Raw genomic sequence first — 57,671 nt, 5'->3', positions numbered from 1 at the left:
AGGCCTGCGGCAGCCAGATTCGCTGGAAAATCCTCCAGCGGCTCATGCCGAAGGCGCGGGCGGCTTCCAATTGGCCCTTCGGCACGCCGGCGAAAGCGCCTCGCATCACCTCGCCCTCATAGCCGGCGAAGGACAGCGTCAGCCCGAGAACGCCATAGGGCCATGCCTGCCTGAGATACGGCCACATCCAGGACTCGCGAATCCACGGATATTGTGGAAACAGCGAGCCCAGCCCGTAATAGAGCAGCCAGAGCTGCAGCAGCAGCGGTGTTCCCCTGATGACGGTGCAGAAGACCTTGGCGGGTGCCGCGAACCAGACGGGGCCGGCAGCCTGCGCCAGGCCGAGCGGCACGGCGAGCAGGAAGCCCAGTATGCAGGTGACGGCAAGAATCCACAGCGCGCGCCAGATGCCGAGCAGTCCTATCCCGTAATATTTAGGCAGCCAGTCCCAGCGCATGAAGACGGCCGCCGCCAAAACCAGCCCCAGCGCGATCAGGATCAGCACGATACGATGCGGCTTCAGCCACAGCGAAGCGCGTGCGGCTATCTCGACGGCCGCCGCTTCGCCAGTCATCGCCGGGTCAGCCATCACCGGGCCTCCTTGAGCGACGGCATCCCGCGGCGGGCCCATGTCTCGATACGGCCGATGATCAGATTCGAAACCAGCGTCAACAGAAGGTAGATCGCGCCGGCGGCGATAAAGAATGTCAGATAGGCTTTGGTGACGCCGGCCGCCTGCCGTGTCGCCAATGTCAGCTCGAAAAAGCCGACGACCGCCAGCAGGGCGGTGTCCTTGGTGGCGATCAGCCAGAGATTGGCAAGGCCGGGTATGGCGAACGGCAGCATCGCCGGCAGCGTGATGCGCCGCAGCAGCAGGCCGGGAGACATGCCATAGGCGCGCGCGGCTTCGATCTGGCCCTGCGGAATGGCAAGGATTGCACCGCGGATCACCTCGGTCGAATAGGCGCCCTGGACGAAGCCGAGCACGGCAATGCCGGCCGCCAGCCCGCTAATGTCCATGCGCTGATAGCCCATTGCCGTCAGCATCTGATTGATCAGGTCGGTGCCGGCGTAATAGAGCAGAAGGATCAGCACCAGCTCCGGCACGGCGCGCACGACGGTCGTATAGACTGCCAGGAGATCGCGCACCACCGGACCACCATACAGCTTGCCGGAGGCGCCGCCGATGCCGATCAAAAGGCCGAGACCGGTGGCGCCGACCGCGATCTCGATCGTATGGAGCAGCCCGACGATGAGCGTTCCACCCCAGCCCGGCGGCACGGGCGAGAGAAGCGCGATGGCAGAGGCGGCCCAAGCCGGAACAAATGCGTTGATCAGCGTCGCCCTCGAATTGCTGGCGCTAAAACCGCCGGCGATCTCCGCCCGCGGAAGCTCGCGTCGATAGATTTCGACGAACCACGCGGCTCTATCGGGGCCGCGTGGTTAATCGCTCATGGATGAGGCCGTCAGTTCGACTGCGTGTCGGCACCGTAAATGTCGAAGTCGAAGTACTTCTTCGAAATCTCGTCATATTTGCCGTTGGCGCGGATGGCCTTGATGCCGGCGTTGATCTTTTCCTTCAACTCGGAGTCTTCCTTGCGGACGCCGGCGCCGACGCCGGGCCCGAGAATGGCCAGATCCGGCGCGACCATGCCCTTCAGATCGCAGCATTGCTTGCCCTGGTCCGATTTCAGGAAGGCGTCGAGGGCAATGGAATCGGCCTGCACCGCGTCGACCCGGCCGGCGGCAAGATCCTGGTTGGCCTCGTCCTGGGTCTGGTATTCCTTGATTTCCGCCGCGTCGGCGAAGTGCTTCTTGGCGTAGTCGGCGTGTACGGTCGAGACTTGGACGCCGATGATCTTGCCCTTGAGGTCCTCCGGTGTTGAGCCGAACTTCTGGTCCTTCGGCCCGATGATCGCAGTCGGGGTGTTGTAATATTTGTCCGAGAAGGCGATCGTCTTCTCGCGCTCGGCGGTGATCGACATCGAGGCGGCGATAAGATCGATCTTCTTGGTCGTCAGCGCCGGAATGATGCCGTCCCAGGCGACGGGGGTGATGACGCAGTCGAGCTTCTCCTCGGCGCAGACGGCATCGATGAATTCGATCTCCCAGCCGACCCATTTGCCGGAAGCGTCCGGCGAGGCGAAGGGCGGATAGGGTTCGGCGGCGACGCCGATCTTGACCGGATCGGCCTTGGCCACGCCCATCGCGGCAACGCCGAGCAGCAGCGCTGCGGCAAAGGTCTTGAGAATAATCTTCATCGTCATGACTCCCAGTTTTGTTGTTGTTCCCGGTTTTCGTCCGCCCAGAGTTTAACTGATGTTGCGGATGAACTGCTTCAGCCTTTCGGATTTCGGCGCGCCGAAGATCTGTTCCGGCGGCCCTTCTTCCTCGACCAGCCCGTTGTGGAGGTAGACGACATGCGTCGCGACCTCGCGGGCAAACTTCATCTCATGGGTGACCAGCACCATAGTGCGGCCTTCGCGCGCCAGGTCGCCGATCACCTTCAGCACCTCGCCGACCAGCTCCGGATCGAGCGCCGAGGTCGGCTCGTCGAACAGCATGACGCGCGGGTTGATGGCCAACGCCCTGGCAATCGCGGCGCGCTGCTGTTGGCCGCCCGACAGATAGGCGGGATAGACGTCGCGTTTTTCGGCCAGGCCGACGCGGGCGAGCAATTTTTCCGCCTCGCCGATCGCCACATCGCGCTTGACGCCGAGCACATGCACGGGAACCTCGATGACGTTCTCGATCAACGTCATGTGGCTCCACAGATTGAAGTTCTGGAAGACCATGCCGAGCTTGGAGCGGATGCGTTCGATCTGCTTGCGGTCGGCGGGCACGGTGTGGCCGTAGCTGTCGGCCTTCAGCTTTATCTCTTCGCCATTGACCCGGATGATGCCGCTGGTCGGGTTCTCCAGGCAGTTGATGCAGCGCAGCAGCGTCGATTTGCCCGAGCCGCTGCCGCCGATGATGGCGATCACCTCGCCATCGCGCGCCGACAGCGAAACGCCCTTCAATACATGCAGCTTGCCGAAATTCTTGTGCAGGTTCTCGACGTGGATGGCTTCGGCAGCGCCGTTCTGCGCCGTATGCTTCAGGGCGGTGGCCGGCGCTGTCATCGTCGCGGCGCCCCGCGGAGCAGCCGAGGCAGTGCTTGCTGGAATTTTTTACCCATTACCCGTCACTGGACAGCGTTCCGATTCTCAAGATGGACCGTTCCGCTTGCCTCCGTCAACCGCAGTTTTTGGACCATTGATCACGGCCTGCCGAGTGGCTATTGGCAGGAGGGGCGCGTTTCAGGAGAACTTAGTGGGCAAAGCATACGGGTCGCAGTCGATGGCCGGGCCGCTGCAGCGCGTGCTGATGCGCTCCGCCGCCAGCGCCATGCGTCGGGCCGAAGCGCTGGAGTGGCACTATGGCCCCGGCTTCGATCCACAAAAAGCGGCGGCCCAGCATGATGCACTGGCCAGGCTGATTTCTGTCTCAGGCGCCGAAATCGAATGGCTGAGCGACTCCGATGACGGGCTTGCCGATTCGGTCTTTACCCACGATCCGTCGCTGATGACCGACCATGGCGCGGTCATCCTTGCCATGGGCAAGGCGCTGCGCCGGCGAGAGCCCGGCCTGCACGAGGCAGCCTACGGGCGCATGGGCATCCCCATCCTCGGCCGTATCGAGGCTCCCGGCCAGGTCGAGGGCGGCGACTGCGTGTGGGTGGATGCAAACACGCTGGCCGTCGGCCGCGGCGTGCGCACCAATCAGCACGGCATCCAGCAGCTCTCCAACCTGCTTTCACCCAAGGGCATCCAGGTCTATGGCTTCGACCTCCCGCTCTGGCAGGGCGAGGAGGCCTGCCTGCATCTGATGTCGGTGATCAGCCCGCTCGCAGACGATCTGGCGCTGGTCTATGCGCCCCTCCTGCCGGTCGCCTTCCACCAGATGCTGCGCGAACGCGGCATTCGGCTGGTCGAGGGCGACGCCGACGAATTCTTCGTCTCGAATGGGCTCAGCCTGAACGTGCTGCCGACCGCGCCGCGCCAGGTTATCGCCGTTGCCGGTTTTCCGAAGACGGCGGCTGCCATGCAAGCCGCCGGCTGTACGGTCTCGACATTCGAGGCCGATGCGCTGTGCATTGCCTGCGAGGGCGGCCCTACCTGCCTCACGCGCCCGGTGCTAAGACAATGACGACCATCGGCGAAGCGCTCATCACCTTGCTCGAAGCGCACGGCGTCGACACCGTCTTCGGCATTCCCGGCGTACACACGGTCGAGCTCTATCGCGGGCTTGCGCGATCGAAGATCCGTCACGTCACGCCGCGCCACGAGCAGGGCGCCGGCTTCATGGCTGACGGCTATGCGCGCGCCAGCGGCAGGCCGGGTATCGCCTTCGTCATCACCGGGCCGGGGCTGACCAACACCATCACCGCCATGGGTCAGGCGCGCGCCGATTCGGTGCCGATGCTGGTAATCTCGGGCGTCAACGCCACACCGACGCTGGGCAAAGGCCTTGGCCATCTGCATGAACTGCCGGACCAGCGCGGCATGATGGAGAAGGTGGCGCTGTTTTCGCACCGTGTCACCGAGGCCGGCGAACTGCCCGGCGTGCTCGCCCGCGCCTTTGCGCTGTTCTCATCCTCGCGTCCGGGTCCGGTGCATATTGAGATCCCGACCGATGTCATGACCATGCCGGCCAACGGCATCGTGCCGCTGCTGCGGAATTCAGCGCCGCCCGAGCCGGATGTGGTGGCGATTGCAGAGGCGGCAAGGCTGTGCGCGTCTGCCCGCCGGCCGCTTATCCTCGCCGGAGGCGGCGCCAAGGCCGCCGAAGCGCCGTTGCAGCACCTGGCCGAGAGGCTGGGAGCGCCGGTCGTCCAGACCGCTAATGCGCGCGGCCTGCTCTATCGTCATCCACTTGGCGTGCCGGCCAGCCCCAGCCTGAAGGCGGTGCGTGCGCTGATCGCCGATGCCGACCTGGTCATTGCGGCCGGCACCGAATTCGGTCCGACCGACTATGATGGCTATGGCGACGGCGGTTTTGTCCTGCCCGCCAACCTGATCCGCATCGACATCGGCGCCGACCAGCTTGCCCGCCGGCCTGCGCGGATTTCGATCCAAGCCGATTGCGGAGCGGCGCTCAAGGCGCTGCTTGCCGAAATCGGCACGCACGAGACGCCATTGGATGATGGTTCAGCCCGCGCCGCCGCGACGCGGCAGGCGGCCTTTGCCGAGATTGGCCCGGCCATGCAGGCGCAACTGCGCGCCGTCGAGACGATCCGCGATGCGCTGCCTGGCGCGATCATCGTCGGCGATTCGACCCAGCCGGTCTACGCCGCCAACCTCTATTACGATCATGACCGGCCGGGCGGCTGGTTCAACGCCGCCACCGGCTTCGGCGCGCTCGGCTATGGCCCGCCGGCGGCGATCGGTGCCGTCCTTGCCAGGCCTGAGGCGCCGGTCGTTTGCCTCACCGGCGACGGCGGCTTCCAGTTCACCCTGCCGGAACTGGGCGCCGCGCTCGACGCGGCGGCGCCGGTGATCTTCACAGTCTGGAACAATCGTGGCTACCGCGAGATCGAAACCTCGATGCTCGACGTCGGCGTCGAGCCGGTCGGCGTCTCCCCGGCACCGCCGGATTTCTGCAAATTGGCCGAAGCCTACGGCATTGCCGCCGAGCGGATTTCCGGTACCGGCGGCTTGGCGGACGCGCTTGGGCGCGCGCGGGCGACTGGACGACCTTACGTCATCGAGATTTCGGTTGAGTGATCGCGCGAAAGGCGCGACCTTCCGCATCGGCGGCGCGCAATGACGGAGCGGTCGAATATGACGGAAACACTGGACGGCAGACATATCGTGGTGACCGGCGGCACCGGTGCCCTTGGCGGCGCGGTCGTAGGAAAACTGCTGGAGCAGGGCGCGATCTGCCATGTGCCCAATGCCCACGCTGCCGCGCCTGCGCATTTTCCCTTTCCGGCGCATGACCGCGTCAGGCTGGCGCACAATGTCGACCTTGCCGACCCTGCCAAGGTCGACGCCTTCTATGCCAGCGTTCCAAATTTATGGGCATCGGTGCATCTTGCCGGCGGCTTCACCGCGGCGCCGGTCGAGAAGATCGAACCCGCCTCCTTCGCCGAGATGATGGACACCAATGCCCGCACCACCTTTCTGTGCTGCCGCGCGGCGATACGCTCGATGCTGGGATCTTCCGTGCCGGGCCGCATCGTCAATGTCACCGCGCGAGCCGGGCTCGATCCGCGGCGCGGCTCCGGCAAGGTGGCCTATGCCGCCGCCAAGGCGGCAGTCGCCGCGATGACCGTGGCGATAGCCGAAGAGCTGAAGGGCAACGGCATCCTGGTCAACGCCGTGGCGCCTTCGACACTCGACACGCCGGCCAACCGGGCTGACATGCCGAACGCAGATTTCAGCAGATGGGTCAGCCTTGAAGCGGCGGCCGAGGCCATTGCCTACCTTGCCTCGCCGGCCAACATGGCGATCAGCGGCACGCTGGTGCCACTCTACGGCCGGGCCTGAGCCTGAGGTCCGTCGCAAGCAAAGGTCACAAGCAAAAGCCCCGCCGGATCGTTCCGGCGGGGCTTTTTGTTTCGTTTATAACCCGCGCGAGGCGCGGTCTTGGCTTAGCTGCCCTGCTTCTTCAGCGCGGCACCCAGGATGTCGCCCAGCGAAGCGCCGGAGTCGGTCGAACCGTATTGGGCGACCGCTTCCTTCTCTTCGGCGATTTCCAGCGCCTTGATCGAGACCTGCAGCTTGCGGGTCTTCTTGTCGAAGGCGATGACGCGGGCGTCGACTTTCTGGCCGACGGTGAAGCGCTCGGGGCGCTGCTCGTCGCGGTCACGGCTGAGGTCGGAGCGCTTGATGAAGGTCTCGATGCCGCTGTCGACCAGCCGCACTTCCAGACCGCCATCCTTCACGCCGATAACCTCGCAGGTGACGACTGCGTTCTTGCGCAGTTCGCCTGACGTCGCTGCTTCGCCGACCGTATCCTTGGCCAGTTGCTTGATGCCGAGCGAGATGCGTTCCTTGTCGATGTCGACGTCGAGCACCTGCGCCTTGACCATGTCGCCGCGATTGTACTCCTCGATCACCTGCTCGCCAGGACGGGTCCAGTCGAGGTCGGAAAGGTGGACCATGCCGTCGACGTCGCCTTCGAGGCCGATGAACAGGCCGAACTCGGTCTTGTTCTTGACCTCGCCCTCAACCTGGCTGCCGACCGGGTGGCTGCGCGCGAAGGCCTCCCACGGGTTCTCCAGCGTCTGCTTGAGGCCGAGCGAGATGCGGCGCTTGGCCGGATCGACTTCGAGCACCACCACGTCGACTTCCTGCGTCGTCGACAGGATCTTGCCGGGATGCACGTTCTTCTTGGTCCACGACATTTCCGAAACGTGGATGAGGCCTTCGATGCCCGGCTCCAGCTCGACGAACGCGCCGTAGTCGGTGATGTTGGTGACGGTACCCTTGATCTTCTTGCCGATCGGGAACTTGGTGCCGATCTCGGACCACGGATCGCTCTCGAGCTGCTTCATCCCGAGCGAGATGCGGTGGGTTTCCTGGTTGATGCGGATGATCTGCACCTTGACCGTCTGGCCGATATTGAGGATTTCGGTCGGATGGTTGACGCGGCGCCATGCCATGTCGGTGACGTGCAGAAGGCCGTCGATGCCGCCGAGGTCGACGAACGCACCATAGTCGGTGATGTTCTTGACGACGCCTTCGACCACCTGGCCTTCTTCGAGGTTCTGCACGATTTCCGAACGCTGTTCGGCGCGGCTTTCCTCGAGCACGGTGCGGCGCGACACCACGATGTTGCCGCGGCGGCGATCCATCTTGAGGATCTCGAAGGGCTGCGGGTTGTGCATCAGCGGCGAGACGTCGCGGATCGGGCGGATGTCGACCTGGCTGCGCGGCAGGAAGGCCACGGCACCGTCGAGGTCGACGGTGAAGCCGCCCTTGACCTGGTTGAAGATGACGCCTTCGACGCGTTCGCCCTTGGTGAACTTCTCTTCGAGACGGACCCAGCTCTCTTCGCGGCGGGCCTTTTCGCGCGACAGCATGGCTTCGCCAAGCGCGTTCTCGATACGCTCGACATAGACCTCGACCGTGTCGCCGACCTTGAGCGTCGTGTCCTTGCCCTTGACGCCGAATTCCTTCAGCGGCACGCGGCCTTCGACCTTGAGGCCGACGTCGATGATGGCCATGTCCTTCTCAATGGCGGTGATGATGCCCTTGACGACCTGGCCTTCGCCGGAATGGCCGGCGGAAAATGATTCTTCGAGCAGGCTCGCGAAATCATCGCGAGTGGGATTTGCAACTGACATAGTTTCTCCTGGAATGCCCCGCAATCTGTCGCGGGGCGGGCGCCGTGGGTTAGCGTTGCGTTGGCCTGCCGGCGTTCCGGGCAAAAAGCCCTTGGCCGCCCTTGAGCGGCAATTCCGGCGCATGAAGAATGCTAGCAGGCTGGTTCATACCCGATATGGGAAGTCTTTTTGTCGCCGGCAATCGGCGGCGGCAGGAAAACCCGGCTCAGGCTTCGTTTCTCTTGGCCAGGACATCGTCGATGATCGCCTGAGCTGCCAGAAACGCGGCTTCTATAGCCATTTCCGACGTGTCGAGCAAGTGCGCATCGGCCGCCGGCTTCAAGGGCGAGTCCATGCGGCCCATGTCGCGCTCGTCGCGGCGCACGATGTCGGCAAGGATTTCGTCGAAATTGGCAGTGCCGCCGATGCTCTCGATTTCGTCCAGCCGCCGCTTTGCCCGCACCTCGGCGCTGGCCGTGACATAGAGTTTTACGTCGGCATCGGGACAGACGACGGTGCCGATGTCGCGGCCGTCGAGCACCGCACCAGGCGGTGTTCTTGCGAAATCACGCTGTTTCTCGACCAGGATGCGCCGCACCGACGGGATCACTGCCACTTTCGAAGCCGCCTCGCCGACCGCGTGTGCCGAAAGCATGGCGCGGTCGAGCTTTGCCAGATCGACCTGCCGGGCCGCGGTTTCAGCGGCCGAAACATTGTCGAGCGGCAGGCCGAGCCGAAGCAGCGCATGCGCCACTGCGCGATAGGTAAGGCCTGTGTCGAGCAGGTTCAGCCGGTAGTGGTCGGCGAGCCGCCGGGCGAGGGTGCCTTTGCCGGCACCGGCAGGGCCGTCGATGGCGATGGTGAAAGTTGAGGTCATTGGCCGCCCACCGGAATCGAAAAGCGCAATGATCCAGATAGGCGTGGCGATCCTTCGCGCCCTCCTCTGTCCTGCCGGACATCTCCCCCACTTGGGGGGAGATCGGCGGCCATCGCGGCTTTCGCCAATTGTCTACGTCGCAGGATTGAGCGGAGCGCCGAAGCTGCCAATCTCCCTCCTTGTGGGGGAGATGTCCGGCAGGACAGAGCGACTGTCTTGGCTGTCAAGCTGTTTGCCATGGTTTTTGGTCCCGGACGATTGCGTTGAGGATCGTGAGAAGCTTGCGCATTGTGGCCACGACGGCGACGATCTTCGGCTTGCCGGCCTTGATCAGGCGGTCGCGGAAAGCCTTGAGCGTGGGGTTATGCCTGATGGCGACGAGGGCGGCCATGAAGAGGACGGCGCGCACATGGCTCCTGCCGCCGCCGATGAAGCTCTTGCCGCGCCATTTGCCGGACTGCCTCGTCCATGGCGCAAGGCCGGCGAGCGCGGCGATCTGGCGGCGATCGAGGCTGCCCAGTTCCGGCATTTCGGCAATCAGGCTGCGGGCAACGACAGGACCGACGCCCGGCACGGAGGAGAGCAGCTTTTCATTGACCCGCCAGACTGGAGACTTGCGGATATGACCGTCAATGTCGCCATCGAGGCTCGCCAGCTCACGCCGAAGCGCGACGAGCAGCCGGTGGATGCTCTTTTGCGCCTGTTTCGCGATGACCGTGCGAGCACGGTTCTCCTCCGCTACGATCATCTGCACGATCTGACGCCGGCGGGCGACGAGCTCGGCCAGGGCCTCGGTTTCGGCGTCGCGCAATGGCCGCAATTGCGGCCTGGTCGCGGCGATGAAAGCGGCAATGACGGCGGCATCGATCGGGTCGGTCTTGGCCCGCTTGCCGAGTGCATTGGCATAGGCGCGCACCTGCGCCGGATTGACCACGACAATCGCCAGGCCGGCGCCTGCCAAGGCGGCGACCGCCAGTCTCTCGAAGCTGCCTGTCGCCTCCAATCCGACAACGGCCGGCGAAAGGGCTGCCAGCCGCCGAACCAGATCCTCCACCCCGGCGTGGTCATTCTCCACCGAGAACGCCTCGCCGGACGGCAAAACATGCACGTCGAGCCGATCCTTGGAAACGTCGATGCCAACAATGATTTCCATCCTGTCCCATCCTTGCCTAATCGGGCTTCGCTTGCGGCCCAGGCGACTGTTCGGGTTCGATGGAACGGCGGACGAAGACCCTTGCTCCGTCACGGGCTCAAAGGCCCAAAGAGGGGTCGGTCTCCCGTCCGCCACCGCACCTGCTTTCATAGCAGAGTCGGCAAGGAACAAGTTACAAGGGGGGCGCTGTCCCGCCGACGTTCCAGTTTGGCCCCAACCCCCAAGGCTATTGATTGCTATCAAGTTACTCGATCTCCGCACCCAGCCCCTTCATCAGCCCCATGAACTCCGGAAAGCTCGTTGCGATCATCGCCTGGTCGTCGATGGTTACCGGTTTTTCCGTCGCCAGCCCCATCACCAGGAAGCTCATGGCGATGCGGTGGTCGAGATGGGTCTGGACGACAGTGCCCTGTCCGTTGGGATGCTGGCCGAGGCCCTTGCCGCCGGGTTTTCCGCGCACGACAAGCGAGGCCTCGCCTTCGCTGCAATCGACGCCGTTGAGCTTCAGCCCGTTGGCGACCGCCGACAGCCGGTCGGATTCCTTCACCCGCAGCTCTTCCAGGCCAAGCATCAGCGTTTCGCCCTCGGCGAAGCTGGCCGCCACGGCAAGCACCGGATACTCGTCGATCATGGTCGGCGCCCGTTCGGGCGGCACGGTGACGCCTTTCAACTCGGAGTAACGCACGCGCAGATCGGCAACATCCTCGCCGCCTTCGTTGCGCGGGTCGATTATGTCGATGCGCGCGCCCATTTCCTGCAGCGTCAACAGAAGTCCGGTGCGGGTCGGGTTCATCAGCACGTTTTCGATTGTAATGTCCGAGCCCGGCACGATCAGCGCCGCCACCAGCGGGAAGCCGGCCGAGGAGGGGTCGCTAGGCACCGCGATCGTCTGTCCCGTGAGCTTGCCCTGGCCTTCGATGAAAATGTGGCGCACGCCGCGCTCGTCGGTCTCGACCGACAGATTGGCGCCGAACCCCTTGAGCATCTTTTCGGTGTGGTCGCGCGTCATAACCGGCTCGATGACGGTGGTGATGCCCGGCGTGTTCAGCCCAGCCAGCAGCACCGCCGACTTGACCTGTGCCGATGCCATCGGCACGCGGTAGGTGATCGGCGCGGCGTGCTTGGGCCCGTGCAGCGTGATCGGCATGCGGTCGCCGGGCGTCGCCTTCAGCACCTGCACGCCCATCTGGCGGAGCGGTTCGAGCACCCGGCCCATCGGCCGGCCGGACAGCGAGGCGTCGCCGATGAAGGTGGTTTCCATGTCATAGGTGCCGACCAGGCCCATGGTGAGGCGTGAGCCCGTGCCGGCATTGCCGAAATCGAGCGGGCCTTCCGGCTGCAGCAGCGCGCCGTTGCCGGTACCGCGGATCACCCACTCAGTGCCATGCTTCTCGATATGGGCGCCCATGGCCTTCATGGCAGCGCCCGTACGCATCACATCCTCGCCTTCCAGCAGCCCGGTGATGCGGGTTTCGCCGGAGGCCAGGCCACCGAACATAAACGAGCGGTGCGAGATCGACTTGTCGCCCGGCACCCGTGCCGCGCCTGAAAGGCCAGATGATTTGCGGGCGGTGGCCTGCTTCGGGGCGGCAGTGTGCGACATGGTTCTTTCCTGGAAACGCCGGCGGCCGGCCATTTTCTGCTGGTTTGCGGGGTCTCCTATCATGGCGTACCGAAATGGTCATCCCCTTGGTATGAAGGCCTTCGAATTCAAGCTTTTTGGGACGCCGGCTTTTCGCTTTGACAGCGCCGTAAACTCTGGTTAAGGGGACCAAACTTTCATCGACGAGGCTTGCTGTGGCAAAACCCGAACTTGGCACCAAACGCATCGACCCGGAGACGGGTCGAAAATTCTATGACTTGAACAAGGACCCGATCGTCTCGCCTTACACGGGCAAGAGCTATCCGCGCTCCTATTTCGAGGAAGGCAAGATCGCCGCCCTCGAGGAGGAAGAGGAAGTTGCCGAGAAGGAAGTGGACGCCGAGGAGGAAGAGGGCGTCGAGGTCGTCTCGCTCGAAGAGGCGGACGAGGACGCGAAGGCCGACGAGCTTCCCGATCTCGGCGATGACGAAGACGACGTTGACCTTGGCGATGACGAGGATGACACGTTCCTCGCCGACGAGGAGGAAGAAGACGACGACGTTGCCGACATGATCGGCGTCGGCGAAGACGACGACGAAGTCTGAGCGAACCGCATTCGCCGGCTTTCGCGGCGCTGCCTAGAAAAAGCGGTTCTTGAAGGCTTGATATTGACTGAAGGCGGGGTTAGAAGCCGCCTTCACTAACGGCGCGGTCTAGAACCCGCGCCGGATCTCTTCGCCGGAAACGGCGCCGGTGAACTGCCGGAGTGGGGCCATAGCTCAGTTGGGAGAGCGCTTGAATGGCATTCAAGAGGTCGTCGGTTCGATTCCGATTGGCTCCACCAGTTCTCTCCGCGAAAATCAGCAGAACGGCCGCCCGCCCGTCCGGGCTGGCCGCCGCCTGTCGCAGAACCTAGCTGAGACTAGTTAATCGGCCGCCCGGCTTGGGCTCGCCGATCCATTCAGAAGTAATGAGCCCCTGCCCGGTCTGTGCATGTTTCTGGCTGTGGTTTGAACCGCGAGCACCGGTCTGGACCAGGCAGCGGGCTGAAATGAGGGCTGAGCAAAACTCCGTTACTTATTGCAGTTCTGCATATCCGACGTCATGGCGCCGCTGGGGGTATTGTTGTCGGTATCGCTGCTCGCCGTATCCTTACAGCGGTCCTCCATACCGTTTGTCTGCGGCGTGGTGGCGTTCGTTGCGTTCGGATCGATCGTGTTCGGGGTAGTTGCGCTGCCGGTCCCGGTGTTGCCGCCGGAAGTGCCTGTGTTGACGCCGGTATTGGGGTCGTTATCGGTCCCGGAGCCCATGGATTGTGCCATGGCAGATGTGGCCAGGCCGATAGCAAGTAGGGATGCAGAGAGAATTTTCATCATCTTAGTGTCTCCATCGAGTTGCATCGCTCTATCGCGATCTATACCAACGAGAGTTTTTTCGAGATGTTCCGTTGGACAGAAATAGTGATCGATACAATCACTATGGATCTTTGTTGTTCGTCGTTTCATGAATTCGGCCGCGAAATTCGGGCCGCATCGCGGCAATTTCGTCTGGAACCAAATGGAGCACGCCGCGTTGTTGCGCTTGCGGGGAGTTGTGTCGGCCGCAGGGGACAGTTTCACTAGGACATTCAAGAAATCCGTGAGCTGGGAGGGGCGCTGTGAGCGTGCTTGCATCCACAAGGCAATTGGACCACCGTCAAATACTGAACGCGCTGAAGGCTTTTCGGAGCGGTGATTTCTCCGTTCGTATCGACAATGTCTACGCCGGCCTTGATTCCGAGATCGCCGACACCTTCAACGAAATCGTAGAACTCAACGATCAGGTCACGCGCGAGTTCGAACGCCTCAGCAAGGTCGTCGGCAAGGATGGCCGGATCGGCGAACGCGGCCGTGTCCGCAACGCCACCGGCAGCTGGGAATCGAGCGTCCGTTCCGTCAACGATCTGATCGAGGACATGGTTCAGCCGACGGCCGAAGTGGCGCGCGTCATCGGCGCGGTCGCCAAAGGCGACCTGTCGCAGATGATGATGGTCGAAATCGACGGCCGGCAGCTGCGCGGCGAGTTTCTGCGCATCGGCAAGATCGTCAACACCATGGTCGGGCAACTGGCCTCCTTCGCCTCGGAAGTGACGCGCGTGGCGCGCGAGGTCGGCACCGAAGGCAAGCTCGGTGGCCAGGCCCGCGTGAAAGGTGTGGCCGGGACCTGGAAGGACCTGACCGACAACGTCAACGCCATGGCGACGAACCTGACCGGGCAGGTGCGCAACATCGCCGAGGTGACGACCGCCGTCGCTTCCGGCGACCTGTCGAAGAAGATTACCGTCGACGTGAAAGGCGAAATCCTCGAACTCAAGAACACCATCAACACGATGGTCGACCAGCTCAATTCCTTCGCCTCGGAAGTGACGCGCGTCGCGCGCGAAGTCGGTACAGAAGGCAAGCTCGGCGGCCAGGCGCGCGTCGAAGGTGTCGGCGGCACCTGGAAGGACCTGACCGACAACGTCAACCTGATGGCCGAGAACCTGACCGGCCAGGTGCGCAATATAGCCGAGGTGACGACGGCTGTGGCGCTTGGCGACCTGTCGAAGAAGATCACGGTCGACGTCAAGGGCGAGATCCTCGAACTGAAATCGACCATCAACACCATGGTCGACCAGCTGAACTCATTTGCCGGCGAGGTGACGCGTGTCGCCCGCGAAGTCGGCACCGAGGGCAAGCTCGGCGGCCAGGCTCAGGTGCGCGGCGTCGCCGGCACCTGGAAGGACCTGACCGACAACGTCAATTCGATGGCCGAGAACCTGACCGGCCAGGTCCGCAACATCGCCGAGGTGACGACCGCCGTCGCTTCGGGCGACTTGTCGAAGAAGATCACTGTCGCCGTGCAGGGCGAAATCCTCGAGCTCAAGGACACCATCAACACGATGGTCGACCAGCTCAATTCCTTCGCTTCGGAAGTGACGCGTGTGGCGCGCGAGGTCGGAACCGAAGGCAAGCTCGGCGGCCAGGCCGAGGTGAAAGGGGTCGGCGGCACCTGGAAAGACCTGACCGATAACGTCAACCTGATGGCCGCCAACCTGACCGGCCAGGTTCGCAACATCGCCGAGGTGACGACCGCCGTTGCCCGCGGCGACCTGTCGAAGAAGATCACCGTCGACGTCAAGGGCGAAATCCTGGAGCTCAAGGATACCGTCAACACGATGGTCGACCAGCTCAATTCCTTCGCCTCGGAAGTGACGCGTGTGGCGCGCGAAGTGGGGTCGGAAGGCAAGCTCGGCGGCCAGGCGCATGTCGAGGGTGTCGGCGGCACCTGGAAGGACCTGACCGACAACGTCAACGCCATGGCCGGAAATCTGACCGTGCAGTTGCGCGACGTCTCCAAGGTGGCGACGGCAATTGCGACCGGCGATTTGACCCAGAAGATCACCGTCGATGCGCTGGGCGAGATCCTGCAGATCAAGGACGTCATCAACACGATGGTCGACCAGCTGAATTCCTTCGCTTCCGAGGTGACGCGCGTGGCGCGCGAGGTCGGTTCGGACGGCAAGCTCGGCGGCCAGGCGCAGGTGCGCGGCGTTGCCGGCACCTGGAAGGACTTGACCGACAATGTCAATGCGATGGCCGCCAACCTGACCGGCCAGGTGCGCAACATCGCCGAGGTGACGACTGCGGTGGCGCTGGGCGACCTGTCGAAGAAGATCACGGTCGATGTGCGCGGCGAGATCCTCGAGCTCAAGGACACCATCAATACGATGGTCGACCAGCTGAATTCCTTTGCCTCGGAGGTGACGCGCGTTGCGCGCGAGGTCGGCACCGAAGGCAAGCTCGGCGGCCAAGCGCAGGTGCGCGGCGTTGCCGGCACCTGGAAGGATCTGACCGACAATGTGAATTCGATGGCCGAGAACCTGACCGGCCAGGTCCGCAACATCGCCGAGGTGACCACCGCTGTGGCGCGCGGCGACCTGTCGAAGAAGATCACCGTCGACGTCAAGGGCGAGATCCTGGAGCTGAAATCGACGATCAACACCATGGTCGACCAGCTGAACTCCTTTGCCGGCGAAGTGACGCGTGTCGCCCGCGAGGTCGGCACCGAGGGCAAGCTCGGCGGCCAGGCGCGGGTCGAGGGCGTTGCCGGCACCTGGAAGGACCTGACCGACAACGTCAACCTGATGGCGACGAACCTGACCAACCAGGTGCGCGGCATCGCCGATGTCGTGACCGCGGTCGCGCAAGGCAATCTCAAGCGCAAGCTGACGGTCGATGCCAAGGGCGAGATCGCCTCGCTCGCCGACACCATCAATGGCATGATCGAGACGCTGGCGACCTTCGCCGACCAGGTGACCAACGTCGCCCGCGAAGTGGGCATCGAAGGCAAGCTCGGCGGCCAGGCCCGGGTGCCCGGCGCTGCCGGCCTTTGGCGCGACCTGACCGACAATGTCAATCAGCTCGCGGCCAACCTGACCACCCAGGTGCGCGCCATCGCCGAGGTGTCGACGGCGGTGACCAAGGGCGATCTGACCCGCTCGATCAGCGTCCAGGCCTCCGGCGAGGTGGCGGCGCTGAAAGACAACATCAACGAGATGATCCGCAATTTGAAGGACCAGACGCTGAAGAATGCCGAGCAGGACTGGCTGAAGACCAATCTCGCCCGCTTCTCGCGCATGCTGCAGGGCGAGCGCGACCTGGCCACGATCTCGCGCCTCATCATGTCCGAACTCGCCCCGCTTGTGAATGCGCAATATGGCGTGTTCTACGTGACCAACCGCGACGAGGATGAATTCTATCTGGAGCTCGCCGCCTCCTATGGCGCCGAAAGCAAGGCGGACATCAAGCAACGCCTCGATCTGCGCGAAGGCCTTGTCGGGCAGAGTGCCGCCGACAAGCGCGCCATCATGCTGGACAATGTGCCGCCGAATTTCCTGCGCGTTACCTCCGGCCTTGGCAATGCCGCGCCGGCGAACGTGATCATTCTTCCGGCTCTGTTCGAGGACGAGGTGAAGGCCGTCATCGAACTCGCCTCGTTCAGCGAATTCCGCGACACGCACCAGTCGTTCCTCAACCAGCTGATGGAATCCGTCGGCATCGTTCTCAACACCATCGCCGCCACCATGCGCACCGAAGGCCTGCTCAAGCAGTCGCAGCTGCTGACCTCGGAATTGCAGGCGCGTCAGACCGAACTGACCAAGAAGCAGGAGGAGCTGCACGCCACCAATGAGGAGCTGCAGGAAAAGGCGCAGCTGCTCGAGAACGAAAAGAAGCAGGTGGAGAACAAGAACCTGGAAATCGAGATGGCGCGGCGGGCGCTGGAGGAGAAAGCCGAGCAGCTGGCGCTTACCTCGAAATACAAGTCGGAATTCCTCGCCAATATGAGCCACGAACTGCGCACGCCGCTGAACTCGCTGCTCATCCTTTCAAACCTGCTCGCAACCAACCAGCAGGGCAATCTCAACGACAAGCAGGTCGAGTTCGCGCGCACCATCAATTCGGCCGGCACCGACCTCTTGAGCCTCATCAACGACATCCTCGACCTGTCGAAGATCGAATCGGGCACCGTCTCGATCGATATCAACGATATGCCAGTGGTGCATCTTCGCCAGCATATGGAGCGAACCTTCCGGCAGTTGGCGACCGACAAGGGACTTGGCTTCACCATCAATGTCGACCCCGAGCTTCCGGAGACCGTCCGCACCGACGAGAAGCGCTTGCAGCAGATCGTGCTCAACCTTTTGTCGAACGCCTTCAAGTTCACCTCGCAAGGCGAGGTTCGCTTGAATTTCCGAGCCGAAAAGACGGGCCGTCACAACGGCTCGGTGCAACCGATGGAGGCGCTCGCGATCATGGTCAGCGATACCGGCATCGGTATTCCGCAGGACAAGCAGAAGCTGATTTTCGAGGCCTTCCAGCAGGCCGATGGCACCACAAGCCGCAAATATGGCGGCACCGGGCTTGGGCTCTCGATCAGCCGGGAGATTGCCCGGCTGCTCGGCGGCGAATTGCGGGTCGAGAGCACGCCGGGCAAGGGTTCGACGTTCACTCTGGTCATTCCATTCGACGGACCCCGGATGGCCTTGGCCCCGCAAGCGGCGTTGCTGCCGGCGATGGAAGTGGCCGCGACGACAGCGCAGCCGAGCCCCCCGTCCTCCGAATTGCTCGATGACCGCGACACGATCTCGTCTGAAGATCGGGTCGTGCTGATCGTCGAGGACGACCCGACCTTCGGCGGTTTGCTGCTCGGCCTTGCACGTTCGGCCGGGCTGAAAGGCGTCCTGTCGACTGCGGGCTCCGGCACGCTGGCTTTGGCACGCAAGCTGGTTCCCGACGCGATTACGTTCGATCTCGGACTATCGGATATCGACGGCTGGGTGTTGTTCGATCTGCTTCGCCATGACCCGAAAACCAAGGACATTCCCGTTCATGTCATCTCGGGCGCCGAAGACATCGAGGTGCTTGCCCGCAAGGGGGCATCCAGCATTTCAACCAAGCCTGTATCGTCGGACGAACTGATGAAGGTCTTCCAGGATATTCATTCCAGAAAGCTCCGCGTCCAGAGCCGCGTCCTGATTGCCGATCCCGATCCCGAGCGCCGCCTTTCGCTGATCGAGGTGATCCGCGACGGCGTCACCTCGGTTACGGCGATCGGCCGCGTCGCGGCGAATGCGGACGAAATCGGCATCGCCAACTATGATGCCGTTGTGCTCGGCTTTGGCCGCTCGGCCAAGGACAACGCGCAGATGCTGGATGAGATTGCCGTCCTGTTCGGGCAGTCGGTGTCGCGACTGCTGTTCTTTGCGCCTCATCCGGAAGCGCTGCAACAGTCGCTCGCCTTGCATCCGGCATTGGTGGATGTTCCGCGGGCGGAGAATTTCGCGCAGCTGGCTCTCCTGATGTCGGCAACACTCCCCGGGCGAGGCCACGAAAACGATGGTGCGGCAGCCGAACAGCCGGACAAATTCGACCTCGCCGGCGCAAAGGTCCTCATCGTCGACGACGACATCCGCAACATCTATTCGCTTACCAGCGTTCTCGAGACCTATGACATCCAGGTGCTGCATGCGGAGCGCGGCCGGGAAGGTATCGCGCTTCTGGAGCAGAGCCCGGACATCGATGCGGCACTGATCGATATCATGATGCCGGAAATGGATGGCTACGAGACGATGCGGCAGATCCGCAGCATGCCGGCGATCGCCCATATCCCGTTGATCTCGGTCACAGCCAAGGCAATGAAGGGCGACCGGCAGAAGTGCCTCGACGCCGGCGCCTCCGACTACATCGCCAAGCCTGTCGACCTCGATCTTCTGTTGGCATTGCTGCGTGTCTGGATCGGCCGTTCGCGATCCCGTGTCCATGGTCCGGAAAAGACGCTCATGGCAGTGAACTGACGGCCGCTCGATGCAGAAGCTGTCGAGAAACGGAGCAAGGAAGCTGGAGGTCATGGCGCCGGCAGCGGGGCCGGCAAAGGCGCGCATCCTGGCCGTGGATGACGATGAGCGCAATCTGCTGGCGATCGGCGAGGTTCTGGCCCCTATCGGTGAAGTCGTTTGCGTGCAGTCGGGCGAAGAGGCGTTGCGCGCACTGCTGAAGGAGGATTTCGCGGTCATCCTGCTGGACGTGCTGATGCCCCGGCTGGATGGCTACGAGACCGCGGGATTGATCCGCCAGCGCGAGCAATCCAGGCGAACGCCGATAATTTTTCTCACCGCCATCAACAAGGAAGACGCGCACATGCTGCGCGGCTACGACGCCGGCGCGGTGGATTACGTGTTCAAGCCTTTCGACCCGGCCATGCTGCGTTCCAAGGTTGCCGTGTTCGTGGAACTTCATGAGAAGACGCTCGAAATCCAGCAAAAGGCGGCTGCCGAGCAACGGCTGCTGGCCCAGGCACTGCAAGCGCAGAAGGAAAAGCTCGAGGCCGAGCGGGCGCTGCGCAGCGCACAGGAGCGGCAGCATGCCATTTTGAGCTCTCTTCCGGTCTGCTTCCACGCAAGGGCGGCGGAGCCGCCGTTCGGCGCCAGCTTTGTCACCGAAGGGGTCGAACGCCTGACCGGCTTTCCTGCGGAACGGCTGACCGCCGATCCAGGCTTCGGCCTGAGCCGCGTTCATCCCGACGATCTGCCGAGAGTGAGGGAGGTCCTGCTCGCAGCCAAGGCCACCGGCTCCTACACCTGCGAATTCCGCTGGCAATGCGCCGACGGCAATTACCGGATTTTTCTCGACCAGGGCGTCCTGTCGAATGGCTCCGACGGCCGGAAGCCCGAGATCCTCGGCACATTGCTGGACGTTACCGAGCGGCGCGAGCTTGAGGACCAGCTGCTGCAGTCGCAGCGCCTCGACGCGATCGGCAAGCTTACCGGCGGCCTGGCGCATGATTTCAACAATCTGCTTGCCGCAATTCTCAGCGGATTGGGATTGCTCGAGCGCCATGCCGAGTTCGACGGACAGACCAGGCAGGTTCTGGAACTGACACGCCGGTCGGCAAAACAAGGCGCCGAGCTCGTCAACCGCATGCTTGCCTTCTCGCGCCGCCAGACGCTGAGGCCGCAGGCCGTGCGCCTCGCCGCGCTCGGCGATACAATGAACGGGTTGGTGGCCCCGGTCCTGGGCGGCCTGATCCGTTTCGATTGGCTTGTCGACGACACTGTGTGGCCGGCGCATGTCGATGCCAGCCAGCTGGAGCTCGCGCTGATGAACCTGGTCTTCAACGCGCGCGATGCCATGCCGTCCGGCGGCACGATAATCGTGGAGGCGCAAAATCGAACGCTACGCAGTGCAGCCGAGGATATTTCGGCGGGCGACTATGTCGTGGTCACGGTCAAGGACACGGGGTCGGGCATACCGGCTGACATTCTCGCCAAGGTCGTCGAACCGTTCTTCACCACAAAACCGGTCGGCAAAGGCACTGGCCTCGGTCTGAGCACGGTGCATGGTTTCGTCAAGCAATCGGGCGGCACGCTTCGCATTGAAAGCACCGTCGGCAGTGGAACATCCGTCCAGCTCTGGCTGCCGCGTTCAATCGAGCGCCCGGTCGAAATCCCCGAGAAATCCGATGCCGACGACACCGTCGTGAATGCCGGCGAGGACTATCCATCGGTCCTGCTGATCGACGACAGCAATGTACTACGGGAACTGACGGCGCAATCGCTTCGCCAACACGGCTTTGCGGTGACCTGTGCCGGGGGCGGTGCGGAAGCGCTGGCGATGATCGAGCGGGCGCCGTACGATTTCGATGTCATCGTCACCGATTTTGCCATGCCGCTCGTCTCGGGCCTGGAGGTCATTCGGTTCGCCCGCAATCTGCGGGCCGATTGGCCGGCGGTGATGATAACGGGATATGCCGATGCCGACGCGATCGCCGACCGGCCCCCCGACGTGCCGCTGCTCGGCAAACCGCTGCGCGAAAAGGATCTGGTGGAGAGCATTCTAGCGGCGGCCGCGCGCGCCGGCTCGCAGAAAGCCAGGCAGGCCCAGCCGGTGAAAGGCGGGTACCGGTTTTCGACCTGAAGAGACAAGCCTCATCGAATCGAAACGGTACGTTCCGTATCCTCGATCGTCCGCGACATCCAGCCTGTGCGCAACACGGAGCGCCGGCCATGGCGCGCTCGACGGGCTGTGATGCGGTTGATAAGCCCTCTCCGCAAGGAGAGTCGAGACATGACCGTTGCGATCGAGATGGGCCGGACGAGCGCAGGCGCCCCGGCGGCGCTGGATCTTGAGGAACTGCTGGCGACGCGGCTTCTGGTGCAGGGCAATTCGGGCTCCGGCAAGTCCCACCTGCTGCGCCGGCTCTTGGAGCAGAGCGCGCCCTGGGTGCAGCAGACTATCATCGACCCCGAAGGCGACTTCGTGACGCTGGGCGACCGTTTTGGCCATCTGGTGATCGACGCCGAGGAGCATACCGAGCGCGGCCTGCAGAGCGCCGGCGAGCGGGCGCGCATCCACCGCGTCTCCACGGTGCTCAATCTCGAGGGGCTCGACGCCGAGAACCAGATGCGGCGCGCCGCCGCCTTCCTCGGCGGGCTTTTCGAGGTCGCCCGCGACCACTGGTACCCGATGCTGGTGGTGGTGGACGAGGCGCAGCTGTTCGCGCCGGCCGTCGCCGGCGAGGTTTCGGACGAGGCGCGCAAGCTCTCGCTCGGCGCCATGACCAATCTGATGTGCCGTGGCCGCAAACGCGGGCTGGCCGGGATCATCGCCACCCAGCGGCTGGCCAAGCTTGCCAAGAACGTCGCCGCCGAGGCTTCCAATTTCCTCATGGGCCGGACTTTTCTCGATATCGACATGGCGCGCGCCGCCGACCTTCTCGGCATGGAGCGGCGCCAGGCCGAGGCCTTTCGCGACCTCGAGCGCGGGCAATTCATGGCGCTCGGCCCGGCGCTGTCGCGCCGTCCGCTCGGCTTGCGCATCGGCCCGACCGATACCAGTCCGCGCAATGCGACCCCGCGCCTGATGCCGCTGCCGGAATCGGCGTTGGAGGATGCCCGCGCGATCGTCCTGGCGGCCCCGCCGCCGGAAACTGTCCGGCCGCAGCGCCGCTCGTCGCCGGATCTGCTCGATCAGCTGATGGCGGCGAAGTCGGCGGCGCTGGAAATCCGCCCCGAAGCGGTGGAGCCGCCGATCAGCGCCGAGGATTTGGCGCAGCGGCGCGAGCGCGTCGACCGGGTGCTGCGCGCCGTGCTGGCGCAACCCGATGCCGGCTTCCGGGTCATCGGCGTGCTTTATCAGGAGTTCGTGGTCCGCTGCCGCATCGAGGGCCTCGCCTCGGTCGTGCCGGACCTGCCCGAGTTCCGCCGCATGCTGACCCGCGCCCGCGCCGGCCTCGGCTCCGACATGGCAGGCGACGACGCCTGGCAGGACGTCTCGGCGCGCACCTCGCTGCTGCCCGAGGACATGCAAGGCGTGTTCATGATGATCGCTCGCGCCGCCAAGGAGGGCTGGCCCTGCCCGAGCGACGCGGCAATCGCCCGCGCCTACGGCTCGCACTCGCTACGCCGCGCCCGGCGCCTGCTGACCTATATCGAGGAGCAGGGGCTGATCGTATGCCAGCTCGACGGAGCCGGCCGGCGCACCGTGACGCTGGTGGAGCTCGCCTGGGCAACGGCACCGGGGGATCCCAATGCGGAGGAGGCGGAGCAGGGGAGTTTGGTGTGATGGGGGGACGAACTCACACTGAGAAAGCACCGCTCATCAGGCAGGGGCTAAGTCTGTTTTGCGCCATATCCGGACCTTGCCAGTGATGCCGTGAATGTTAAGTCTCGGCTCCGATGCGGACGTTCCGCCCGAGTTCGAAGACTGACCGCGACCGTTCTGCGGCCTTCGCATCGATAGCGCCAATGAGCGGCGTCCCACATCCCACTCCTTGTGTCCATTGGGAGGGGTCGTTGTGGACCAAGCCCTACTACCCAGGCTTGTGACGAAGCCGATCCAGCGCGTCTCGAAGTGCATTGGCGGCATCGCCACGCTCGTCAGGGGACATCAGCTCCGGTTCAAGTTCCAACCTGAAGTGCGGCAGCTCGGTTCGAACAGCACGACGAGCGGCCGCCAGATTGGCCTTCAGATCGATGACGCGGTAGGTGGCGACGGGATAGGCGATCCCCTTGACCTGGACTTGCCCCAGTTCCTCACAGTCGATTGCGTCCTTCACTTGCGCAAACGTCTCGTAGGAAATGAGGATGGCCCCCGGCGGCGCCTCCTGCTCCAGGCGCGAGGCGAGATTCACGGCGCCGCCGATTATCGTGTAGTCCATCCGGTCCTCGCTGCCGAAGTTACCGACGGTGCAGTAGTCGGTATGGATGCCGATGCGACAGCGCAGCGGTGTTTCGATCCCCATGTCCCGCCAGACTTCGGCAAGCTCGCTAATCCGCTTTTGCATTGCAAGTGCCATCTGCGCGCAAGCCAGCGCGTCCTCCTTGACGCCGCGAGTCTCGGGATCGCCGAAAAACATCAGGATCGCGTCGCCGACATATTTGTCGATCGTCGCGCCGTGATCCGAAGCAATTTTCGACATTTCCGTCAGATAGTGATTGAGGAGTTGGGTGAGATCCTCGGATTCCATTTTGTCAGTGGTCTCGGTAAAGCCGGCGATATCGGAGAAGCATATTGTCAGTTTCTTCCGCTGGCTGGCGATCCTGACCTCCTGGCGGCCGGTGAATATCGAGCGATACACCTGGGGCGCCAGATACTTCGCCAGCTTGCTGGAAAGCGCCTCCAGAACCACGGATTTCTCGGCGAGGTTCTCCTCCCTTTGCTTCAGCTCAGTGATGTCCGAATAGACGGCGACCGTGCCGCCGGCGCTGATCCGCCGCTCGCTGACCATGACCCATCGCCCGTCGCCTCGCCTCTGCACCCAAGGTTCGCCAGGGTTGCGGTGCCGCGAGAGGCGCTCGGCGACCCACTCCTCGACCCGCCCCTCGGCGTCCCTGATGTAGCCGCGCTCAGCGGATCGGCGAATGATTTGCTCGAATGTCGTGCCGGGCGTCAGTTCGGTCTCCAGACCGGTGTAGAGCAATTCGCGGTAGCGGCTGTTGCTGAGGACGAGCCGGTCCTCCCAGTCGTACAGAGCGAATCCTTCGGAGATGCTTTCGATGGCATCGATGAGCCGCTGACGAGCTTCCGCAACGTCGCGCAGGTTCTTTTCCTCGACCTCGACAGCAGTATCCCGGAAGAGTCTCAGCGCTTCGGCCATGCGCCCGATTTCGTCGCTGCCCGCGGCTGGCAGCGGCGCACGAAGATTGCCCCCCGCAATCGCGAGCATGCCTTGGCTCACGGCCCCCAGTCGGGCGAGGAGGCTGCGGTCGACATAGAGCCAGACAACCAGAACCGAACTCAGGAGGCTGAGAAAGGCGGAGCCGAGTACAACCGCGGTGCCGTAGCGCTGGACGAGCGCGGCTTCGCGACCGGACGCAGCGATCTCCTGATCTGCCGTGGCGACCAGGCGATCGACGCCAGCGGTGAGATTGCGCGACAGTCGATTGTTCTCGGCCAGAAGCCTTTCGCCCTGTGCCAGGACAGCAAACTCGTCCTCCCGCACCTTGGGGATGCTGTCCTCGCCGTCGGTCAAACCCCTGAACTCGTCAACACGCTGCCGGAAGCGGGTCCGCAGCTTTTCGTCGATCTCCGTGGAAACCTTTTCAAGAGCAGTGAGCGAACGGCGTAGCGGAAAAAGGATCAACGCCAGGTCGCCCGGCGTCGGCGCGTTCGCGACCTTCACCAGCGCGTCGTTGACCGCCGAGATCTCCAGCTGCGCCTTCTGCTGGGGAATGTAAGCCGCAATCGCCTGGACCAGGTCGGCCATCGCCGCTGCGCGTCGATCGGGCGACAGCGACGTGTCGGCCGCGACCGCCCGCCATTGCGGGAGCCTGGAATCCATTACTAGGATGCCGGTGGCCACAAGGCGCTGGCTTCCGGTCGTCGTCGCGGCGAGGCGGTTCAGGAGCTCCTCCTTGCGGGCGACCACGTCGAGCCGGGCGACAACAAGAGAGTCGAGCTCCTTCAGGTTGCGCCTCAGAACAATCGCGGCTTCCTCGATCTCGGCCAAAGGCACTGTGCCCAACGTGGCATCCCGGAGGTCCGTGCGCAGGGCCTCGAGGCGGGACATCTCGAGCGCGACGGCAGCCGAGACCTCGCTGTGCTGAGCCCTGCTTGTCGCTGCCAGCACCGATGGCGCGGCAGCAGCGACCCGTTCGGCCTGGCGCGACAGCTGGAGGGAGGCGAGCGCCGACGGCACTCGATCCGTGGTAATTCGGTCCACGACGTCGCCAACCTGGAGGAAGGCATAAAGCGCCGCAGCGGTTGCCAGCACCGCAAGGGCGCTGATCCCGAAAAAGGCGAGCAACAGCCGGCCGCGTATGCCGAGGCGTTCAAGCTCGGCGAGTCGGAACAGTCCGGCCACACTGGTCTGCATCAGACTAGACATCTCAGCCGGCACGCCGGCGATCAGCGAACCCTATTCAACCGGCACGTACTCTCCGCCGCGCCAGACGTACCAAACCCAACTCTGCTTCGTGAGGTCGCCCTTGTCGTCGAAATCGACCCGGCCGATGACGGTGTCGAATTCCTGTTCGTGCAGTGCCGCAATGATGGCCTTCTGCTCCAGCGAACCTGCCTTCGAGACTGCCTGGGCCCAAACCTGGACCGCGCAGTAGCTCAACAGCGTGTAGCCCGCGGGTTCGAAATTCTCCGCACGGAACTGCTCAACGACCGCGGCCGCTTCGGGGCTTCGCCTCGGGTCCGCCGGGAACGTGAAGAGGGTCCCCTCCGCCGCGGGGCCGGCGATCAGGGCAAATTCCTCGGTCGCCAAAGCATCTCCGGATATGAGCTGAACCGTGTAGCCACTGTCGTGTGCAGCGCGAGCAATCAGCGCAACCTCGGCATGATACCCACCCACATATAAGGCGGAGACGCCGGCGGTCTGCAACGTAGCGACCTCGGCCGAATAGTCGTCCTTCCCGGGAATGTATGCGTCGTAAACGGCCTCAGTCACGCCCCGCTTGTTCAGCTGCTTCCTGGTCTCGTCGGCGAGACCCTTCCCATAGGTCGAATTGTCGTGGAGGATCGCAATCTTCTTGTTGCCCCAGCGATCGGCAAGGTAGTTGCCGGCGATGAAACCTTGCGCGTCGTCGCGGCCAATGGTGCGAAAGACATTGGCACGGCCCTGTTCGGTCAGCTGCGGATTGGTCGAGCCTGGGGATATCTCAACGACGCCTGCCTCCTCGTACACTTTTGATGCGGGGATCGAGGCCCCGGAGCAATAATGCCCGACGACGAGCACGACCCCGTCAGCCACCAGCTTCTTGGCGGCCGCCACAGCTTGCTCGGGATCGCAGAAGTCGTCGACCGAGATGAGCCTCACCTTCTGGCCGAGCACGCCGCCCGCCGTGTTGACGTCGGCCACTGCCATCTCCGCGCCGCGCTGTCCCTGCTCGCCGATCCAGGCGAGCCGTCCCGTCATCGCAGCCGAGACGCCGATCAGCACCTCCGCCCGCGCGGAGCTGAACACGGCCGCGAGAACTAAGATCGCTATGGCGATGATGCGGTGCATGTGTGCACCCCCTTAACTGTAGCTTACGCCAATCCCGTCAAAGCCGACAGCCCCTTCGGCAAGCGCGACTGTCTCGGGCTGCTATTGCAGCGCACACCCAATTTGGCGAAGCAAGCATACACTGGAATGGCGTGTCATAACTTCGTTCGCTGAGGTCGGAATCGCGCGCCGTGATTGGGTCAAAGCAGCCCCCGCCTCAGCTTCCCCCTATCTCTCCTCCACAATCCGCAAATAGGCCGCCGTCACAAACAGCACGATTAACCCAAACAATATCCACCACGCCCCTTCCGGCATCTGCAAAATCGTCAGCAGCGTCGTCAGCGCGGTAGGGATCAGCGCCGTTGATTGTGCCGGTGCAGCCGCCGCGGCCGCCGAAGATCGAGGTGCCGCCGACGACGGCGGCGGCCACCCAAGGCAGCACCAGCGGGTCGGCGAGCGACGGCCTTGATCAGGCCGATGTAGTGCAGTGCCGACGAGCACGCTCGAGATAACGTAGAGCGCGGTGATCACCTGCCAGCAGCGTACGCCGGACAGGCGCGTTGCCCGTTCGTTGTCGCCGACCGCCCCAGCACCACCGCCGCGACGCTGGCCGTCGCGTCCAATTCCTCAGGCGGCGCCTGGACGCCGGCTTTGTTTCCGTGAATCTCGCGATGCCGCATTGCACAATCGTCTCGCCTGCGCAAAATGCGGCATGATCCGCAAATCCCTCACTGTCCTGGTGATCGATGAGAACCACATCCGCGCTTCGATAATCGAAGCGGGATTGCGGGAGGCCGGGCATCAGCAGGTCACGGTCATCCATGACGTCGCCGGCATAGCGCGGCGGATAGCCGAGATCGAACCCGACGTGATCGTCATCGATCTCGAAAATCCCAATCGCGACATGCTCGAAAACATGTTCCAGCTGTCGCGCTTGGTGAAGCGGCCGATCGCCATGTTCGTCGACCGCTCGGATCAGGCTTCGATCGAAGCAGCGGTGGAAGCCGGAGTGTCGGCCTATGTCGTCGACGGCCTGCGTCAGGAGCGGGTCAAGCCGATCCTCGACATGGCAATCAGCCGCTTCAATGCGTTTTCGCGCATGGCGCGCGAACTGGAAGAAGCCCGCAGCGAATTGGAAAGCCGCAAGGTGATCGATCGCGCAAAGGGCATCCTGATGAAGTCGCGCGGCCTGTCGGAGGACGCGGCGTATACGCTGCTGCGCAAGACCGCCATGAACCAGAACCGCAAGATCGCCGAGATCGCCCAGAGCCTGGTAACGGCGGCAGGCCTGCTGGATCCCGAGGAGAGTTGAGAATGGCGGCCGAGCACCGGATCAATGCTGGCTTCATGCCGCTCTTCGACAGCGCTGTCCTTGTCGCGGCGAAGGAAATCGGCTTCGCCCTGCGTGAAGGCATCGACCTGACGCTCAACCGGGAAACATCCTGGGCCAACATCCGCGACCGCATCGCCATCGGCCATTTCGATCTGGCGCACATGCTGGGGCCGATGCCGATCGCCTGCAATCTGGGGCTGACGCCGCTCGCCTCCGATACCGTCGTGCCGTTTTCGCTCGGCCTCGGCGGCAATTGCGTGACGGTTTCGAACGCGGTCTGGGCCGGCATGGCCGCGCACGGCGCCCAACCCGATCTCGATCCGGCGCGGGCCGGCAAGGCGTTGGGAGCGCTGATTCGTGAACGGGCGAATGGCGGCGGCGATCCGCTTCGCTTCGCCGTCGTCCATCCGCACTCCGGGCACAATTACGAATTGCGCTACTGGCTCGCCGCCTGTGGCATCGACCCGTCGCGTGAAATCGAGATCGTCATCGTGCCGCCCCCCTTCATGGCCGACGCACTCGCCGCCGGCAGGATCGACGGCTACTGCGTCGGCGAACCCTGGAACAGCGCCTCGGTCGTCGCGGGCACCGGCCATATCGCCACGGTCAAGGCGGCCATCTGGAAGACCAGCCCCGAGAAAGTCGTCGGCGTGCGCAAGGCATGGGCGGAAAGAGAGCCGGACGCGCTTTCAGCCCTGCTGCGTGCGCTTCATCACGCGGCGCGCTGGTGCCAGGATCCGGCAAACCGTGACGAACTCGCGGCCCTTATGGCGCAGCCGGCCTTCCTCGGGCTTGCGCCGGCGCTGCAGATGCCGATCCTCAGCGGGCATCTGGCGCTCGGCGGCGGCGCCGAACTGAGTGTCGGCGACTTCTTTCTGCCCTTCAACAAGGCGGCGAACTTCCCGTGGAAGAGCCATGCGCTGTGGTTCTACACGCAGATGGTGCGCTGGGGGCATGTCGCGCACACGCCGGAAAACCTCGCTATTGCCCGCGACTGCTACCGCCCCGATCTCTACCGCTCGGCGTTGAAGCCGCTTGGCGTAGCGCTTCCCGGTGCCAATGCCAAGGTCGAGGGCGCGCTGAAGGCCGCGACTCCGGTCGGTTCGGCGGGGGCAAGCCTGGTGCTCGGTCCCGATGGTTTCTTCGATGGCCAGATCTTCGATCCCGACGAGATCGACGCCTACATTGCCGGCCAGAAATTGGCGCGCGCCGAAGTCTGATCATTTCGGCGGCATTCTTGTGCGCTGCACAAAAAATGTGCGTGCAACTGCGCTAATGAACAATCTTTGGCTTGCTCGCCCAGCGGGCCGGCGCGCCGACGATTTTGGCATGTCGTTGATCTCGTTGATGTTTGTCATCCATTCCGAAACTGGCACGGTTCCTGCGTTGCAATAGGCAGACTCTTCTCGGGTCACGGAATAGGCGTCCAATGGCGGGCGCTACAGGCAACGCTGCCGCTCAGGTCAACACGCGATCCCGGATGGACGGACGCGCGCGGCCTGGCCGGCGGCTTTTTTGTTTTGGTCGAACACGCAATCGACGGCGCCGATCCCAAGCCGCGCCCAACCGGAGATGACGATGACGAAAAGCACCAATAGCCATTCCGCCCAAACGGCGATCAGCCGCCGCGATTTCCTGAGGATCAGCGCGGCCACCGCGGCAACGCTGGCCGCGGCGCGTGCGCTGCTGCCCTCCGGCGCCTATGCGGCGCCCGCCGCGCCGGAAGTCACCGGCGCCAAGCTCGGCTTCATAGCGCTGACCGATGCGGCGCCGCTGATGATTGCCAAGGAGAAAGGCCTGTTCGAGAAATTCGGCATGCCCGACGTCGAGGTGCTCAAGCAGGCCTCCTGGGGGGCGACGCGCGATAATCTGGTGCTCGGCGGCGAAGCCAACGGCATTGACGGCGCCCATATCCTGACGCCGATGCCTTATCTGATGCACACCGGCAAGGTGACTCAAAACAAGCAGCCGCTGCCGATGGCGATCGTGGCCCGGCTCAACTACGACTGCCAGGGCATTTCTGTCGCCCAGGAATATGCCGGCACCGGTGTCGGCCTCGACGCCTCCAAGCTGAAGGACGCCTTCGCTGCGAAAAAGGCCGCAGGCAAGGAGGTGAAGGCCGCCATGACCTTCCCGGGCGGCACGCACGATCTTTGGCTGCGCTACTGGCTGGCTGCCGGCGGCATCGATCCCGACAAGGACGTCTCGACCATCGTCGTGCCGCCGCCGCAGATGGTCGCCAACATGAAGGTCGGCAACATGGACGTGTTCTGTGTCGGCGAGCCGTGGAACGAGCAGCTCGTCCACCAGGGCGTCGGCTTCACCGCCGCCACCACCGGCGAACTGTGGAAGGGCCATCCGGAAAAGGCGCTCGGCCTGCGCGCCGCCTTCATCGACAAGTACCCGAACTCCACCAAGGCGATCCTGATGGCCGTCATGGAAGCCCAGCAATGGTGCGAAGCCAAGGAAAACAAGGACGAGATGGCCGCCATCATCGGCAAGCGGCAATGGATGAACGTGCCGACTGCCGACATCATCGGCCGCCTCAAGGGCGACATCAATTACGGCAATGGCCGCGTCGCCAACGGCACCGATCTCTACATGAAGTTCTGGCAGGGCGGCGTGTCCTATCCCTTCAAGAGCCACGACAGCTGGTTCCTCGCCGAAAACATCCGCTGGGGCAAGTTCGCGCCGACCACCGACATCAAGGCGCTGGTCGCCCAGGTCAATCGCGAGGATCTGTGGCGAGAAGCGGCCAAGGATCTTGGTGTCGCCGCGGCCGATATCCCGGCGTCTTCATCGCGCGGCGTCGAGACCTTCTTCGACGGCAAGGTCTTCGATCCGGAGAACCCGTCCGCCTATCTCGACAGCCTGAAGATCAAGGCATCGGCCTGAACGGTGCAAACGGCGCTCGCGCCGTTTGTCGCCATAAGCGCAACGGCGCCGCTTGTCGCCAAATGCCAAAGGAACGTTCGAGAAATGTCTATCCAAGCCATCGAGGACCGCAAGGTGAAGCCGTTCCCCGCGCCTGCCAAGCCCGCCGAAATCATCGCCTTCACCGCCAGGGCGCGGCGCCGCTTCGACCCGGCCGCGATCGCAGGCAAGCTGGCCAGCACGCTGGTGCCGCCGGTCATCGTCATCACCATTATGCTCGTCGTCTGGCAGGTCGCCTGTTCGTCGCCCACAGCCAGCCTGCCACCGCCAAGCCAAGTTTGGAACGAGGCCTATGACCTGATCGCCCATCCGTTCTTCAACAATGGCCCGCAGGACATTGGACTCGCCTGGCGGGTGCTGATCTCGCTGCAGCGCGTCGCCATCGGCTTTGGCCTTGCGGCTGTCGTCGGCGTCGCGCTCGGCGCGCTGGTTGGCCAGTCGATCTGGGCGATGCGCGGTCTCGATCCGGTGTTCCAGATCCTGCGCACGGTACCGCCGCTCGCCTGGCTGCCGCTGTCGCTGGCGGCGTTCCGCGATTCCAGCCCGTCGGCGATCTTCGTCATCTTCATCACCTCGATCTGGCCGGTGATCATCAACACCGCCGTCGGCGTCCGTAACATTCCAGAGGACTATCGCAACGTCTCCCGCATCCTCAGGCTCAACCAGCTCGAATTCTTCGTGAAGATCATGGTGCCGGCCGCGGCACCTTACATCTTCACCGGCCTGCGCATCGGCATCGGCCTGTCGTGGCTGGCCATCGTCGCCGCCGAAATGCTGACCGGCGGCGTCGGCATCGGCTTCTTCATCTGGGATGCCTGGAACTCGTCGCGGCTGCCCGACATCATTGTCGCGCTCGCCTATATCGGCGTCACCGGTTTCTGCCTCGACCGCCTGGTCGCGGCGGTCGGCGCCTTCGTCACCCGCGGCACAACGGCAAAGTGAGGAGAGGGACGATGACGGCCTATCTGAAACTCGACCATATCGACAAATCCTTCGCCCGCGGCAGCCAGGTCAGCGACGTGCTGAAGGACATCCGGCTGACCATCGACAAAGGCGAATTCGTCTCGATCATCGGCCATTCCGGCTGCGGCAAGTCGACCTTGCTCAACCTGATCGCCGGCCTGACCAAGGTCTCGGCCGGCGCGGTTCTGTTGGATGACAAGGAGGTCGATAGTCCCGGCCCGGAACGCGCCGTGGTGTTCCAGAACCACAGCCTGCTGCCATGGCTCACCGTCTACGAAAACATCAATTTGGCAGTCACGAAGGTCTTTGGCCGGAGCAAGAGCCGGGCCGAGCGGCATGAATGGATCATCCGCAATCTCGATCTCGTTCAGATGGCGCATGCCAAGGACAAACGTCCGGCCGAGATTTCGGGCGGCATGAAGCAGCGCGTCGGCATCGCCCGGGCGCTGGCCATGGAGCCGAAGATCCTGCTGCTCGACGAGCCGTTCGGGGCGCTCGACGCGCTGACGCGCGCGCATCTGCAGGACGCGGTGATGGATATCCATTCGAGGCTCGGCTCGACGACGATCATGATCACCCATGATGTCGACGAGGCGGTGCTGTTGTCCGACCGCATCGTCATGATGACCAACGGCCCGGCGGCCACCATCGGCGAGGTTCTTGCCGTGCCGCTGGCCCGGCCGCGCCGGCGCATCGAGCTTTCCTCCGACCGCACCTTCCTGCGCTGCCGCGAGGCGGTGCTGAAATTCCTCTACGAACGCCACCGCTTCGTCGAAGCCGCGGAGTAAGGCCATAACGGGAAAACTCGTCATCATCATTGGCAATCTGCATCGGCAATGGGCAATCTACCGCATTGCACAAATATTATGCTGCTATGCAAGGCATTTTGACTAATCTTTGATCCGCTGCCGAGCTTGGTCAAAAGTCGCGCGGCTGCGGTTCATATTGATTTCATTCGATAATTAAGAGCGCTGTCGAATTGGCACGCTTCCTGCTTTCCAAAATGTAGGGTCCGCAAGGGCCAAGTGAAACGGCGTCCAATGGCGGGCGCCACAGGCAAAGCTGCCGCTCAGGTCCACACGCGCTCCCGGAACCCCGGACGCGAAGACCTGGCCGGCGGCTTTTTTGTTTTGACGCAATCGACGGCGCTGGTCCCAAGCGGCGCCCAACCGGAGACGACGATGACGAAACGGATTGGAACTGGCGCTTCCCTCGCGGACTTCACGCGCCGCGATTTTCTGGCCGTCAGCGCGCTGACGGCGGCGCTGTTCACCGCCGCGCTCCTCCTCTTTCCCGCCGGCGCCAAGACTGACGGCAAGGGTCTCGAAGTGACCGCGCAAAGGTCGGTTTCAACCAGTTCGCCGATGCTGCGCCGCTGACAGTCGCGAACGAACAGACAAGGGCGGTGCCTCCCACGCCGCAAACCGGAGCCAGAAAATGACCGCAAATCTCCCAGCCGCGCCCAGCCAGGACAGCGCTCCCCGGCAGGCGCTTGCCATGTCCACCATCGCCTTCACCGTCTGCTTCGCGGTGTGGACGATCTTTTCAATCATCGGCGTGCGCATAAAGCAGGAGCTGGGGCTGAACGAGACGGAGTTCGGCCTGCTCGTCGGCACGCCGATCCTCACCGGCTCGCTCGTCCGTATGGTGCTCGGTGTCTGGACCGACCGTTTTGGCGGACGGCTGGTATACACCGCGACCATGCTTGCGGCGGCGGTCGCGACCTTTCTGCTCGCTTTTGCGCACACCTACGGGCAGATGCTGGTCGCCGCACTAGGCGTTGGGCTCGCCGGCGGTTCCTTCGCCGTCGGTGTCGCCTATGTCTCGCGCTTCTTCCCGGCCGGCAAGCAGGGTACGGCGCTTGGCATTTTCGGTGTCGGCAATGTCGGCGCCGCGGTCACCAAGTTCCTGGCACCGTTCGTGCTTCTCTCCTGGGGCTGGCAGTCGGTCGCGCTGATCTGGGCGGCAGCACTCGTCGTCATGGCCGCCGTCTTCTGGTTCACGACCGGCGACGATCCAGTCATCCGCGAGCGCCGCGCCGGCAAGGCAGCGCCCGCGAGAAGCTTCTTGCAGGAATTCGCGCCGCTCAAGAACCTGCAGGTCTGGCGCTTCGCCTTCTATTATTTCTTCGCCTTCGGTGCATTCGTGGCGCTCTCGCTGTGGCTGCCCCGCTACCTGATCGGCGTCTACGGCTTCGGGCTTGCGACCGCCGGCATGATCGGGGCGGCCTATTCAATTCCGGCAAGTATTTTCCGCGCCTATGGCGGCGTGCTTTCCGACCGGATCGGCGCCCGCACCGTGCTCTACTGGACCTTCGCTGTCAGTGCCGCCGCGACTCTCGTTCTGTCTCTCCCCTCGGCAGATTACGTCGTGCGCGGTGTCAGCGGGCCGATCGCCTTCCATTTCGAGGTCGGCCCGCTCGCCTTCATAGCCGTTGCCTGTGTGCTCGGCTTCTTCATGAGCCTCGGCAAGGCTGCCGTCTACAAGCACATCCCGGCTTACTATCCGCAGAGTGTCGGCGCGGTCGGCGGCGTTGTCGGCATGATTGGCGGGCTCGGCGGCTTTATCCTGCCAATCGTCTTCGGCGTGCTCAACGACCTCACCGGCGTCTGGTCGAGCTGCTTCATGCTGCTATTCGTCATCGTCGCCACCTGCTTTGCCTGGATGCATTTTTCCATCCGTCGGATGGAGCGCACGGCGTCTGACGAAGCTTCAGGCCTTTCCTACGCGGCTGAGTGAGACCGGAGTGGATCAGGACATGACCGAGAAACTCGTTATCATCGGCAACGGCATGGCCCCCGGGCGCATGCTGGAGCACCTCCTGGAAAAGGCGCCTGGGCGCTACCAGGTCACCATCTTCAACGCCGAGCCGCGCGTGAACTACGACCGCATCATGCTCTCGCCGGTTCTGTCGGGCGAAAAGGCCTATGAGGAGATCATCATCCATGGCGACGGCTGGTACATCAAGCACGGCATCACCCTCTACAAGGGCCACAAGATCGTCGCCATCGACCGGCAGGCAAAGACCGTCACCTCCGATCATGGCGTGACCGAGCCCTACGACAAGCTCGTCATCGCCACCGGCTCGGTGCCGTTTATCATTCCGGTGCCAGGCCATGATCTGCCCGGCGTGCTCACGTATCGCGATCTCGACGACGTCCGGGCGATGATGCTTGCCGCCCAGTCGCGGGCCAAGGCGGTGGTCATCGGCGGCGGCCTGCTCGGCCTGGAAGCGGCTGCGGGTCTGAACGCACAAGGGATGGACGTCACCGTGCTGCACGTCATGCCGACGCTGATGGAGCGTCAGCTCGATCCGGCCGCCGGATATCTCCTGCAGCGCGCCGTCGAGCAGCGCGGCATCAAGGTCATCACCAAGGCCAACACCCAGGCGATCACCGGCAACGGCAAGGTCGAGCGGGTGGAGCTTGCCGACGGCACAGTCATTCCCGCAACGCTCGTCGTCATGGCGGTGGGCATCAGGCCGAATGCGGCGCTGGCGAAGGAAGCCGGCATTGCGGTCAATCGCGGCATCGTCGTCGACGCCGGCATGCGCAGCAACGATCCCGATATCTACGCAATCGGCGAATGCGCCGAGGTCAACGGCCAGGTCTACGGGCTGGTCGCGCCGCTCTACGAGATGGCGCGCGTCGCCGCCAGCCATCTGGCCGGCAATGAGGCGGCGGCTTTCGTCCACATGGACACGCCGACCAAGCTCAAGGTCACCGGCATCGAGCTGTTCTCTCTCGGCGACTTCGCCGAGGGCGATGACCGCCAGGAGATCGTGCTGCGCGATGCCGCGGCCGGCGTCTACAAGCGCCTGGTACTCAAGGACGACCGCATCATCGGCACCGTGCTCTATGGCGAGACGGCGGACGGCGCCTGGTTCAACGACCTCAAGAAGAAGCAGACCGACATATCCGAGATGCGCGATACGCTCATCTTCGGCCAGTCCTACCAGGGAGGCGCCCCCCTGGACCCTATGGCGGCCGTTGCAGCCTTGCCGGATGATGCGGAAATCTGCGGTTGCAACGGCGTATGCAAGGGAAAGATCACCGGCGCGATCACGGCCAGGGGCTTGACCTCGCTCGACGATGTGCGCGCCCACACCAAGGCGTCGGCCTCCTGCGGCTCCTGCACCGGGCTGGTCGAAAAGCTGATGGTGCTGACCATCGGCGACAAATACAACCCCGCGGCGGTCCAGCCGATGTGCAGCTGCACCGCGCTTGGCCATGACGAGGTCCGCCGGCTGATCAAGGCCAAGGGCTTGAAGACCATTCCCGCCGTCATGCAGGAACTGGAGTGGAAGACCTCCTGCGGCTGCGCCAAATGTCGGCCGGCGCTCAACTATTATCTCGTCTGCGACTGGCCCGACGAATACGCCGACGATTACCAGTCGCGCTTCATCAACGAGCGCGTCCACGCCAACATCCAAAAGGACGGCACCTATTCGGTAGTGCCGCGCATGTGGGGCGGCGTCACCAACGCCGCCGAATTGCGCGCCATCGCAGACGTCGTCGACAAGTTCGAGATCCCGATGGTCAAGGTCACCGGCGGCCAGCGCATCGACATGCTCGGCATCCGCAAGGAAGACCTGCCGGCGGTATGGGCCGATCTCGGCCAGGCCGGCTTCGTCTCCGGCCACGCCTATGCCAAAGGACTGCGCACGGTGAAGACCTGTGTCGGCTCGGACTGGTGCCGCTTCGGCACGCAGGATTCGACCGGCTTGGGCATCCGTATCGAAAAATTCATGTGGGGCTCGTGGACCCCGGCCAAGGTCAAGATGGCGGTGTCGGGCTGTCCGCGAAACTGTGCCGAGGCGACCTGCAAGGATGTCGGCGTGATCTGCGTCGATAGCGGCTACGAGATCCATTTCGCCGGCGCCGCCGGTCTCGACATCAAGGGCACCGAAGTGCTCGGCCTGGTCAAGACCGAGGACGAGGCGCTGGAGCATATCGTGGCGTTGACGCAGATGTATCGCGAGCAGGGCCGCTATCTCGAGCGTATCTACAAATGGGCCAAGCGCGTCGGCATAGCTGAGATCAAGCGTCAGATCATGGACGATGGCGAGAAGCGCAAAGCCTATTTCGACCGCTTCGTCTTTTCGCAGAAATTCGCCCAGGTCGACCCATGGTCGGAACGTGCTTCCGGCAAGGACAAGCATGAATTCCGGCCGATGGCTTCGGTCGGCTTTGCCCAGGCGGCGGAGTAGGCGCGTGTTCCCGAAAAGTGGAATGCGTTTTCGGACAAGAACACGCGCAAAAGAGGAATAGCCACATGAACTGGGTATCGATAGGCACGCTCTCGGACATTCCGCGTCGCGGCGCGCGCTGCGTCGCCACGCCCGAAGGCAAGATCGCCGTCTTCCGCACGGCCGACGATCAAGTCTTCGCCATCGACGACCATTGCCCGCACAAAGGTGGGCCGCTCAGCCAGGGCATCGTCCATGGCACGGCGGTGACCTGTCCCTTGCACAATTGGGTGATCTCGCTGGAGACAGGCAAGGCGCTCGGCGCGGACGAGGGCGCGGTGCGCACCATTGCGGTGCGGATCGACGGCGAGCGGCTGTTCATTGCGCTTGAAGCGCTGGCCAGCCGCGCGGCGTGAACCATGCAGATTGATGAAGCGCGCGAGGTGAGGACCACCTGCCCCTATTGCGGGGTGGGTTGCGGCGTGCTGGCGAAGGTCGCCGCGGACGGTGAAATAACCGTTCGTGGCGACCCGGACCACCCGGCGAATTTCGGCCGGCTCTGCTCCAAAGGCTCGGCGCTGGCTGAGACCATCGACCTCGACGGCAGGTTGCTATACCCGGAGATCCACGGTCGCCGCACCGACTGGGACGAAGCGCTCGACCTTGTCGCTTCGACCTTCTCGCAAACCATTGCCGAACACGGCCCCGGTTCGGTCGCCTTTTATGTTTCCGGCCAGTTGCTGACCGAGGACTATTACGTCGCCAACAAGCTGATGAAAGGCTTTATCGGCTCGGCCAATATCGACACCAATTCGCGCCTGTGCATGGCCTCGTCGGTCGCCGGCCACCGCCGCGCCTTTGGCTCGGACACCGTTCCGGGAAATTACGAGGATCTGGAACTTGCCGACCTGATCGTGCTGGTCGGCTCCAATCTCGCCTGGTGCCATCCGGTACTCTACCAGCGCATTGCCGCCGCCCGGGAAAAGCGGCCCGAGATGAAGGTGGTGCTGATCGACCCTCGCCGCACAATGACCTCAGACATCGCCGACATGCATCTGGCGATCGCGCCCGATGGCGACGTCGCTTTGTTCACCGGGCTGCTCGCCTATCTCGGCCAGCACAACGCGCTGGACCGCACCTATATCACGGCGCACACGACCGGCTTCGGGCAAGCGCTTTTCGCCGCCTCGGCGCTCGATCTTGCCGGCATCGCGGCTGCCACGGGTCTCAGTGAGGACGAACTGGCCCGCTTCTACAGCCTGTTTGCCGCGACGGCGAAGACGGTGACCGTCTACAGCCAAGGCGTGAACCAGTCGTCTTCGGGCACCGACAAGGTCAACGCCATCATCAACTGCCATCTAGCCACCGGCCGCATAGGCAAGCCCGGCGCCGGGCCGTTCTCGGTGACCGGCCAGCCCAACGCCATGGGCGGCCGTGAGGTCGGCGGCATGGCCAACATGCTGGCCGCCCACATGGAGATCGAAAACCCCGAGCACCGCGAACGCGTGCGGCGCTTCTGGAATGCCCCAACCGTCGCCGAAAAACCCGGCCTGAAAGCGGTCGAGATGTTCCAAGCGGTGGCCGACGGACGCATCAAGGCGCTGTGGATCATGGCCACCAACCCGGTCGATTCGATGCCGGATGCCGATGCCGTCGAAGCGGCGATCAAGGCCTGCCCGTTTGTTGTGGTCTCGGACGTGCTGGGCGAGACCGACACGGTCCGCCACGCCCATGTCCGGCTGCCGGCCACCGCATGGGGCGAAAAGGATGGCACCGTCACCAATTCGGAGCGCCGCATCTCGCGCCAGCGGGCTTTTTTGGCCAGGCCCGGCGGGGCAAGGCCAGATTGGTGGATCATCGCTGAAGTTGCCAAGCTGATGGGCTTCGGCGAGGCGTTTTCGCATGTGTCGCCGACCGACATCTTCGCCGAGCACGCGGCGCTGTCGGGCTTCGAGAATGACGGCGCGCGCGATTTTGATATAGGCGCGTATGGCGATATCGGTGCAGAGGCCTATGAGGATCTTCTGCCGTTCCAATGGCCAGCGCCGGCCTCACCCTCCCCCTTGAGGGGAGGGTCGGCACGCGCGTTGAGCAAAGCGAAACAAGCGGGACGGGGTGGGGTCGGTGGTGAAGTCTCGACCTCTCCGGGTCGCCCCACCGAGGTGGAGGCCGTCGCAGATGACCCCCTCTGGCCTGCCGGCCATCTCCCCCTCAAGGGGGGAGATCAGCCTGCTGCTCGGCTGTCGCCAGTCTCCCAGGTTGATGAGTGGGCGCAGCCGGCAAAACCGCCAATCTCCCCCCTTGAGGGGGAGATGGCCGGCAGGCCAGAGGGGGGTGTTCAGGCTGGACATAGCTCAGCCAGCATCCGCTTCTTCGCCAATGGCGGCTTCTACACGCCCGACGGCAAGGCGCGCTTCATTGCCATCCGCCCAGCCGCACAAACCCGCACCAACCCGGACTACCCGCTCGTCCTCAACACCGGGCGCGTCCGCGACCATTGGCACACCATGACGCGGACCGGCAAGAGCCCGCGCCTGTCGCAGCACATGGCCGAACCGTTCGTCGAAATCCACCCGGCGGATGCGCAGCACTATGGTATCGGCGATGCCGACATCGTGCGCGTCTCGACTGGCCATGGCGAGGTGCTGGTCCGCGCGCTGGTGACGGTGCGCCAACGCCAAGGCTCTGTATTCGTTCCGATGCACTGGACCGATCAGATCTCCGCCCGCGCGCGTGTCGATGCACTGGTCCCGCCGACGACCGATGCGATTTCAGGTCAGCCGGCCTCGAAGAACGTTGCCGCCCGCATCCAGCGGTTCGCCGCCACTGCCTTCGGCTTCGCCGTGCTTGCCGAACGACCCGCATCGATCGACGCCGATTACTGGAGCCTCGCCCGCTGCCCCGCCGGCTGGCGCCTTGAAATTGCGCTGCAGTCCGGCCGTGACTGGACCGGGTTTGCCGCCTCGCTGTTCGGCCTCGAAGGCGAGACGCTCGCCTATCACGACATCGCCGGCGGGCACCATCGCTTCGCCCGTTTCGCAGGCAATCGGCTGGTCGGCGCGTTCTATCTTGCGCCTACCCCGGTAGCGGTGTCGCGCGGCTGGGCGGTCGAACAACTTGGTGCTGACCATGCCGATCGGCAGGCGCGGCTGGCGATTGTCGCCGGGCGGCCGGGCGGCAACAGCGTCGACCGCGGTGCCATCGTCTGCGCCTGTTTCGGGGTCGGTGCCAACCAGATCGCGGAAGCGGTACGCGGCGGCTGTACCAGCGTCGCGGCAATCGGCGCCGCCCTTCACGCCGGCACCAATTGCGGCTCTTGCCGCGCCGAGATCAAGACCATTATCGACGGGCGGCGTCTGCAAGCTGCGGAGTGATGCGCCGAGGAACTCTGCCGCGCCGCTGCATGATGCTTACTAGCAATTTACAAACCATGGGCTACCAACGTTCTGACTTCGATTCGCTCGGAACGGGAGCCTCATGAGCAAAGCCCTGACCTCATTCGCGCTTGCCGCCGTGCTGACGGCCTTGCTGATGGCGCTCAGCCTGGCGGTGGCCAGGCATGGCTATCCCTATGGCGCGATCGGCGCCAAGCGCTTGAGCGACGTCGCCGATGCGGGGACGTTCATTCCGCTCGCGGCGATCTATTTTTTCAGCGCACTGCTGATGATGGTTCTGCCGATCAGGCTCGCTGGCATCGTCCTGACACATGCCGCCGATGCGATCTTCTGGACGGTCATCGTGTTGTTTGCGCTCATCGTTGGATGTCTCGCCGCGAGATTTGCTTTCGGTCAGCGCGATGTGCTCTCCGCACTCCTGAACTGGCGCTTCCTGTTTGTCGCAGGCGTCGTCGGATGCCATCTGTTCATCAACGAGCTGCGCCGCAACATCTTGTTGAGAAGCCTGTTCTTCGTCATCTTCGCCGCAGCGACACTGGCCTGCCTGTTTTGGTCCTTCACCGTCTGAGCATGTGCGACCGTCGGCAGGCGGCTTAATTCTTGTCGACCGGCTTCGAACGCATTCGCGAAACGGTCTCACGCTCGGCCCGCTTCGAACGCATCGGCGGCAGGCCGCGGTCGATCAGGTCCATGTCTTCCAGCACCATGTCGCCCATCCGCTTGAAGGCGATGTCAAGCGCGCCGGCCCGGTGGGCGGAGCGCAGGAACCCCGGCAACGCACGGACCGGGTGATCCTGGGCCAGAGGCTCCTCAGGAAAAACATCGCTGGCGGCGACGATATGGCCGCTGCGGACGACGTCCATCAGTGCCGGGAAATCGACCACGCCGGCTCGGCTGAGCAGGATGAAAGCGGCTCCCTTGCGCATCCTGGCAAACGCCTCGGCGCCGAGGAAGCCCTGGTTTTCGCTGGTCACCGAAGCGACGACGAAGACGAAATCGCTGTTCGACAGAACGTCGTCAAGAGAGGCCGGCTCGACGCCGTTTTCGATCAGGATCGACGGCGGCAGCCACGGGTCGAAGACTTTTGTCCGCGTGCGAAAGCCTGACAGCAGCCGGTTGAGCGCACGGCCAAGATCGCCGAAGCCGATAATGCCGACATCCGCGCCGGAAAGAAGCCGCGCCGTCCGGTTGCCGTCGCCGCCCCACAGCTCCTTGCCCTGACGAAATGCGAGATCGGCGTCGACGATTCCGCGGGCGAGGTTGAGCGCCATGGCAAGGCCGAGCTCGGCCACCGGCTCTGCAAACACCAGCCCGGTGGTGACGACATGGATGCCGCGCGAAAACAGCGCCTCGTACGGCATGTTGTCGATAAGGTTGCTCTCGACATTGAAGACGCAGCGCAGCGCCTTCATTTTCTCCAGCGTCTCCGGCGTGATCGGCGGCTGGCCGACAATGTAGCGCGCCTCGCCAAGGATATCGGCCGGCAGCGCCGCGACACCTTCAGGCGATGTTTCGACGATGCGGTATTTCGATCGAAATTTCGCCAGCGCAGCCGGCGTGAAGATCAGGTCGAGCGTGCGCGGTTCGGGTGCGCTGATCACCAGCGGCAAGGCGCTGTCGGACATGATACTTTACCTCCCGTGCGATCCGCGTCGCACCACACAAGAATCGTCTTTTCCCGCCCCCGACACCTATCACATGCCTGTCGAGAAGGAGAAGTTTGCCTTCTTCGGCCTTGCGGTGCGGCGGTCGGTGGTCCAGATAGACGGCGATCGAAGGACGACAAGGAAGACAGCAACATGATCCCGTTTCGAAAGAACCTCATCGATGGCGAGTGGGTAGGCGATGCCGGCTCCCGCAACATCAACCCGTCCAATCTCGACGACGTGGTCGGCGAATATGCATCGGGGGGCGCGGAGCATGCTCGGCAGGCCATCGCCGCGGCGAAAGCGGCATTTCCGGCATGGTCCCGATCGGGCCTGCTGGCACGCCATGCGGTGCTGAGGAAGACGTCGGACGAGATCACCGCGCGGAAAGATGAAATAGGCCGGGCGTTGGCGCGCGAAGAAGGCAAGACACTGGTCGAGGGCATCGGCGAGACTGTGCGGGCCGCCCAGATATTCGATTTTTTCGCCGGCGAGGCGTTGCGCCTGTCGGGCGAGCTGGTGCCAAGCGTGCGGCCCGGCGTCGGCGTCGAGATCACCCGCGAAGCGGTCGGCGTCGTCGGCATCATCACGCCGTGGAATTTCCCGATCGCCATTCCGGCTTGGAAAATCGCTCCGGCGCTGGCCTACGGCAACACCATCGTCTTCAAGCCGGCGGAACTCGTTCCGGAGAGCGCCTGGACCATTGTCGACATCCTGCACCGCGCCGGGCTGCCCAAGGGTGTGCTCAACCTGGTGATGGGCAAAGGTTCGGTGGTCGGCCAGGCCATGCTCGACAGTCCTGACCTCAACGCCATCACCTTCACCGGCTCGGTCGGCACCGGCAAGCGCGTCGCCGCCGCCAGCGTCGAGCACATGCGCAAGTTCCAGCTCGAAATGGGCGGCAAGAACCCGCTTGTGGTGCTCGACGATGCCGACCTTGCCGTCGCCGTCGACTGCGCCATCAACGGTGCCTACTTCTCGACCGGCCAGCGCTGCACGGCGTCGTCCCGGCTGGTGGTGACGGACGGCATCCACGACCGCTTCGTCGAGGCGCTCAAGGACCGCATGGCCAAGCTGATCGTCGGCGACGCTCTCGATGCCAAGACGCAGATCGGGCCGGTTGTCGACCAGAGCCAGCTCAAACAGGACGAGGACTATATCGCCATCGGACGTCAGGAAGGTGCCGATCTCGCCTTCGGCGGCGAGCGGCTCGATCGCGAAACCCGCGGCTTCTATTTGCAGCCTGCGCTGTTCACCGAAACCACCAACGCCATGCGCATCTCGCGCGAGGAGATTTTCGGCCCGGTCGCCAACGTCATCCGCGTCAAGGATTATGACGAGGCGCTGGCGGTGGCCAACGACACGCCGTTCGGGCTGACGTCCGGCATCTGCACCTCGAGCCTCAAGCATGCCACGCACTTCAAGCGCAATTCGGAAGCCGGCATGGTCATGGTCAATCTGCCGACGGCCGGCGTCGACTTCCACGTGCCTTTCGGCGGGCGCAAGGGATCGAGCTACGGCCCGCGCGAGCAGGGCCGCTATGCCGCAGAGTTCTACACCACGGTGAAGACCGCTTACACGTTTGCCGGCTAAGAAAAGGCGGCAGACCAGCCAGGCAGCGAGCAAGTCGATGGCATCTGAGAATACGGACCTGACCTGGCTCAATCCGCCGCCGCACCACGCCTTCGGCAACAATACGGTGCATGTACGGACCGGTGAGGAGACCGACTTCTGGCGCGAGACGTTCTACGGCTTCTGGCGCGACAATGGCCATTTCCTCTATCGTGAGGTCGAGGGCGATTTCAGCGCCGAAGTCACGGTCAAGGGGCACTATGAGGTGCTTTACGATCAGGCCGGGCTTATGGTCCGCCTGAGCGAGACGCACTGGATCAAGGCCGGCATCGAATACACCGACGGGCTGATGTATTTTTCCGTCGTCGTCACCAACGATGCCTCCGACTGGTCGCTGGCCAGCATTCCGGCCGATCCGGACGGGGTCAGGATCCGCATGACCCGCCATGCCGAGACGATCCGCGTCCAGTATCGCGACGCATCTGACAAGCACTGGAAACCGGTGCGGCTTGCCTATTTCCCGCCGTCGAAAACGGTCGATGTCGGCATGATGTGCTGTTCGCCGCAGCGCGAGGGCTTCGAAGTGACATTCAGCGATTTTTCGATCGGCCCGCCGATCTCGCGGGAGCTTCACGACTGAGGCGCCGCGATCCGGTCGGGCGGTTTGCGTCCGGCCCCGCCTCAGTAGGTCGCCCGGCCGCCGGAGACGTCGAAGACGGCCGCCGTCGTGAACGAGCATTCCTCGGACGCGATCCAGCAAATCAGCGCCGCCACCTCCTCGACCTCGCCGAACCGCGCCATCGGTATTTTGGACAGCATGAAGTCGATGTGTTGCTGGCTCATCTGCTGGAAGATCGCGGTGCGCACGGCCGCCGGCGTGACGCAGTTCACCGTTACTTTGGTCTTGGCCAGTTCCTTGCCGAGCGATTTGGTCATGCCGATCACCGCCGCCTTGGAGGTGCTGTAGGCCGAGGCGTTCGGGTTACCTTCCTTGCCGGCAATCGAGGCGATGTTGATGATCCTGCCGTAATTGCGTTCGAGCATATGCGGGACCAGCGCCTTGTTGCAGAAGAAGACGCCGTTGATGTTGATGTCGGTGACCCGGCGCCAATCCTCCACCGAATACTCCCAGGTCGTCATGTTCGGCCCGGTGATGGCAGCACTGGTGACAAGGACATCGACCGCGCCAAGCGCTTCGATCGTCTCTCCGGCGGCGGCTTCGACCGCTATGGGGTCGGCGACGTCTAAGGTGACGCTGTGCAGGCCTGGAACAATGGCCTTGGCCTGCTCGATCTGGGCGGCATCGCGATCCCAGACCGAAACACGCCCGCCTTCGTCAGTGATCCTTTGCGCGACGGCCAGGCCGATGCCTGAGGCGCCGCCGGTGATAACAGCAGATCGTCCGGCAAATCGTCCCGCGAAACTCATCGGCATGTGGTCTTCCTCCCAATGGGCGGCGAATGTGAAGTCAACGGCGGACAAGTTCAAGCGCGGACTTGCAACCTCAGAACAGCTTATGATGGGCCAGCACCGGTCAATTGTACGGCACTGCCTTCTGGCCAAATCGTCTCGCCCGGTATGGAGAGAACGGCTGGAACGACGCGCCCGGTTGGCATCCGGGTGACAGGCGGCGCCGGATGGGTTATATTGCACTGCACAATGCGAGCGCCTGCAGGCGAGGCTCCCATCGACCGACGAATCGGCCCACGAGCGGCCCATGAAATCGGCATTGAGCTGCAAGGACGGAAAACCGCTATCGAGATGAAGATTCCAAAATCTCTGTTGATCGATCCGGACAAGAACACGGTCTATGGCAGCTTTGCCGTTGCCGTCTCGATCTGGGCGTTCTCCTACTCGACCATTTTCGGCCAGGCCATGATCCTGGCTTATTATGCGGTCTGGCTACCGCTCATCCTGGTCGACTACCGCAAGATATTAAGGCACGCTTCCAGCGCCTGGCTTCCGCTGGCCTTTGCAACCTATGTCTGCTTCTCGGTGTTCTGGTCGGCGGCTCCCGGCACCACGGCAAGAACGGCCGTCCAATATTGCTCCCATATCGCCTGCGCCTACATTGCCGCGCGCACCGTCAGCGTCCGGACCTTGACCATAGGCGCCCTGATCGGGATTTTCGTCGTTCTGCTCTACTCGCTCAAGGTCGCAAGTTATTCCTACGACGTTCTCGACGGGACATACAATTTCGTCGGCGCTTTCAGCTCCAAGAACCAGATCGGCTTTGTCGCATCGCTCGGCATTTATTTCTGCGTTGTCTACCTCGCCTTTCTCAGGCGCGGACGCATAAGCTTTTTGTTGATTGTACCGATCGTCCTTCTGTCGGGCTATCTGCTGGTCGTGTCGCATTCGGCCACTTCGATGGCGTCGACCCCGGCGGTTCTCGCTCTGGTCGCCCTGCTTTCCATCGGCAAGCTGCTTTCGCTCCGCCATCGCCGGGTGATTTTCATAATCGGTGCGGGCGGGCTGGTCGCCTGCACCGTGATTGCGCTGAATCTCGGGCTGATGGACTTTGTCCTTGGCCTTTTCGGCAAGGATTCGACGCTCACCGGACGAACCTACCTCTGGCAACAGGGCTGGAATGCCGCGCAGCAATCGCCCATCCTCGGCGTCGGCTACGCGGCTTATTGGGTGCAGGGCTTCTCCGAGGCCGAGCGGCTGTGGAACGAATTCTATATCGCCGCGCGAAGCGGCTTCCACTTCCACAACACCTACATCGAGACCTTGGTGGAACTCGGCTTCGTCGGCGCGACACTGCTTTCGCTGATCATCCTGCGCACGCTCTGGGGTCACGTCTCGGCGCTGATATTCAGGACATGGCAAGCCGACTCCGTGATTCTTGCCGGCGTCATGGTGCTTCTGTTCATCCGATCCTTCGTCGAGGTCGAGACCCTCAATCCCTACATCATGGGATCGTTCCTGCTGTACTACAGCTACTTCAAGCTGGTGAGGGTGCCGGCCGTCGCTCCTTCCCGGTGGAGCGCCGTGAACCATCTCGAGGAACCGGACGCCGTGCGAGGCTAGAGCGGGCGGATCCAGGCGGTTCGTTGCCCGAAGGCCGCCTTGTTTTCTGACCCATAAGATCCCAAACGCAAAAACCCCCCGCAGACCGCTGCCTGCGGGGTTGGTGCTTTGCTCCGGTGGAAAGAAGCTACTGGATGGCCATGGGCGCCGGTTTGACCTTGATCACGTCCCCTGGCAGCACCGGCGTGTCTTCATCGGCGGTGATTTCGCTGGTCTTGCCGTCGACCACCCGCACCAGGGAAAATGACAAGGCCGCTGGTTCGTTGTTGCCGTAGAATTGCGGCATGGGGCTGCCCGACAAGGCTTCGGACATCAAGGCCTTTTCCATATTCAGCTTCAGCGTCACCTCGTTGAGATCGGCTTCCGTCTGTTGCCGGTCGGTCGCGAGGCTGGAGTTCTGGGTGTTCTCGAGATCGATGGCGTCCTGGGTGGCCTTGCTGATCGACTGCTTGGCCGTGAGAATCGCCGTTTCGTAATCCAGGATCTGGCCCTCGAGGTCGGCGATGGTTTGCTGCGAGTTCAAAACCCGCGTGTTGACGACCAGCCCCTTTTGCGCCAGCGAGCCGATGCCGTTGAGCTGCTCCTTCGCCAGATCAACCTGCTTCTGCTGGTTGACGATCTTTTTCTGCAGCGAATCGATCTCGCTTTGCAGCAGTGCCTTCAAATCGTCGAGCGCCTGCAAGCGCAGCTTGAGTTTCTTCTGGTCGGCCGCCAGGATCGCCGTCTCATCGGCAACGATGCTGGGCAGCTTCGGATCGTCGGCCACCTCTTTCGGCACCGCGAATGTCGGCTTGTCCGCTAGTTCCGCTTCGATGCGGGCGCGCTTGACGGTCAGCCTGACCAATTGGTCTTGTAGTACGTCGAAATTGCCCTTGGCATTGATCAGGTCGCGGTCGTAGCGCTGTCCGCTCTCCGGGTTCCGCCGGGCTCCGCCGGCAATGCTCATCGCTTTCAGCACGGACAACCCAGGCACACAAGGATACTGGCCGGGCGATTGCACCTCGCCAGAGATGTAGAATGGCCGGTACTGCGCCATTTCGACGGAAGCCTCCGGCTTGTCGGCCAGAGCGAGCTTGCGCTGCAGCGCCTCACCGAGCGATGCCGCGATCTCCGAAGTCGTCTTGCCGGATGCGGGCATCTCGCCGACGAAGGGAACCGACAAGGTTCCAGCGGGGCCGACCGTGTATTCTCCATTGATGGCCGACCAGTCACGGAACGTGCCTTCGACGGTCTGCCATTCCGCCACGCGGATGGTCAGCTTGTCCTGTGCTCCTAGGCGATAGTCGTCGGCGAAGGCAAACTGTGGCAGGGCTAGCGACAGCGTCAGGCCGGTCGCCATTGTAAGGCAAGTCGTCAAAAGCCGTACTCGCCGCATGCGTCTGGAGAGAATGCCGGTGCAAAAGATATCGATTATATCTGCTTTCAACTGAGCGTTTCCGATCTGGTTTGCCCCGCCCGATGAGCTGCCGATGCCTGAGTTAGGGGCCTGAGTTCCGGGCCCGAATTCTGGACAGTCGCTCCTCGATGCACGGCCAGCAAGCGGCCGTCAGTAGCAGCCTCGCGACATCCAGACCGCAGGTACGGTCTTGATGATGATGCGAATGTCTTCGAACATCGACCAGTTCTCGACATAGTGCCTGTCGAATGCGACGCGGCTGTCATACGAAACATCGTTGCGTCCGCTGACCTGCCAAAGCCCGGTGAGGCCGGGGCGCGATTTCAGGTAATAGACGGCCGAATTGCCATATATCTCCAGCTCATCGCGCACCACGGGACGAGGCCCGACCAGGCTCATATCCCCCTGCAGGATGTTGATGATCTGCGGCAACTCATCGAGGCTGAGCTTCCTCAGCACCGCTCCGACGCGCGTGATCCGCGGGTCGTTCTTCAACTTGCGGGTCGCTATCCATTCGGCGTTGGCCTCCGGATTCGCGGCGAGATAGGCAGCAAGCACCCGCTCGCCGTCTGGAACCATGGTGCGGAACTTGAGGCACGGAAAAATCCGTCCTCCGCGGCCGATTCGGCTGTGACCATAGAAAATCGGCCCGCCATCGGAAAACCTGACAAGCAGCGCTATCATTACGAACAGCGGGCTGAGAGCGACCAGGCCGATCAGCGAACCGGCAATATCGAAGCTGCGTTTGAGCAGGCCGCCAATCGGTGGCGGAAAATCGACGCCGGCCTGCGAAAAATCCGCGTCGGCCGGCTTGGCTACGTCCCTCATGCGTAAACTCCATACGTTGAACGGATGGTTTACCGCACGATACCAAAAAAATGTTGCAGCGCAACACACAATTTCCCAGACGGCTGTAATAGTCGCGTCATGAACTGACTAAATAATAAACTCGTCCTGCACAAAATTTCGCCTTTATGTCACAAAAGAGACAGATTATGGGCAATTTTGGAAAAGCTAGTCCAATTTTGAGGCTGATTTTAGGCGAATCGCTCTTTATACCCTGCAATGGAGCTTCGCCGTCATTTAGAATTTCAAAAAAACGACTGATGTTATGACAAATTACTAGTCAATATTGTAAATGCTACTGGAGCTGGTCGATATCCGGCAATCAGTGGTGATGCCAATGTGTGCATTGCACCATGGCAGAGTCGATCCCGAGGATTCGTTCAAAATTATTCCGCAGCTGCCCTTGCCGCCTATTGCGCGGCTCAATAGAGTTGTAAATTGTTTCTGTCGGACTATGGACAGATTGGGCTAGGCCGGAAGCAACCGGCCAGACGCGGGCAACCTAAATAAGCTCGCAGAGTTTAAGGGAGGTGCTCGGGGTGGGCTTGTCGACATTTTTTCCCGAGCCGGTTGATGGGCTATCGGGTATGTCACTGCCAAAGTTCATTATCGGAATGTGTTTTGCGCTGGCGATCGTGATCGTCTGGTCCTATTTGGGCGGCGCCTCGCTCGGTACGACGCTGTTTCGCGTCATCGGCTGTGCCATAGTCATCCAACTGGGTTATTTTCTGCTGGTCTTTGCCATGGTCGCCAGAAATGCCCCGACCCCGGCCGACAAAATTCGCGACGCTGAACGAAAGCTGAGTTCGAACGAAGCGGCCGAAGGCGAGAAACTCAGCGCCAGGAGAGGCCTTCACTGATTTCGGGCCTGGCCGCGGTCTGCGATGTCCATGTGACCTGTGGTTAAGCTCGCCGGTCCTCTGACGAATTGCTCGCCTCAACAACACCGGCAGTCGGCATTCCTGTTCTTTCAATTCCTTGACACTGCGGGCCTCGACGCGCTCGCTCCGCCCCGCCGCCGTCCGGTCGGCGAGGATCAGCAACTGGTTTCTGCCAGTCGAGCGCTCTGATGGAGCGTGTAGGAACGGCTCTGCCAAGCGGCGCATTTCTGGAGCTATCCCGATTGAGGCTCGCCGCCTGCCCAACCGGGCCATGACACCCAGCAAAATGAAAAACTGGACGGCGCCGATGATTTTGGCGATGCTTGCTTCGCACTTGCAGCATAGGCGTTTGGGCCGATGCATTTCAGAATGGGCGGTGGGGCATTGAGCGGACGGGGCGAGGAAATCCGCAACGACTTCTGCAATCGAGAGGCATGTTCATGACATCATTCCAGGTCTGCGTGATCATCGCCGCCCGCAATGCGGCGCGGACAATCCCGGCTGCCATTGCATCGGCATTACGCGAGCCTGAGGTTGCGGAAGTTGTCGTCGTCGACGACGCGTCTACCGACGATACCGCGAAAGTCGCCCACGCGGCCGGCGACGGCACGGGCCGCCTTTCCGTCATCCGCTTCGACGTCAATCGCGGCCCATCCTTTGCACGCAACGCCGCGATAGCCGGTTCCAGGTCGCCGTTCATCAGCATTCTGGACGCTGATGATTTCTTTTTCGAAGGCAGGTTTCACAGACTGTTCGCCAGCACCGATTGGGATTTCGCCGCAGACAACATCATGCTTGTCAGGGATGACGCGGCAACCGACGTTTCGAAAATCGTTGCTCCACCGTTCTCGCCCGAGCCGGAATTCCTCGATTTCGAGGGTTTCATCGACGCCAACATCTCCAGGCGCCGTGTGCAACGCGGGGAACTGGGCTTCCTCAAGCCGGTGATCAGCCGCGCCTTTCTCGATCGGCATGGGCTGCGCTACGACGAGAAGCTGCGCCTGGGTGAAGACTATGAACTCTATGCGCGCGCGGTTGCCCATGGCGCGCGCTTCAAGGTCATCAAATCCTGTGGCTACGGCGCGATCGTGCGCGCCGATTCGCTGAGCGGACGGCACAAGACCCAGGACCTGAAGCATCTGGCCGATGCCGACCTGGCACTGCTTGCGATCGACAGTTTGCCGGAGGCATCGAAGGCTGCGCTGAGAAGGCACGAGCGGCACATCCGCGACAAATACCGGTTGCGGAAGTTTTTAGACGTGAAGGCTGAGCGCGGGCTGGCGCCGGCCGCGGCCTACGCCTTGGCCGGCTCGTCCAACCTCACAGCCGTCGTCCGCGGCGTCGCCTCCGATAAGCTGGATGCGCTGTTTCGCCGCGCCGGCCTCGCCGCGAAGCGTCAGCATGTGCCGCCGCTGCGCTTCCTCATGGCCGGAACCAGCACGGCCAGCGAAAGCTAGGCCCGTCAACGTGCGACGGCGGTAGCTACTCCCTTACCCTTCGGTCGGCTCGGACCGTTTCAACGAGATTCATGAGTTTACGATCTAGGTGGTTGCCTATCCGCGCAGGGAATGGCAATCTATGTTGCGGTGCAGCAATTTTGGACGGCCAACCGAACTGGCCCGAGACATACCCTGTCGGAGGAGCTGGACGATGCAAGAAATGTCTTTTGAATGTGGACGGGCACTAAGGCCGTTCACCAGCTCGACGATGATGGGGCGCTGACTGCATGGCCTCGATCTTTCGCTTCCGATCGAGAGATCCGGCGCGCGACACGCAGACCGACACCTCGCGCCTCGATCGGTTGGCAAAGCTGCTGGACCAGATCGCGGCCGAAGTCGAGGCGGAGAAGAGCGGCCTTGAGAACCGCTACAGGACAACGGCTACCAATGCCGCTTTTCTGGTCGAGGCCATGGAGAACGGAGCGGTCTCCTCTCGCAGGTCTTCCGAAGTCGGCGAACTGACCAGGTCGATCCTGAATTGCGAGCGGCGCATCGCAGCGCTGTCGCGCCAGATGCAGATGATGAAGGATCTCCGTCATTCGCTGGATGAAATCTTCGAGGAGAAGCGGCAGAACGGTCCCGACATAAGGACCGATTTTGTGAAGCCCGCCGATTCCGGCACAGGCTGAGCGAACACCCCGGGTCGGCGCAATGGTTTTACGCACAACACGGAGCTTGGAGCGACGGAGGTCAAGATCAGGTTGTTTCGTCACGGTTCGAACGATCGCTTTGGGGGCGCACAGCACAAGGTGAGTTTGATATGAATACAGATCCTAAAAGCACGTCCGCCCCGGCAACCCGCGGCACCCCGTTCACGCGCCCGATCCCAGGCAAGCTGCAGCGGCTCCGTTCAGACGGCGCGTTTCTGCTGGTCGTTCTCGGCAGCATGGTTGCGGGCCTGGTCCCCGTGCGCGCCCAGGATCTCCCAACCGCGCCGTCCTTTGTCGATGATTTCACCAGCCTCAGTCGCGCGCGCTGGTACATTTCCGACGGCTGGACGAACGGCAAGCATCAAAACTGTACCTGGTCCAAAAGCCTGATCGGGCTTTCCAACGGCATGCTGACGCTCGGTTTGGAGAAGCGCAAGCTGAAGGATCGCGAATTCGCCTGCGCCGAGATCCAGACCAAGCAGCGCTTCGGCTACGGCACTTATGAGGCGCGGATGAAGACCGACACGGGCTCCGGCGTCAACGCGGCATTCTTCAGCTTCGTCGGCGACGCCGACAAGCAGCCGCATGATGAAATCGACTTCGAGGTGCTGACCAAGGACACGTCCAAGGTTCAGGTCAACGCCTACATAGCCGGCAAAGGCAAGAACGAGAAACTGGTCGACGTCGCCGGCGGCACCGACAAGGCCTTCAACGACTACGCCTTCGTCTGGGAAAAGGACCGGCTGCGCTGGTACGTCAACGGCAAGCTTGTCCACGAGATCACCGATCCGGCGAAGCTGCCTACCCATTCGCAAAGGATTTATTTCAGCCTGTGGGGCAGCGATACGATGAAGGGCTGGATGGGGCCGTTCTCGGATCCGGGCCGCAAGCTCACCATGCAGGTGGATCGCGTTGCATTCACCGCACTTGGCCAGCCCTGCCAATTCCCCGAATCGCTGGCATGCAACACCAACTAGAAGCGCATCTGAACCGGCCGGGCCGAAGGTGGTCGGAAACCCGAAGCTCGAAAAGGCCCGAAACCTTGAACAGGAATGAAACCGAATGAATTTGACTGTCTTTGGAATCGGCTATGTCGGTCTTGTACAGGCGGCGGTGCTTGCCGAAGTCGGCCATCAGGTGGTCTGTGTCGACATCGATGCAAAAAAGGTCGAGCGGCTCAACCAGGGTCATGTCCCGATCTTCGAACCGGGGCTCGAAAACATGGTCAAGGAGAACCATGCCGCCGGCCGCATCAAGTTCACCACCGACGCCGCCGCGGCGATCAAGCATGGCCAGATCCAGATGATCGCCGTCGGCACGCCGCCGGGCGAGGATGGTTCGGCCGACCTCAAATATGTGCTGGCCGTCGCCGAGGCCATCGGTCGTGAGATGGACGAGCCCAAGATCGTCGTCGGCAAGTCGACCGTGCCCGTCGGCACCTGCGAAAGGATAAAGGCCAGGATCGCCGCAACGCTGAAGGCGCGCGGGCGCGAGGATCTCGCTTTCGATGTCGCCTCCAATCCGGAATTCCTCAAGGAAGGGTCTGCTGTGAGCGACTGCATGAAGCCCGACCGGATCATCGTCGGCACCAGCAACGAGGACACCGAGGCGGTGATGCGCGAGCTCTACGCGCCGTTCAACCGCAACCACGAAAAGATGATCGTGATGGATGTGCGCAGTGCCGAGTTCACCAAATACGCGGCCAATTGCATGCTGGCGACCAAGATCAGCTTCATGAATGAAATGGCCAACCTGGCCGAGCAACTGGGCGCCGACATCGAGGAGGTCCGCAAGGGCATCGGCAGCGACCCGCGGATCGGCTACCACTTCATCTATCCGGGCCTCGGCTATGGCGGCTCGTGCTTCCCGAAGGATGTGCGTGCCCTGATCAAGACCGCCGAGGCCGTCAAGTTCGACGCCAAGCTGCTGCGTGCCGTCGAGGAGCGCAACAACCAGCAGAAGTCGGTCCTGTTCGAGAAGGTGGACCGCTATTTCAAGGGCAATCTCAAAGGCAAGACCTTTGCGCTGTGGGGCCTGGCCTTCAAACCCAATACCGACGACATGCGCGAGGCCCCGGCCCGCACGCTGATGGAAGCGCTCTGGGCCGCCGGTGCCAATGTGCAGGCCTATGATCCGGAGGCGATGCAGGAATGCCAGGCGATCTACGGGCTGCGCGACGACCTGCAACTGTGCGGCACCAAGGAGGCCGCGCTGCGAGGCGCCGACGCGCTCTTGATCGTGACCGAGTGGAAGAGCTTCAGCGCGCCGTCCTTCGATGCGCTGAAGAACGCGCTGACCACGCCCGTCATCTTCGACGGACGCAATCTCTACGACCCCAAGGTCATCGCCCGCCACGGCATCGAATACCACAGCATCGGCAGAATGGCGGCGTGACGCTAGGGCGGTCCAGCAAGGAGCCAGGTCCATGAAAGTTCTGTTTGCAGGCGGCAACGGCTACACACCGCAGTTCAGCGGTGGCGTTCAGTCGAGCACGCACCATCTGGTCGAGCAGCTGCGCGAGCACGGTCATGACGCCTCGGTTCTGGCGGCGCTGTTCGGTGACGGCATGTTCGGCTTCAAGGCGCGCGCCAAGATGAAGCTGCTTCGTCAGCGAGCGGTCATCGACAGCTATCCCGGCTATCCGGTCGTGCGGGCATGGTTTCCCTGGGAGGCGGCGCGCTTCGCGGTCGAACGGCTCGATCCCGATGTCGCCGTCGTGCAGTGCCACAAATCGGTGCCGATCGGAAAGGCGCTGCAGGCACTCGGCGTGCCGCTGGTGGTCTATCTGCGGAACGTCGAATTCCACGAACTGGCCGGCGACCTGCGCGAATTGCATTCGGCGCTTTATATCGCCAACTCCGAATTCACTGCGCGCACCTATAAGGAAAGGTTCGGCATCGATTCGACCGTGATCCCGCCGACCATCAATCCCGGGCTCTACAGCACGCCGACCACCGGTGAATTCGTCACGCTGATCAATCCCTACAATGAAAAAGGGTTCGAACTCGCCGTGCGCATCGCCGGCCAATGCCCCGAAATCCCGTTCCTGTTCGTCGAAAGCTGGAAGCTCGACGACGACCATCGGGCGCAGATCGAACAGATCATCGCGCCGCTGCGCAACGTCAGGCTGGAAAGCCGCACTAGCGACATGAAGACCGTCTATGGCCGCACCAAGATTCTGCTGGCGCCCAGCAAATGGGAAGAGGCCTGGGGGCGGGTGGCATCCGAGGCCCATTGCAGCGGCATTCCAGTCGTCGGGTCCCGTCGCGGCGGCCTGCCGGAAGCGATTGGCGCCGGCGGCGTGGTGCTCGACTATGACGCACCGCTCGACGACTGGGTCGCCGCGGTCAGGCGACTATGGAGCGACAAGGCCGAGTACGATCGGCTGTCGGCGGCGGCGCAGCTGTTTTCGGAGCGGCCGCAAATGAACCCCGACAGCCAGTTCGCGACCTTCCTCCGCGTTCTCGACAACGCCAGGCAAGGCGCGCTGGAGCGTGCCGCCTGATGCATTTCGTCCAAAACCATGCACGTTGCCCAAAAGCCGGCTCTCGCGCCTGACCGGGGTGGGAGCTGCCTTGCGACAACGACACGCACAACACCAGACGCTTGAGGCGCCTCGCACGGTGGCGACGGGCGTCAGCCCTCATCCGCGCGAGCAGATCGCCGACCGGCCTCGACAGATCGTCCATCCGATGAAGATTTGCTTCGTAGTTGATAAGTTCCCCTCTTTGTCGGAGACCTTCGTCCTCGACCAGATAGAAGGGTGCCTCGAGCGCGGCATGCAAGTCGGCGTCGTCTGCAACGAGACGTCCTTCGGCAAGGACAGCAACATCGACGATCGCCGCTGGCAGGCTCTCCCTGGCAAGGTCGTCTGCTGGTGGGGCGGGCTGGGGCGCTTTCGCCCGACGCTCAGGAGATGGTCGGGCAGGTTCTGGGATAAGCTCTCGACCGCTATCGACATCGCTTTTGCGCGCAAATTGCAGAACGCCGATGTGATCGTCGCGCATTTCGGCAATAACGGCATGCGCGTCGCCCGCGCCATGAAACGAGGCCGGATTTCCGCTCCTTTGGTGACCATATTCCACGGCCGCGATGTCGGCGAACCGCTGCATGACAACACGCTCACGCGCTACAAGGTTATCTTCGACAAGGGCGTTCTCCAGCTCCCGGTGAACGCGTTTTTCCGCGACGCCCTGATCGGCGTCGGCGCACCCCCCGCGCAAGTCATGGTTCACCATATGGGCGTGCGGCCCGGTGAGATCGGCTACCATTGGCGTTCCTGGGACCGGGACACGCTGTCCTTCATCTCGGTCTGCCGGCTGACCGAAAAGAAGGGCATCGAATTCGCCCTTCAGGCGCTCGCCAGCTTGCCGCGGCGCGACTGGGTCTATTCGGTGATTGGCGGCGGCGAATTGCTGGAAGAGTTGAAGAAGCTCGCCGCAAATCTCGGCATTGCCGACCGGGTGACTTTCCTCGGGCCGCGTCCGCACGCCGAGGTCAAGCAGCGCCTGCGCAATGCCCACGTATTCCTGCTGCCTAGCGTTGCCGCGCGAGACGGCGATCTCGAGGGTATTCCGGTGGCGCTGATGGAGGCTATGGCCGCCGGGCTGATCGTCGTCAGCACCTATCACTCGGGCATTCCCGAACTGATCGAGGATCAGGAGACAGGCTTCCTCGCACCGGAGCGAGACGTTGCGGCGTTGGCCCGCAAGCTTGTCTGGGTGGCCGAGAACCCGGACAAATGCGAGCGCATCGCACGTGCGGCGCGCCGCAAGATCGAGCAGGATTTCAACGCGGACGTACTCAACGAACGTTTTGCGCAGATCGTTGCTCAACTGGCCGAAGCCAGGCAGCCGGCATGAACGCCAACCCGCCCCCCCAGTTCGGTCGCGTCGCCCTGCGCGGCGGCATGGTGACGATCGGCGCGCAAGGCTTCAAGATGGCGATCCAGTTTCTCTCCGTCATCGTGCTTGCCCGTCTGCTCGTGCCCGAGGATTTCGGCTTGGTGGCTTCCGTCGGGCCGATCGTGGCCTTTGTCGGGCTGCTTCAAAATCTTGGCCTGCAACAGGCTGTGGTCCAGCGCAAGGATATCAGCACCGAGCAGCTCAACCAGGTATTCTGGATCAGTGCGCTGGTGGGGATGGGCAGTGCCGTGGTGGTTGCATGCCTGGCGCCCGCCATCGCTGCTTTCTATGGCGATCAACGCATGGTGGGGATCACCATCGGCTCTGCCTTGCCGCTGCTGCTTGGCAGCCTCGCCGCGGTGCCGCTGGCGCTGATGAACCGTCACTTGCGCTTTGGCCAGCTCGCGCTGAACGACGTGATAACCGCTGCTGCCGGACTTGCGACTACCGCAATCGCCGCCTATGCGGGGCTGGGCTACTGGTCGCTGGTCATTGGCCC

Annotated in this window: 45 protein-coding genes, 1 tRNA gene and 1 pseudogene (2 of these 47 cut by a window edge); 30 read left to right on the top strand and 17 right to left on the bottom strand. The window is 63.1% G+C overall.

Annotated features, from left to right (window positions below):
* The 4 genes from NKI58_RS03530 to NKI58_RS03515 form a co-directional block, all read right to left on the bottom strand.
* Window positions 1–589: the 5' portion of an ABC transporter permease gene (locus NKI58_RS03530; protein ID WP_502896999.1), read on the bottom strand. 236 nt of this gene lie to the left of the window's left edge; only the first 589 of its 825 coding nucleotides appear in the window; the start codon lies at window positions 587–589; the stop codon falls past the left edge of the window.
* Window positions 589–1,254 (bottom strand): ABC transporter permease, encoded by a 666-nt coding sequence (locus NKI58_RS03525; RefSeq protein ID WP_352578586.1) that lies wholly within the window; start codon window positions 1,252–1,254, stop codon window positions 589–591. Before NKI58_RS03525 ends, NKI58_RS03530 begins: the two co-directional genes overlap by 1 nt.
* Window positions 1,255–1,466: 212 nt before the next feature.
* Window positions 1,467–2,261, bottom strand: coding sequence for a transporter substrate-binding domain-containing protein (locus tag NKI58_RS03520; protein WP_352568373.1), 795 nt, complete (start codon window positions 2,259–2,261; stop codon window positions 1,467–1,469).
* Window positions 2,262–2,312: 51 nt separating this feature from the next.
* Window positions 2,313–3,122: an ABC transporter ATP-binding protein gene (locus NKI58_RS03515; RefSeq protein WP_023676274.1), complete on the bottom strand. Its 810-nt coding sequence runs from the start codon at window positions 3,120–3,122 to the stop codon at window positions 2,313–2,315.
* 217 nt (window positions 3,123–3,339) lie between these two features.
* Between NKI58_RS03515 and NKI58_RS03510 the strand changes: the two genes are divergently transcribed.
* The 3 genes from NKI58_RS03510 to NKI58_RS03500 are packed head-to-tail and all read left to right on the top strand — an operon-like array spanning window position 3,340 to window position 6,530.
* Entirely contained in the window at window positions 3,340–4,188 is an 849-nt protein-coding gene (locus NKI58_RS03510; RefSeq protein ID WP_352782278.1) for a dimethylarginine dimethylaminohydrolase family protein, read from the top strand.
* Window positions 4,185–5,765: a 5-guanidino-2-oxopentanoate decarboxylase gene (locus tag NKI58_RS03505; protein WP_352701632.1), complete on the top strand. Its 1,581-nt coding sequence runs from the start codon at window positions 4,185–4,187 to the stop codon at window positions 5,763–5,765. Before NKI58_RS03510 ends, NKI58_RS03505 begins: the two co-directional genes overlap by 4 nt.
* A 57-nt stretch (window positions 5,766–5,822) precedes the next feature.
* Window positions 5,823–6,530 (top strand): SDR family NAD(P)-dependent oxidoreductase, encoded by a 708-nt coding sequence (locus tag NKI58_RS03500; RefSeq protein ID WP_352701630.1) that lies wholly within the window; start codon window positions 5,823–5,825, stop codon window positions 6,528–6,530.
* 104 nt (window positions 6,531–6,634) lie between these two features.
* Here NKI58_RS03500 and rpsA read toward each other — a convergent pair whose 3' ends face one another.
* The 4 genes from rpsA to aroA form a co-directional block, all read right to left on the bottom strand.
* Entirely contained in the window at window positions 6,635–8,332 is a 1,698-nt protein-coding gene (gene rpsA, locus NKI58_RS03495; protein ID WP_023676278.1) for a 30S ribosomal protein S1, read from the bottom strand.
* A 205-nt stretch (window positions 8,333–8,537) separates the two neighbouring features.
* Entirely contained in the window at window positions 8,538–9,188 is a 651-nt protein-coding gene (gene cmk / locus NKI58_RS03490; protein WP_352701628.1) for a (d)CMP kinase, read from the bottom strand.
* A 223-nt stretch (window positions 9,189–9,411) separates the two neighbouring features.
* Complete coding sequence (locus NKI58_RS03485; protein WP_352782173.1) at window positions 9,412–10,341, bottom strand: IS110 family RNA-guided transposase; 930 nt, start codon at window positions 10,339–10,341, stop codon at window positions 9,412–9,414.
* Window positions 10,342–10,585: 244 nt separating this feature from the next.
* Window positions 10,586–11,944, bottom strand: a complete 1,359-nt coding sequence (gene aroA, locus NKI58_RS03480) for a 3-phosphoshikimate 1-carboxyvinyltransferase (RefSeq protein WP_352701624.1) — start codon at window positions 11,942–11,944, stop codon at window positions 10,586–10,588.
* Between the two features lie 194 nt (window positions 11,945–12,138).
* Between aroA and NKI58_RS03475 the strand changes: the two genes are divergently transcribed.
* Both NKI58_RS03475 and NKI58_RS03470 read left to right on the top strand, forming a co-directional pair.
* A complete protein-coding gene (locus tag NKI58_RS03475; protein WP_023676282.1) occupies window positions 12,139–12,528 on the top strand; it encodes a TIGR02300 family protein in 390 nt (129 codons plus the stop codon).
* Between the two features lie 163 nt (window positions 12,529–12,691).
* Window positions 12,692–12,767: transfer RNA gene (locus NKI58_RS03470), tRNA-Ala, on the top strand.
* A 229-nt stretch (window positions 12,768–12,996) separates the two neighbouring features.
* On the opposite strand, the gene NKI58_RS03465 is transcribed toward NKI58_RS03470, so the two are convergent.
* Window positions 12,997–13,299, bottom strand: a complete 303-nt coding sequence (locus NKI58_RS03465; protein ID WP_352782171.1) for a hypothetical protein — start codon at window positions 13,297–13,299, stop codon at window positions 12,997–12,999.
* Between the two features lie 287 nt (window positions 13,300–13,586).
* On the opposite strand from NKI58_RS03465, the gene NKI58_RS03460 reads away from it, so the two are divergent.
* The 3 genes from NKI58_RS03460 to NKI58_RS03450 all read left to right on the top strand — a co-directional run bounded on the left by NKI58_RS03460 (window position 13,587) and on the right by NKI58_RS03450 (window position 23,064).
* Window positions 13,587–19,298 (top strand): HAMP domain-containing protein, encoded by a 5,712-nt coding sequence (locus NKI58_RS03460; protein WP_352702246.1) that lies wholly within the window; start codon window positions 13,587–13,589, stop codon window positions 19,296–19,298.
* Between the two features lie 52 nt (window positions 19,299–19,350).
* Window positions 19,351–21,417: a PAS domain-containing hybrid sensor histidine kinase/response regulator gene (locus NKI58_RS03455; protein ID WP_352701617.1), complete on the top strand. Its 2,067-nt coding sequence runs from the start codon at window positions 19,351–19,353 to the stop codon at window positions 21,415–21,417.
* Window positions 21,418–21,567: 150 nt separating this feature from the next.
* Entirely contained in the window at window positions 21,568–23,064 is a 1,497-nt protein-coding gene (locus tag NKI58_RS03450; RefSeq protein ID WP_352782169.1) for a helicase HerA domain-containing protein, read from the top strand.
* A 247-nt stretch (window positions 23,065–23,311) separates the two neighbouring features.
* Here the strand turns inward: NKI58_RS03450 and NKI58_RS03445 are convergent, their stop codons facing one another.
* The 3 genes and pseudogenes from NKI58_RS03445 to NKI58_RS03435 all read right to left on the bottom strand — a co-directional run.
* Window positions 23,312–25,816, bottom strand: a complete 2,505-nt coding sequence (locus tag NKI58_RS03445) for an adenylate/guanylate cyclase domain-containing protein (protein ID WP_352454712.1) — start codon at window positions 25,814–25,816, stop codon at window positions 23,312–23,314.
* 42 nt (window positions 25,817–25,858) lie between these two features.
* Complete coding sequence (locus tag NKI58_RS03440) at window positions 25,859–26,953, bottom strand: branched-chain amino acid ABC transporter substrate-binding protein (protein ID WP_352448431.1); 1,095 nt, start codon at window positions 26,951–26,953, stop codon at window positions 25,859–25,861.
* Window positions 26,954–27,160: 207 nt separating this feature from the next.
* Window positions 27,161–27,517: pseudogene (locus tag NKI58_RS03435) on the bottom strand (ABC transporter permease subunit); the annotation flags it as partial.
* 127 nt (window positions 27,518–27,644) lie between these two features.
* On the opposite strand from NKI58_RS03435, the gene NKI58_RS03430 reads away from it, so the two are divergent.
* Both NKI58_RS03430 and NKI58_RS03425 read left to right on the top strand, forming a co-directional pair.
* On the top strand, window positions 27,645–28,244 hold the full coding sequence (locus NKI58_RS03430; RefSeq protein WP_352568364.1) for an ANTAR domain-containing response regulator: 600 nt from the start codon (window positions 27,645–27,647) through the stop codon (window positions 28,242–28,244).
* Window positions 28,245–28,246: 2 nt separating this feature from the next.
* Complete coding sequence (locus NKI58_RS03425) at window positions 28,247–29,485, top strand: CmpA/NrtA family ABC transporter substrate-binding protein (protein ID WP_352577826.1); 1,239 nt, start codon at window positions 28,247–28,249, stop codon at window positions 29,483–29,485.
* Between the two features lie 243 nt (window positions 29,486–29,728).
* Here NKI58_RS03425 and NKI58_RS03420 read toward each other — a convergent pair whose 3' ends face one another.
* Complete coding sequence (locus NKI58_RS03420) at window positions 29,729–29,857, bottom strand: hypothetical protein (RefSeq protein ID WP_352448433.1); 129 nt, start codon at window positions 29,855–29,857, stop codon at window positions 29,729–29,731.
* Between NKI58_RS03420 and NKI58_RS03415 the strand changes: the two genes are divergently transcribed.
* The 9 genes from NKI58_RS03415 (at window position 29,844) to NKI58_RS03375 (ending at window position 41,313) form a co-directional block, all read left to right on the top strand.
* Window positions 29,844–31,160, top strand: coding sequence for a CmpA/NrtA family ABC transporter substrate-binding protein (locus NKI58_RS03415; protein WP_352623312.1), 1,317 nt, complete (start codon window positions 29,844–29,846; stop codon window positions 31,158–31,160). The genes NKI58_RS03420 and NKI58_RS03415 overlap by 14 nt on opposite strands.
* 84 nt (window positions 31,161–31,244) lie before the next feature.
* A complete protein-coding gene (gene ntrB / locus NKI58_RS03410) occupies window positions 31,245–32,141 on the top strand; it encodes a nitrate ABC transporter permease (RefSeq protein WP_352577824.1) in 897 nt (298 codons plus the stop codon).
* An 11-nt stretch (window positions 32,142–32,152) separates the two neighbouring features.
* Window positions 32,153–32,950, top strand: coding sequence for an ABC transporter ATP-binding protein (locus tag NKI58_RS03405; protein ID WP_352577823.1), 798 nt, complete (start codon window positions 32,153–32,155; stop codon window positions 32,948–32,950).
* Window positions 32,951–33,202: 252 nt separating this feature from the next.
* Complete coding sequence (locus tag NKI58_RS03400) at window positions 33,203–33,541, top strand: hypothetical protein (protein ID WP_352568359.1); 339 nt, start codon at window positions 33,203–33,205, stop codon at window positions 33,539–33,541.
* A 58-nt stretch (window positions 33,542–33,599) separates the two neighbouring features.
* Window positions 33,600–34,901 carry an MFS transporter gene (locus NKI58_RS03395; RefSeq protein ID WP_023676295.1) on the top strand — a complete coding sequence of 434 codons (1,302 nt, stop codon included), beginning with the start codon at window positions 33,600–33,602 and terminating at the stop codon, window positions 34,899–34,901.
* Between the two features lie 19 nt (window positions 34,902–34,920).
* Window positions 34,921–37,371: a nitrite reductase large subunit NirB gene (gene nirB, locus NKI58_RS03390; RefSeq protein ID WP_023676296.1), complete on the top strand. Its 2,451-nt coding sequence runs from the start codon at window positions 34,921–34,923 to the stop codon at window positions 37,369–37,371.
* A 65-nt stretch (window positions 37,372–37,436) separates the two neighbouring features.
* Entirely contained in the window at window positions 37,437–37,766 is a 330-nt protein-coding gene (gene nirD, locus NKI58_RS03385) for a nitrite reductase small subunit NirD (RefSeq protein ID WP_023676297.1), read from the top strand.
* 3 nt (window positions 37,767–37,769) lie between these two features.
* Window positions 37,770–40,724 (top strand): nitrate reductase, encoded by a 2,955-nt coding sequence (locus NKI58_RS03380; protein WP_352634972.1) that lies wholly within the window; start codon window positions 37,770–37,772, stop codon window positions 40,722–40,724.
* A 103-nt stretch (window positions 40,725–40,827) separates the two neighbouring features.
* A complete protein-coding gene (locus NKI58_RS03375) occupies window positions 40,828–41,313 on the top strand; it encodes a hypothetical protein (RefSeq protein WP_023676299.1) in 486 nt (161 codons plus the stop codon).
* 25 nt (window positions 41,314–41,338) lie between these two features.
* On the opposite strand, the gene NKI58_RS03370 is transcribed toward NKI58_RS03375, so the two are convergent.
* Window positions 41,339–42,370, bottom strand: a complete 1,032-nt coding sequence (locus NKI58_RS03370; protein WP_352782166.1) for a hydroxyacid dehydrogenase — start codon at window positions 42,368–42,370, stop codon at window positions 41,339–41,341.
* A gap of 177 nt (window positions 42,371–42,547) precedes the next feature.
* Here NKI58_RS03370 and NKI58_RS03365 point away from each other — a divergent pair, with 177 nt between their 5' ends.
* Together NKI58_RS03365 and NKI58_RS03360 are read left to right on the top strand one after the other, a co-directional pair.
* Window positions 42,548–43,984, top strand: coding sequence for an aldehyde dehydrogenase family protein (locus NKI58_RS03365; protein WP_352782277.1), 1,437 nt, complete (start codon window positions 42,548–42,550; stop codon window positions 43,982–43,984).
* A gap of 37 nt (window positions 43,985–44,021) precedes the next feature.
* On the top strand, window positions 44,022–44,603 hold the full coding sequence (locus tag NKI58_RS03360) for a DUF1349 domain-containing protein (RefSeq protein WP_023676303.1): 582 nt from the start codon (window positions 44,022–44,024) through the stop codon (window positions 44,601–44,603).
* Window positions 44,604–44,644: 41 nt separating this feature from the next.
* On the opposite strand, the gene NKI58_RS03355 is transcribed toward NKI58_RS03360, so the two are convergent.
* The gene (locus NKI58_RS03355) at window positions 44,645–45,397 is read right to left on the bottom strand and encodes an SDR family NAD(P)-dependent oxidoreductase (protein WP_023676304.1); all 753 of its coding nucleotides are present in this window, start codon (window positions 45,395–45,397) and stop codon (window positions 44,645–44,647) included.
* Window positions 45,398–45,724: 327 nt separating this feature from the next.
* Here NKI58_RS03355 and NKI58_RS03350 point away from each other — a divergent pair, with 327 nt between their 5' ends.
* The gene (locus NKI58_RS03350; protein WP_023676305.1) at window positions 45,725–46,996 is read left to right on the top strand and encodes an O-antigen ligase family protein; all 1,272 of its coding nucleotides are present in this window, start codon (window positions 45,725–45,727) and stop codon (window positions 46,994–46,996) included.
* Window positions 46,997–47,123: 127 nt separating this feature from the next.
* Here the strand turns inward: NKI58_RS03350 and NKI58_RS03345 are convergent, their stop codons facing one another.
* Window positions 47,124–48,335 carry a polysaccharide biosynthesis/export family protein gene (locus NKI58_RS03345; RefSeq protein ID WP_084641075.1) on the bottom strand — a complete coding sequence of 404 codons (1,212 nt, stop codon included), beginning with the start codon at window positions 48,333–48,335 and terminating at the stop codon, window positions 47,124–47,126.
* A 207-nt stretch (window positions 48,336–48,542) separates the two neighbouring features.
* On the bottom strand, window positions 48,543–49,220 hold the full coding sequence (locus NKI58_RS03340) for a sugar transferase (RefSeq protein WP_023717993.1): 678 nt from the start codon (window positions 49,218–49,220) through the stop codon (window positions 48,543–48,545).
* Between the two features lie 548 nt (window positions 49,221–49,768).
* On the opposite strand from NKI58_RS03340, the gene NKI58_RS03335 reads away from it, so the two are divergent.
* From NKI58_RS03335 to NKI58_RS03300, 8 genes are all read left to right on the top strand, one after another.
* The gene (locus NKI58_RS03335) at window positions 49,769–50,098 is read left to right on the top strand and encodes an exopolysaccharide production repressor protein (RefSeq protein ID WP_245274682.1); all 330 of its coding nucleotides are present in this window, start codon (window positions 49,769–49,771) and stop codon (window positions 50,096–50,098) included.
* 455 nt (window positions 50,099–50,553) lie between these two features.
* Window positions 50,554–51,576, top strand: a complete 1,023-nt coding sequence (locus tag NKI58_RS03330; protein ID WP_352448449.1) for a glycosyltransferase family 2 protein — start codon at window positions 50,554–50,556, stop codon at window positions 51,574–51,576.
* A 269-nt stretch (window positions 51,577–51,845) separates the two neighbouring features.
* Window positions 51,846–52,247, top strand: coding sequence for a hypothetical protein (locus NKI58_RS03325; protein WP_352464384.1), 402 nt, complete (start codon window positions 51,846–51,848; stop codon window positions 52,245–52,247).
* Between the two features lie 131 nt (window positions 52,248–52,378).
* Entirely contained in the window at window positions 52,379–53,245 is an 867-nt protein-coding gene (gene exoK / locus NKI58_RS03320) for an endo-1,3-1,4-beta-glycanase ExoK (RefSeq protein WP_502898357.1), read from the top strand.
* An 85-nt stretch (window positions 53,246–53,330) separates the two neighbouring features.
* Entirely contained in the window at window positions 53,331–54,662 is a 1,332-nt protein-coding gene (locus NKI58_RS03315; protein ID WP_352448451.1) for a UDP-glucose dehydrogenase family protein, read from the top strand.
* A 31-nt stretch (window positions 54,663–54,693) separates the two neighbouring features.
* Window positions 54,694–55,773, top strand: a complete 1,080-nt coding sequence (locus NKI58_RS03310) for a glycosyltransferase (RefSeq protein ID WP_352448452.1) — start codon at window positions 54,694–54,696, stop codon at window positions 55,771–55,773.
* A 70-nt stretch (window positions 55,774–55,843) separates the two neighbouring features.
* Window positions 55,844–57,130 (top strand): glycosyltransferase, encoded by a 1,287-nt coding sequence (locus tag NKI58_RS03305; protein ID WP_352782162.1) that lies wholly within the window; start codon window positions 55,844–55,846, stop codon window positions 57,128–57,130.
* Window positions 57,127–57,671, top strand: partial view of a lipopolysaccharide biosynthesis protein gene (locus tag NKI58_RS03300; RefSeq protein ID WP_352697114.1) — the 5' end (the start) only. Its footprint extends 919 nt past the window's final position; the window shows 545 of its 1,464 coding nt (coding positions 1–545); the start codon lies at window positions 57,127–57,129; its stop codon lies beyond the right edge, outside the window. The genes NKI58_RS03305 and NKI58_RS03300 overlap by 4 nt, the downstream gene beginning before the upstream one ends.

This window comes from Mesorhizobium sp. M0522, from assembly GCF_040321085.1.
Lineage (GTDB): Bacteria > Pseudomonadota > Alphaproteobacteria > Rhizobiales > Rhizobiaceae > Mesorhizobium.
The sequence above is the reverse complement of the archived record's forward strand: the minus strand, read 5'-3'. Positions and strand labels throughout refer to the sequence as shown.

What these genes read in the sequence shown, in the direction of transcription:
- NKI58_RS03520 (WP_352568373.1), bottom strand. Translation starts at nt 2,261, where the DNA reads ATGAAGATTATTCTCAAGACCTTTGCCGCAGCGCTGCTGCTCGGCGTT.
- NKI58_RS03515 (WP_023676274.1), bottom strand. Translation starts at nt 3,122, where the DNA reads ATGACAGCGCCGGCCACCGCCCTGAAGCATACGGCGCAGAACGGCGCT.
- NKI58_RS03510 (WP_352782278.1), top strand. Translation starts at nt 3,340, where the DNA reads ATGGCCGGGCCGCTGCAGCGCGTGCTGATGCGCTCCGCCGCCAGCGCC.
- NKI58_RS03505 (WP_352701632.1), top strand. Translation starts at nt 4,185, where the DNA reads ATGACGACCATCGGCGAAGCGCTCATCACCTTGCTCGAAGCGCACGGC.
- NKI58_RS03500 (WP_352701630.1), top strand. Translation starts at nt 5,823, where the DNA reads ATGACGGAAACACTGGACGGCAGACATATCGTGGTGACCGGCGGCACC.
- rpsA (WP_023676278.1), bottom strand. Translation starts at nt 8,332, where the DNA reads ATGTCAGTTGCAAATCCCACTCGCGATGATTTCGCGAGCCTGCTCGAA.
- cmk (WP_352701628.1), bottom strand. Translation starts at nt 9,188, where the DNA reads ATGACCTCAACTTTCACCATCGCCATCGACGGCCCTGCCGGTGCCGGC.
- NKI58_RS03485 (WP_352782173.1), bottom strand. Translation starts at nt 10,341, where the DNA reads ATGGAAATCATTGTTGGCATCGACGTTTCCAAGGATCGGCTCGACGTG.
- aroA (WP_352701624.1), bottom strand. Translation starts at nt 11,944, where the DNA reads ATGTCGCACACTGCCGCCCCGAAGCAGGCCACCGCCCGCAAATCATCT.
- NKI58_RS03465 (WP_352782171.1), bottom strand. Translation starts at nt 13,299, where the DNA reads ATGATGAAAATTCTCTCTGCATCCCTACTTGCTATCGGCCTGGCCACA.
- NKI58_RS03455 (WP_352701617.1), top strand. Translation starts at nt 19,351, where the DNA reads ATGGCGCCGGCAGCGGGGCCGGCAAAGGCGCGCATCCTGGCCGTGGAT.
- NKI58_RS03450 (WP_352782169.1), top strand. Translation starts at nt 21,568, where the DNA reads ATGACCGTTGCGATCGAGATGGGCCGGACGAGCGCAGGCGCCCCGGCG.
- NKI58_RS03445 (WP_352454712.1), bottom strand. Translation starts at nt 25,816, where the DNA reads ATGCAGACCAGTGTGGCCGGACTGTTCCGACTCGCCGAGCTTGAACGC.
- NKI58_RS03440 (WP_352448431.1), bottom strand. Translation starts at nt 26,953, where the DNA reads ATGCACCGCATCATCGCCATAGCGATCTTAGTTCTCGCGGCCGTGTTC.
- NKI58_RS03430 (WP_352568364.1), top strand. Translation starts at nt 27,645, where the DNA reads ATGATCCGCAAATCCCTCACTGTCCTGGTGATCGATGAGAACCACATC.
- NKI58_RS03425 (WP_352577826.1), top strand. Translation starts at nt 28,247, where the DNA reads ATGGCGGCCGAGCACCGGATCAATGCTGGCTTCATGCCGCTCTTCGAC.
- NKI58_RS03415 (WP_352623312.1), top strand. Translation starts at nt 29,844, where the DNA reads ATGACGAAAAGCACCAATAGCCATTCCGCCCAAACGGCGATCAGCCGC.
- ntrB (WP_352577824.1), top strand. Translation starts at nt 31,245, where the DNA reads ATGTCTATCCAAGCCATCGAGGACCGCAAGGTGAAGCCGTTCCCCGCG.
- NKI58_RS03405 (WP_352577823.1), top strand. Translation starts at nt 32,153, where the DNA reads ATGACGGCCTATCTGAAACTCGACCATATCGACAAATCCTTCGCCCGC.
- NKI58_RS03400 (WP_352568359.1), top strand. Translation starts at nt 33,203, where the DNA reads ATGGCGGGCGCCACAGGCAAAGCTGCCGCTCAGGTCCACACGCGCTCC.
- NKI58_RS03395 (WP_023676295.1), top strand. Translation starts at nt 33,600, where the DNA reads ATGACCGCAAATCTCCCAGCCGCGCCCAGCCAGGACAGCGCTCCCCGG.
- nirB (WP_023676296.1), top strand. Translation starts at nt 34,921, where the DNA reads ATGACCGAGAAACTCGTTATCATCGGCAACGGCATGGCCCCCGGGCGC.
- nirD (WP_023676297.1), top strand. Translation starts at nt 37,437, where the DNA reads ATGAACTGGGTATCGATAGGCACGCTCTCGGACATTCCGCGTCGCGGC.
- NKI58_RS03380 (WP_352634972.1), top strand. Translation starts at nt 37,770, where the DNA reads ATGCAGATTGATGAAGCGCGCGAGGTGAGGACCACCTGCCCCTATTGC.
- NKI58_RS03375 (WP_023676299.1), top strand. Translation starts at nt 40,828, where the DNA reads ATGAGCAAAGCCCTGACCTCATTCGCGCTTGCCGCCGTGCTGACGGCC.
- NKI58_RS03370 (WP_352782166.1), bottom strand. Translation starts at nt 42,370, where the DNA reads ATGTCCGACAGCGCCTTGCCGCTGGTGATCAGCGCACCCGAACCGCGC.
- NKI58_RS03360 (WP_023676303.1), top strand. Translation starts at nt 44,022, where the DNA reads ATGGCATCTGAGAATACGGACCTGACCTGGCTCAATCCGCCGCCGCAC.
- NKI58_RS03355 (WP_023676304.1), bottom strand. Translation starts at nt 45,397, where the DNA reads ATGCCGATGAGTTTCGCGGGACGATTTGCCGGACGATCTGCTGTTATC.
- NKI58_RS03350 (WP_023676305.1), top strand. Translation starts at nt 45,725, where the DNA reads ATGAAGATTCCAAAATCTCTGTTGATCGATCCGGACAAGAACACGGTC.
- NKI58_RS03345 (WP_084641075.1), bottom strand. Translation starts at nt 48,335, where the DNA reads ATGGCGACCGGCCTGACGCTGTCGCTAGCCCTGCCACAGTTTGCCTTC.
- NKI58_RS03340 (WP_023717993.1), bottom strand. Translation starts at nt 49,220, where the DNA reads ATGAGGGACGTAGCCAAGCCGGCCGACGCGGATTTTTCGCAGGCCGGC.
- NKI58_RS03330 (WP_352448449.1), top strand. Translation starts at nt 50,554, where the DNA reads ATGTTCATGACATCATTCCAGGTCTGCGTGATCATCGCCGCCCGCAAT.
- NKI58_RS03325 (WP_352464384.1), top strand. Translation starts at nt 51,846, where the DNA reads ATGGCCTCGATCTTTCGCTTCCGATCGAGAGATCCGGCGCGCGACACG.
- exoK (WP_502898357.1), top strand. Translation starts at nt 52,379, where the DNA reads ATGAATACAGATCCTAAAAGCACGTCCGCCCCGGCAACCCGCGGCACC.
- NKI58_RS03315 (WP_352448451.1), top strand. Translation starts at nt 53,331, where the DNA reads ATGAATTTGACTGTCTTTGGAATCGGCTATGTCGGTCTTGTACAGGCG.
- NKI58_RS03310 (WP_352448452.1), top strand. Translation starts at nt 54,694, where the DNA reads ATGAAAGTTCTGTTTGCAGGCGGCAACGGCTACACACCGCAGTTCAGC.